Origin of the sequence: Streptomyces sp. NPDC051921 (assembly GCF_040680975.1) — a bacterium.
Taxonomy (GTDB): Bacteria; Actinomycetota; Actinomycetes; order Streptomycetales; family Streptomycetaceae; genus Streptomyces.
In genome coordinates, this window is sequence record NZ_JBFAXU010000032.1 from 1 (window position 1) to 55,901 (window position 55,901).

Here is a 55,901-nt window from a genome sequence, read left to right on the forward strand (position 1 = left end):
CCCGTCGAGCGCATGATGCGCGACGCCAAGATCACCCAGATCTACGAGGGCACCAACCAGGTCCAGCGCATCGTCATGGCCCGCAACCTCCCGTAATCGTCTGCCACTCGCGCCTCTTGGAAGGAGACAGGCCGTGACCCTGAAGATCGCTGTCTGTGTGAAGTACGTTCCCGACGCCACCGGCGACCGCGGATTCGCCGATGACCTGACCGTCGACCGCGACGACGTCGACGGGCTGCTCTCGGAGCTCGACGAGTACGCCGTCGAGCAGGCGCTGCGCATCTCCGAGGAGGCGGACGACGCCGAGGTCACCGTGATCACGGTGGGTCCGGACGACGCCAAGGACGCTCTGCGCAAGGCGCTGTCGATGGGCGCCGACAAGGCCGTGCACGTCAATGACGAGGACATCCACGGCACCGACGTCATGGGCACCTCGGCGATCCTCGCCAAGGCCCTGGAGAAGACCGGTTTCGACCTGGTCGTCTGCGGCATGGCCTCGACGGACGGCACCATGGGCGTGCTGCCGGCGCTGCTCGCCGAGCGTCTCGACCTGCCCCAGGTGACGCTGCTCTCCGAGGTGTCGGTCGAGGACGGCGTGGTCAAGGGCCGCCGCGACGGCGACGCCGCCAGCGAGCAGCTGGAGGCCCCGCTGCCGGCCGTCGTGTCGGTCACGGACCAGTCGGGCGAGGCCCGCTACCCCTCCTTCAAGGGGATCATGGCCGCCAAGAAGAAGCCGGTCGAGGAGCTGGACCTGGACGACCTCGGCATCGACGCCGACGAGGTCGGCCTCGGCGGCTCCTGGACCCTGGTCGAGTCGGCCACGGCGCGCCCGGCCCGTACGCAGGGCACGATCGTCACGGACGAGGGCGACGGCGGCAAGCAGCTGGCCGCGTTCCTGTCCGCCCAGAAGTTCATCTGACCCACCGTCACCATCCCTCAGGAGCAAGGAATCATGGCTGAGATCCTGGTTCTCGTGGACCACGCCGACGGTGCGGTCCGCAAGCCGGCCCTCGAACTGCTCACGCTGGCCCGCCGGATCGGCGAGCCGACGGCGGTCGTCCTCGGCGCCGGCGAGGCCGCGGCCTCGATCGCCGCGACGGCCGGCGAGTACGGCGCGGCGACCGTGTACGTCGCCGACGGCGCCGAGTTCGCCGAGCAGCTCGTCGTGCCCAAGGTCGACGCGCTCACCCAGATCGCCAAGGACAAGGGCGTCGCCGCCGTCCTGGTGACCTCCTCGGGCGAGGGCAAGGAGGTCGCGGCGCGCGTGGCGCTGCGCCTGGGCTCCGGTCTGATCACGGACGCGGTGGAACTGGAGGCCGGCGAGAACGGCCCGGTCGCCACCCAGTCGGTGTTCGCCGCCTCGTACCAGACGAAGTCGACCGTCTCGCACGGCGTGCCGGTCATCACCGTCAAGCCGAACTCGGCGGCCCCGGAGGCGGCTCCGGCCGCGGGCGCGGTCGAGAACGTCACCGTGGCCTTCACCGGCAACGCCGCCAAGGTCGTCTCGCGCACCCCGCGGGTCTCCACCGGCCGTCCGGAGCTGACCGAGTCGGCGATCGTGGTCTCGGGCGGCCGCGGTGTCGGCGCGGCCGAGGGCTTCGAGGTCGTCGAGAAGCTGGCCGACTCGCTCGGCGCGGCCGTCGGCGCCTCACGCGCCGCGGTGGACGCGGGCTGGTACCCGCACTCCAACCAGGTGGGCCAGACCGGCAAGCAGGTCTCGCCGCAGCTGTACATCGCGGCGGGCATCTCCGGCGCGATCCAGCACCGGGCGGGCATGCAGACCTCGAAGACGATCGTGGCGGTCAACAAGGACCCGGAGGCCCCGATCTTCGACCTGGTCGACTACGGCGTGGTCGGCGACCTCTTCGAGGTGCTGCCGCAGCTGACGGACGAGATCGGCACCCGCTGACCCTCACGCGAGAAAGGGCGGGTGGCACTCTGTGCCACCCGCCCTTTTCGTCGCCTCTGTCGTCGCCTCTGTCGTCGCCCCCGGGCACGCTCAGAACCAGCCGTCGAGCGCGACCTCCTCGCACAGCCGGACGACCGGCCTGCGGCCCGGCCCGGAACCGTCCTGGGCCAGCCGGACCCGGACCCCGGGGCGCACCGCGTGCGGCGGACCGTCGACCCGGCAGCGCACCACGAACCCCTCGGCCATGTGCACCGGCCAGAGGTCGGCCTGGGCCGCCGTGAAGGCCCGGCGTACGGATATCACGCCCTCGCCGGCGCTCAGTTCGGGGTTGAGGTCCGTCGACCCGCAGGTCGGGCAGAGCAGGCGCTGGAAGGTGGTGGTCTGGCACCAGCGGCAGCGCTGGAAGTAGAGCTCGGGCTCGGCGGCCGACTCGTCGGCCAGGACGGCGGTCCCGTTCCGCAGGCCCGTGGATCCGGTGTGGAACACGATGCTTCTCCTTGCACTCGGCGGCTCAACCGTGCATGGAGCAAACATATGGCACTCAGTGCCAGCAAAGAAAGACCTGAGTTCCCTCAATTGACGATACTGAGATCCCTCTGTGTCCCTGCAGGCACTCAGACGTCCCCGAGGCTCGCCTCCACCTCGCGCACCACGCGCCACATCGGGGTGGACCGCTTGGCGATGACCACGACCACGTCGTCGGTCTCCTGCTCCCCCGCCGAGCCGGCCGCGCCGCTCTCGGGGCTCCAGTTCTCCCGGACGAACTCCAGGGCCCGGTCGACCTCCGCCAGCGGGTCCCCCTCGCCGCCGGAGCGCAGCCAGTGGCGCAGGGCATGGTTGTGCGCGGCGACGACGGAGGCCGCGACGACGTTGGCCCGCAGGGTGCCGTCACGGCGGTCGGCGAACCGGGTGCGCAGATAGTCGCCGAGGGTCTTCTCGTACCGCCAGACGACGGAGAGCTCATAGGTCCGCAGGCCGGTGACCTCGCGCGTGAGGCGGTAACGCTGGACGGAGAAGGTGGGGTTCTCGGCGTACATCCGCATGACGAGCCGGGTGGCCTCGCAGACCCGGACCAGCGGGTCGTCGGTGTCCTGGCTCGCGGCGAGGAACTCGGTCATGTCGGCGAGGCTCTGCTCGTGGTCGGGGAAGACCACGTCCTCCTTGGACGGGAAGTACCGGAAGAAGGACCTCCGGCCGACCCCGGCCGTGCGGACGATGTCGTCGATCGTCGTCTGCTCGTAGCCGCGCTCCAGGAAGAGCTGGAAGGCCGCCGCGACGAGGGAGTCACGCATCGAGGGCTTGGCGGGGTGGCTGCTCATCCCCCGAACTTAGCACTCGGATCCCTCACGCGGCGGCACTTGGTGCCATGCCCGTGGTCAGCGGGCCGCCATGCGCAGGGCGCCGTCCATCCGGATGGTCTCACCGTTGAGGTAGTCGTGCTCGGCGATCATCGTGACGAGGCGGGCGTACTCCTCGGGGCGGGCGAGCCGCTGCGGGAAGGTGACGCTCGCGGCGAGCCCGGCCCGGATCTCGTCGCTGAAGCCGGCCATCATCGGGGTGTCGACGATGCCGGGCGCGACGGTGACGACCCGGATGCCGTACTGCGCGAGGTCACGGGCGGCGGTGACCGTCATCCCGGCGACGCCGGCCTTCGAGGCGGCGTACGCGATCTGGCCGACCTGCCCCTCGAAGGCGGCGATGGACGCGGTGTTGACGACGAGCCCGCGCTGGCCGTGGGCATCGGCCTCCTGCTTCGCGATGACCTCCGCGGCGAGCCGCATCACGTTGAAGGTGCCGACCAGGTTGACGTCCAGCACGGCGCGGAACAGGGCCAGGTCGTGCGGCCCCTTGCGGCCGAGCACGCGCGCGGAGGGCGCGATCCCGGCGCAGTTGACGGCGAGCCGCAGCTCGGCGCCGTCCTCCTCGATCCGCGCGAGCGCGGCCCCGACCTGCTCCTCGTCGGTGACGTCGGCGCCGATCAGGGTGACCCCGTCCGCGGGGGCCCCGGCCCCCGCGACGGCCTTGTCGAGGTCCAGACCGTAGACGGTCGCCCCCCTGGCGGCGAGCGCGGCGGCGGTGGCGGCGCCGAGCCCGGAGGCGGCACCGGTGACCAGCGCGGCGGAACCTGCGATGTCCATGAAACTCCTCGTACGAGATTTGTCTTCGACCGACTGTCTGCTGCCACCGGTCTACCGGTTGTCGAGCTCCCTGCTCATGAACAGGGCCGTCTCTCCTTCGCTCGCCGTGCCCCGGTAGAAGGTGGTGTCGAGCCCGCACAGCTCGAAGCCCATCCGCCGGTAGGCGCGGACGGCGGGCGCGTTCACGTTCGTCACCTCGAGCCAGGCGGTCCGCGCCCCGGCCCGGCGCCCGTGCGCGCAGGCCCGCTCCATGAGCTCGGCGCCGATGCCGCGGCCGCGGTGGGCGGGCGCCACGGCGATCCGGTGGACGACGAGGCGGCTGTGCCACTCCTCGACGCCGTACTCGACGAAGCCGCAGACCGCGTCCCCGGAGACGGCGACCTCGACGCGCGGCCGGCCGGAGCGCTCCCCGGCCCCGCCCGGGACGGCGTCCGCCCCGTCCGCCCCCTCCTCCCCGTCCTCGTCCTCCCCGTCCTCGTCCTCCCCGTCCTCGTCCTCCTCGTCCTCCGCGGGGAAGACCTTCAGGAGCGGCGGCTCGACGTCCCGCTCCCGCAGGGCGAATCCTCCGCCGTCCGCGACGACCTCGTAGATCCGGTCCGTCGTGAAGGAGTCGTCGATCGCCTCGACGCCCTCCCGGTCGGCGGGCGCCGCCGACCGGTAGACGATCGGCGGCGCGGAGGCCTCCCTGACGCCCTTGGCGCTACTTCCACTCATAGACCTTCGCTGTGGCCTTTCCGCTCGCTTCGACCTCGAACTCGAACACTCCGGCTATGGCGTTGAGCCGGCTGAACTCGGCGGCGGCGGTCTCGAAGAAGAGGCTGCCGCGCCAGTGCACCGAGCCGCCCTCGTCAAGGCTGCCGACGCCGGAACCGTGCCAGGTGATCGTGTCGCCGCCCTCGGTCATGATCACGCCCTGGCCCTCTCCGAAGAGGGTGCCGTCGGCACGCACCACCGATTCGTACGTGCCCATGTCCTTCACCCCGGTGCCCAGAAGGGTGCCGGTCGCCTGGAAGGACGCCTCCATGACGGGGTGGCCGCCGTCGGTGGACAGCACCCGGATTCCGGTGGTCTCGCCCCGTTCCTCGCCGATCAGGTCGCCGAGCATGATGGACTCCTCTCCCCACGTGACGGATCGGTCTCCCCTCTTCCGGAGTACGCCCGCAGGCAGGCCCGGGCAACCGGAGCCCGCTGACCTGCGATCGGACCCGAGCGAGCGCGTGAGCGGGGCGGGGCGGGGTCCGGTCACACACGCAAGATCACCTCACGAGTGGCGGTGGTACGCCTTGTTGGCGATGCGCCGGCCCCCGCCGACGCGGACCAGCAGGAAGACGTCGGTGAACGTGTCGGCGCCGGACCCGGCCGGCACGGACGATCACCCGGCCCGCCGGCCGGTCCGCGTCCCGCAACGGAGGGGCGCCAGGCCGACGTTCGACCGGGGACCCTCGCGCACGCGCGGGTGCCGCTACTTCGCCGTCGCCGTCAGCTGGCGGCTGATGACCAGGCGCTGGATCTGGTTGGTGCCCTCGAAGATCTGCATGATCTTGGCCTCGCGCATGTAACGCTCGACCGGGAACTCGCGGGTGTAGCCGTAGCCGCCGAGCACCTGCACGGCGTCCGTGGTGACCTTCATGGCGGTGTCGGTGGCGATGAGCTTGGCCGCGCTGGCCTGGCGGCTGAAGGGCCGGCCGAGGTCGCGGCGGCGGGCCGCGTCCAGGTAGGTGGCGCGCGCCGCGTCGACGGCGGCGGCCATGTCGGCGAGCAGGAAGCCGAGGCCCTGGTGGTCGATGATCTTCCGGCCGAAGGTGGTGCGCTCGTTGGCGTAGGCGACGGCGGCGCTCAGCGCGGCCTGGGCCAGGCCGGTCGCGCAGGCGGCGATGCCGAGGCGGCCGGAGTCGAGGGCACTGAAGGCGATCTGCAGGCCCTGGCCCTCGTCGCCGATGCGCCGGTCGGCCCCGATCAGGGCGCCGTCCCAGTGGGCGGAGGTGGTGGGGACGGCCTGGAGGCCCATCTTGCGCTCCGGCTTGCCGAAGCTCAGCCCCTCGGTGGCGCCCGGGGCGAGGAAGCAGGAGATGCCGTGGCTGCCGGGCGCGGTGCGGGCGAAGAGGGCGTAGAAGCCGGCCTTGCCGCCGTGGGTGATCCAGGCCTTGTTGCCGGTGACGCGGTAGGCGCCGTCGTCCGTGCGCTCGGCCTTGCAGGCCAGGGCGGCGGCGTCGGAGCCGGCCTGCGGCTCGGAGAGGCTGTAGCCGCCGATGAGCTTGCCCTCGAGCATCTCGGGCAGCCAGCGCTCCTTCTGCTCGGCGGTGCCGAAGGAATGGAGCGGGTGGCAGGCGAGGGTGTGGACGCTGGTGGCCACGGCGACGGCGGCCCAGCGGGCGGCGAGCTCTTCGAGGACCTGGAGGTACACCTCGTAGGGCTGGCCTCCGCCGCCGAACTCCTCGGGGTACGCGAGACCGAGCAGACCGGCCTTGCCGAGGGTCGCGAACAGGCCTTCCGGGTAGCTCTCGGCGGCCTCGTGCTCGTCGGCGCGGGGGGCGAGCTCCTTGTCGGCGATCTCCCGCGCGAGGGCGATGAGGTCCGCTGCCTCGGGGGTGGGAAGCAGGCGGTCGACATCCATGGCGACTCCATCACGACGCGTACGGTGCTGTGAAACGGTACTGCGAGGGGTACGGCAGTACCGGTTAGCGTAGCGCAGAAGGAGGTCCGCGTAACCCCCCGAACGGGTCGACCGGCATACTGTTCGGGTGATCGAGACCTCCGCCGTCGGCGCCCCCAAGCTCACCGGCCGGGGCGCCGCCCGGCGCTCCGAGCTCTTCGAGGACCTGGTGGCACTTCTGGTCGGCGAGGGCTTCGCCCGGCTGACCCTCGACGATCTCGCCGCCCGGCTGCACTGCTCCAAGCGGACCCTCTACGGCCTCGCGGGCAGCAAGGAGCAGCTGGTCCGGGCGGCCGTGGTGCACTTCTTCCGGCGTGCCACCGGCCGCGTCGAGGCGGTGCTCGCCGCGGCGACCGGCCCCGCCGAGCGCCTGGCCGCCTACCTGCGGGCCGTCTCCGCCGAACTCGCCCCGGTCTCCCCGCAGTTCTTCGACGACGTGGCGGCCTTCGAGCCGGCCGCCGAGGTCTACGAACGCAACACCCGGGCCGCCGCCGGGCGGGTGCAGCAGCTCATCGAGGAGGGCGTGACGGCAGGCGTCTTCCGCGAGGTCCACGTGACCTTCGCGGCGGACGTGATCGCCTCGGTCATGGTCCGCATCCAGCGGCGCCAGGTCGCCGCCGCGACCGGGCTGCCCGACGCGGCGGCGTACGAGCAGCTCTCGGAGCTGCTGCTGCACGGCCTCCGCAAGGGCTGAAGCGCTCCGGCGTCGGCTAGCCGGGCGCGGCGGAGAAGGCCCGCCGGTAGGAACGGGGCGGTACGCCGCGGCGCCGGACGAACTGCTCGCGCAGCACGGCCGCGCTCGCGTAGCCGACCCGGTGGGCGATCTCCTCGACCGGGAGGTCGCTGGTCTCCAGGAGTTCCTCGGCCCTGCTCAGGCGCAGCTCGCGCAGCCAGGCGTGCGGGGTCGTACCGGTCGCGGCGGTGAAGCGGCGGGCGAAGGTGCGCCGGCTCATCATGGCGCGGCGCGCGAGTTCCGCGACGGGCAACGGCTCGTGCAGGTGCGCGCGGGCCCAGCCGAGGACCTCGGCGAGCCGTTCGTCCTGGCCGTCGGCGGGGACGGGCGCGGCCAGGTACTGCGCCTGTCCCCCGTCGCGGTGGGCGGGCAGCACCATGTCCCGGGAGACGCCGTTGGCCCGCGCCGCGCCGTACTCGCGCCGCAGCAGGTGCAGGCACAGGTCGAAGCCGGCCGCGGCACCCGCGCCCGTGACGACGTCTCCCTCGTCGATGTAGAGGGCGTCGGCCTCCACGCTGACCGACGGGTGCCGCTCGGCGAGGAGTTCGGCGAACCGCCAGTGGGTGGTCGCCCGCCGGCCGTCGAGCAGCCCGGCGGCCGCGAGCGCGAAGGTGCCGACGCAGTGGGCCGCGAGCACCGCACCGCGCTCGTGCGCCGCCCGCAGCGCGTCGACCACGGCCGGGCCGGGCGGGGTCCGGAACCCCGCCCCGGGCAGGACCATGACCAGGTCGGCCTCCGCGAGCCGGTCGAGACCGTGCGTGAGGGACAGCGGCACCCCGCAGTCGGTGGGCACCGCGCCGGGCACCTCGGCGCACAGGGCGAAGTCGAAGCCGGGCAGCGCCGGCCCGTGGGGACCGAAGGCCTCGGCCACGACACCGACGGCGAGCATGCCGACGCCCGGTGGGGCGTACGCGGCGACGGTCCGGAAGGGCGGCACGGTCGCAGTGTTCCACACGATGGCACGAATCCTGCGATCGTCGGCACCAGTGCCACTCGTGAACGGCCTCTGCGGCCAGCAGGATTGAGGGCATGACAGACGCACCGCTCGGCCGCAGCGCCGTGTACAAGGTCCTGACCACCGGCTACGTGGGTTCGACCGGCCCCGGTGTGGCCGCCACCGTCTCCTACGTCTCCGACGCCGGACGGCACGTGATCTTCGACCCCGGCATGGTGGCGAGCCCCGACCACATCCTCGCCCCGCTCGCCGAGCAGGGCCTCGGCCCCGAGGACGTCACCGACGTGGTCCTCAGCCACCACCACCCGGACAACACCATGAACGTGGGCCTCTTCCCCACCGCCCGGGTGCACGACCACAAGGTGGAGTACCAGGGCGACCAGTGGCGGAACCGGGACGCCGAGGGCTACGAACTCACAGCGTCGCTGCGCCTGATCCGCACCCCGGGCCACAGCCCCGAGGACATCACGCTGCTCGCCGGCACGGACGAGGGCGTGGTGGCCTTCGCCGGTGACCTCTGGTGGCACGCCGAGGGCCCGGCGGACGACCCGGTCGCCCCGGACCGCGAGGCCCTGCGCGCCTCACGGCTGCGGGTGCTGGCCGCCGCGGACCTGATCGTGCCCGGCCACGGCGCCCCGTTCGAGGCCGGCGACGGCACCCCGCTCTAGGCGTGCCGGCCGGACGAGGGCGCTCGGCGTGTCCGTGGCGGCGCTGTGACCTCTTCCCCGGGGAGAGGCGAGCGCGGGCCGGTCAGGCCACGGAACCGAGTCGGCCGGCCGGTTCGACGGGGCCGTCGTGGTGGATCGGGGTGTGCGCGCCGGTCAGGGAGGCGCCGCTGCCGCCGCGGCGGTTGGCGACGATCTCCGCGCCGATGGACAGCGCGGTCTCCTCGGGCGTACGGCCGCCGAGGTCGAGGCCGATCGGGGAGCGCAGCCGCGCGAGTTCGAGTTCGCTCACGCCGGCCTCGCGCAGGCGCCTGTTGCGGTCCTCGTGGGTACGGCGGGAGCCCATCGCGCCGATGTAGGCGACGGGAAGCTTGAGGGCGGCCCGGAGCAGGGGGACGTCGAACTTGGCGTCGTGCGTGAGGACGCAGAGCACCGTCCGGTCGTCGACCTCCGTCGCCTCCAGGTAGCGGTCGGGCCATTCGACGACGATCTCGTCGGCGTCGGGGAAGCGGACCTTCGTGGCGAAGACCGGGCGGGCGTCGCACACCGTGACGCGGTAGCCGAGGAACTTGCCGACCCGGACCAGGGCGGAGGCGAAGTCGACGGCACCGAAGACGATCATGCGCGGGGCGGGGACGGAGGACTCCACGAGGAGGGTGAGCGGCTGTCCGCAGCGGCTGCCTTCCTCGCCTATCTCCACGGTGCCGGTACCGCCCGCGTCGAGCATGGCCCGCGCCTCGCCGGCGGCGGTGTGGTCGAGGTCGGGGTGGCCGCCGAGCCCGCCCTCGTACGAGCCGTCCGGGCGGACCAGGATCGACCGGCCCACGAGATCCTCGGGGCCGGCCGCGACACGGGCCAGGGCCACCGCCTCACCGGAGACGGCGGCGGCCAGGGCCGCGGGGTAGACCCCGCCGCGGACCGGAGTGACGAGGATGTCGATGACGCCCCCGCAGGTCAGGCCGACCGCGAAGGCGTCCTCGTCGCTGTAGCCGAAGCTCTCCAGGACGGTCCGGCCGTCCTCGAGAGCCTGTTGGCACAGCTCGTAGACGGCGCCCTCCACACAGCCTCCGGAGACCGAGCCGACCGCCGTGCCGTCGCTGTCGACGGCGAGCGCGGCGCCCGGTTGACGGGGTGCGCTGCCGCCGACGGCCACGACCGTGGCGACGGCGAACTCGCGTCCCTGCTCGACCCACCGGTGCAGCTCGTCGGCGATGTCCAGCATCTCGGTCTCCTCGGGAAGGGGTGCGGAGGACGACGTCACCCCGGGCTCACGCCCGTCAGCCGACGCCCACCCAGCTCTCGATGGGGTGGATCGCGAAGTAGACGATGAACACTCCGGTCAGCGCCCACATGAAGCCGCCGACCTCCCTCGCCTTGCCCTGCGCGCTCTTGATCACCACATAGGAGATCACACCCGCCGCGACACCGGTGGTGATGGTGTACGTGAAGGGCATCAGGACCACGGTCAGGAACACCGGGATCGCCACGGAGCGGTCGCTCCAGTCGACGTGCTTGGCGTTCTGCATCATCATCGAGCCGATGACGACCAGGGCCGCGGCGGCGACCTCCTGCGGCACGATCGCGGTGAGCGGCGTGAAGAAGAGGCACAGGGCGAAGAAGCCGCCGGTGACCACGGAGGCCAGACCCGTACGGGCGCCCTCGCCGACGCCGGTGGCGGACTCGACGAAGACCGTCTGACCGGAGGCACCGCCCGCGCCGCCGAGGATGCCGCCGGCACCGTCGATGAACAGGGCCTTGGACAGGCCCGGCATGCGGCCCTGCTCGTCCGCGAGCTTGGCCTCGGTGCCGACGCCCAGGATGGTCGCCATCGCGTCGAAGAAGCCGGCCAGCACCAGGGTGAAGACGATCATCGTGATCGTGATGTAGCCGACGTCGCCCCAGCCGCTGAAGGACACGTCTCCGATCAAGGAGAAGTCCGGTGCGGAGACCGCGCTGCCGTCCAGCTCCGGCGGGCCGGAGAACCAGGCCTTGGCCGGGATGTCCGCTACCGCGTTCAGGACGACCGCGACGAGGGTGCCGACGACGATGCCGATGAGGATGGCGCCGGGGACGTTGCGGGCCTGCAGGGCGAAGATCAGGAGAAGGGTGACCGCGAAGATCAGTACGGGCCAGCCTTCGAGCTCACCGGCCGGGCCGAGCGTGACGGGACCGCCGCCGGGTGCGGGGTTCTCGTGCACGAAGCCGGCCTTCACGAAGCCGATGATCGCGATGAAGAGACCGATGCCGATGGTGATCGCGTGCTTGAGCGCGAGGGGTATCGCGTTCATGATCATCTCACGCAGGCCGGTGACGACCAGGAGACAGATCACCGCACCGTACGCCACGGACATGCCCATCGCCTGCGGCCAGGTCATGACCGGGACGACCTGGGAGGCCATCACGCCGGAGACGCTGAGGCCGGCGGCGAGGGCCAGCGGGACCTTGCCCCAGAAGCCCATGAGGAGGGTCGTGGCGGCCGCGCAGAGCGCCGTGGCGGTGATCAGCGCGGGCTGGCTGAGGACATTGCCGTCGATGTCCTTGCCGGAGAGGATCAGGGGGTTGAGCAGGAGAATGTACGCCATCGCCATGAAGGTGGTGACGCCGCCGCGGATCTCCGTCGCGACGGTGGATCCTCTCTCCGAGATGTGAAAGTACCGGTCGAGCCAAGACCTACCGGCGGGATTGCGCGAGCCGTTGCCCGCGTCCTCCGCCGTGGTCTTGGGCTCTACTGACGACTGGGTCATGGGGCCTACTCCCAAGGTTCAAAGGGGCACCCGCATCAAGCTCTGGGGACTGCGGGATTTGGGATTTCCAGTTGGCTGCACGACCCGGGGGACGGCCCGAGACGAACGGGTGAATCGGTACTGCGGTACTGCGGTGGTGCTGTTTCCCCGTGACGGGGATCTCCGGACGGGCGGGCGGGGGGAAGTGTGACGTTCCTGGGAGGCACGCACCGTCCGGAGAGGTCCTACGAGGTGCCGGTCAGATGCTCGGGGCGGACCGGCGTCCTGCTGAGCTCCAGCCCCGTCGCGTCCCGGATCGCCGCGAGGACGGCCGGGGTGGACGACAGGGTCGGGGCCTCGCCGAGTCCCCGCAGGCCGTACGGCGCGTGGGGGTCGGCGAGTTCGAGCACGTCGACCGGGATGGTCGGCGTGTCGAGGATCGTGGGGATGAGGTAGTCCGTGAAGGAGGGGTTGCGCACCTTCGCGGTCCTCGGGTCGACGACGATCTCCTCCATGACCGCCACGCCCAGGCCCTGGGTGGTACCACCCTGGATCTGGCCGATGGCGGACAGCGGGTTGAGCGCCTTGCCGACGTCCTGGGCGCAGGCCAGCTCGACGACCTTGACCAGGCCGAGCCCGGTGTCCACCTCCACCACCGCGCGGTGCGCGGCGAAGGAGTACTGGACGTGGCCGAAGCCCTGTCCGGTGCGCTGGTCGAAGGCCTCGGTCGGCCGGTGCCGGAACTCCAGCTCCAGGTCGATCGCCTCGTCCTCCAGCACGTCCGCCAGCTCGGCGAGCACCTCGCCGCCGTCGGTGACGACCTTGCCGCCCTCCAGGAGCAGCTCCGCCGTCGCCCACGCCGGGTGGTACGAGCCGAACTTGCGCCGGCCGGTCTCCAGGGCCTTCGCGCGGACGGCCTCGCAGGTGTTCTTCACCGCGCCGCCGGTCATGTACGTCTGCCGGGAGGCGGACGTCGAACCGGCGGAGCCGACCTGGGTGTCGGCCGGGTGGATGGTCACCTGGGTGACGCCGAGCTCCGTGCGGGCGATCTGCGCGAGGACGGTGACGCCGCCCTGCCCGACCTCCGCCATCGCGGTGTGCACGACGGCCACCGGCTCGCCGCCGATGACCTCCAGGCGCACCCGGGCGGTGGAGTAGTCGTCGAAGCCCTCGGAGAAGCCGACGTTCTTGATGCCGACGGCGTAGCCGATGCCGCGGACGACGTCCTCACCGTGGGTCGTGTTGGACAGACCGCCGGGCAGCTGGCGCACGTCGGCGCCCTCGGTGGTCTCCCACTGGCGCTCGGGCGGCAGCGGGCGGGCCTTGACCCGGCGCAGCAGTTCGGCGACCGGGGCCGGGGAGTCGACCGGCTGGCCGGTCGGCATGAGCGTGCCCCGCTCCATCGCGTTCAGCCGGCGGAACTCCACCGGGTCCATGTCCAGCTCGGCCGCGAGCCTGTCCATCTGCGCCTCGTACGCGAAGCACGCCTGGACCGCGCCGAAGCCGCGCATCGCGCCGCAGGGCGGGTTGTTCGTGTAGAGCGCGAGGGCCTCGATGTCGACGTCGTCGACGGCGTACGGGCCGACGGAGAGCGAGGCGGCGTTGCCGACGACCGCCGGGGAGGCCGAGGCGTAGGCGCCGCCGTCCAGGACGATCCGGCACTTCATGTGCGTGAGCTTGCCGTCCTTGGTGGCGCCGTGCTCGTAGTGGAGCTTCGCCGGGTGGCGGTGCACGTGACCGAAGAAGGACTCGAAGCGGTTGTAGACCATCTTCACCGGCCGGCCCGTGCGCAGCGCGAGCAGGCAGGCGTGGATCTGCATCGAGATGTCCTCGCGTCCGCCGAAGGCACCGCCGACGCCGGCCAGCGTCATGCGGACCTTCTCCTCGGGCAGGCCGAGGACGGGGGCGATCTGGCGCAGGTCGGAGTGCAGCCACTGGGTGGCCACGTAGAGGTCGACACCGCCGTCCTCGGACGGCACGGCGAGGCCGGACTCGGGGCCGAGGAAGGCCTGGTCCTGCATGCCGAAGGTGTAGTCGCCCTCGACGATCACGTCAGCCCGCTCGCGGGCCGCCGCCACGTCGCCGCGGACGATCGGCTGGCGGTGCACGACGTTGGGGTGCGGGACGTGGGCGATGTGGGCGTCGTCGCGGTCCTCGTGGACGAGGACCGCGTCCGCAGCGGTGGCCGAGGCCTCGTCCGTGACGACCGGGAGCTCCCGGTAGTCGATCCTGATCCTGGCGGCGGCGCGGCGGGCGGTCTCCGGGTGGTCGGCGGCCACGAGGGCGACCGGCTCACCGTGGTGCCGCACCTTGCCGTGGGCGAGGACGGGGGTGTCCCGGATCTCCAGGCCGTAGTTCCGCACCCCGGTCGGCAGGTCGTCGTACGTGAGCACGGCGCGGACGCCGGGCATCGCGAGCGCCTCGGCGACGTCGACGGAGACGATCTCGGCGTGGGCGACGGTCGAGCGCAGGGTCTGGCCCCACAGCATGTCCTCGTGCCACATGTCCGAGGAGTAGGCGAACCCACCGGTGACCTTCAGCGTGCCGTCCGGTCGGAGGGTGGACTCGCCGATGCCGCCCCGGTGGTGCTTCTGGGTGACGTCGGTGGGCGTGCCCGCCGGTACGGGCCGCGTGTTCTGCGCCATCGTCAGACCGCCTCTCCCTGACGTTCCCGGCGAGCGGCCGCCAGGCGGACCGCGTCGAGGATCGTCTCGTAGCCGGTGCAGCGGCAGAGGTTGCCGGACAGCGCCTCGCGGATGTCCGCGTCCGTCGGGGACGGGTTGCGCTCCAGCATCTCGTCGGCCGCGACCAGCAGGCCGGGGGTGCAGAAGCCGCACTGCACGGCGCCGGCGTCGAGGAACGCCTGCTGGATCGGGGACAGCTCCACGCCCTCGCCGGTCCGGGAGTCCTGGCCGGGCCGGGCCTCCCACCGCTGGGCGGCGTCGAGCGAGGTGCCGCGGGCGGCGCCGGGGCGGGGCGCGCCCTCGTCGGAGCGGCGCTTCGCGTACTCCGCGAGACCCTCGACGGTGACGACCTCACGCCCCTCGGCCTGGCCGGCGGCCACGAGGCAGGCGCACACCGGCACCCCGTCGAGCCGGACGGTGCAGGAACCGCACTCGCCCTGCTCGCAGGCGTTCTTGGAGCCCGGCAGACCCAGGCGCTCGCGCAGCACGTAGAGAAGGGACTCGCCCTCCCAGACGTCGTCGGCTTCCTGCGGCCGCCCGTTGACGGTGACGTTCACGCGCATGGCTATGCAGCTCCTTCGAGCGTGCGGCCACGGCCGGCGCGGTACTGCTCCCAGGTCCAGCCGAGCGTGCGGCGGGCCATGACGCCGACGGCGTGCCGGCGGTAGCCGGCGGTGCCCCGAACGTCGTCGATCGGGTTGCAGGCGGCGGAGGCGAGCTCCGCGAACTGCCGGGCGATCGAGGGGGTGATGGTCCTGCCGTCGTCCCAGAACCCGCCCTCTTCGAGGGCCGCGTTCAGAAAGTCCTCGGCCGCGGTCGCCCGCACCGGGGTGGGGGCGGCGGAACCGATGCCGGTCCGCACGGTCCGGGTCTCCGGGTGGAGGGCCAGACCGAAGGCGCACACGGCGATGACCATGGCGTTCCGGGTGCCGACCTTGGAGAACTGCTGGGGGCCGTCCGCCTTCTTCACGTGGACGGTCTTGATGAGCTCGTCGGGCTCCAGCGCGTTGCGCTTCACGCCCGTGTAGAACGCGTCGATGGGGATGAACCGGGTGCCGCGCACCGACTCGACCTCGACCTCGGCACCCGCCGCGAGCAGCGCGGGGTGGGCGTCACCGGCAGGGGACGCGGTGCCCAGGTTGCCGCCGACGCCGCCGCGGTTGCGGATCTGCGGGGAGGCGACGGTGTGCGAGGCGAGCGCCAGACCGGGCAGCTCCTCGCGCAGGTTCTCCATGATCCGGGTGTACGGGACGGACGCGCCGAGCCGTACGGTCTCCTCGCCGACCTCGAATTCGTCGAGCAGCCCGATCCGGTTGAGGTCCAGCAGGTACTCGGGGCGACGGTGGTCGAAGTTGATCTCGACCATGACGTCGGTGCCCCCCGCGATCGGCACGGCCGTGGGGTGCTCGGCCTTGACGGCGAGCGCCTCCTCCCAGCTGGCGGGACGAAGGAAGTCCATGGTGGCTGGTTCCTTCCTGTGGTCGTGCGGGGAACGGGGGACGGGACGTCCACGGACGGGGGACGTCCGTGCGGGGCCCGGAGGGGAAACGGCCGGCGACTCCGACGATCTCTTCACGTGCCGTTTACGCGGTGTTGTGTGGCCTAGTACACAAGCCCCGCTCGCCCGTGTGCAGCCACCGAACACATGAAGGAGTTGGCTGACGACCACCACCGTCTTGTAGATTCGAACGAACGACGAAGAACAGCCACCTCACTGTTTCCCCTCGGAAACGCTGGCACCAGGCCACCGACGACAACGCGACACCCATCACCACGACGAGAAGGAACGGCGGCGACATCATGCGGCTGCGCGCACTGCTGGAGAACGACGCGCTGGGGCTGCGCCTGCTCGGCGGCGAGGACGAGCTGGACCGGACCGTGCGTGGCGTGATGACGACGGACCTCAAGGACCCCAGTCGCTACCTGTCCGGGGGCGAGCTGGTCCTCACCGGGCTCGCCTGGCTCCACGAGCCGGCCGACGCCGAACCCTTCGTGCGCATCCTGACGGGCGCCGGCGTCGCCGCGCTGGCCGTCGGCGAGGCGGAGCTGGGCGACATTCCCGGCGATCTCGTGGAGGCGTGTTCTCGCCACCGCCTGCCGCTGTTCGCGGTGAACGAGTCCGTTGCGTTCGCGACGATCACCGAGCACGTTGTTCGACAGGTCTCCGGCGAGCGGGCGGGCGACCTGGCGGCCGTGGTCGACCGGCACCGGCGCCTGATGACCTCCGGCCCGGCCGGCGGCGGCCCCGAGGTCGTCCTCGATCTGCTCGGCTCCGACCTGGACCTGCGGGCCTGGGTGCTCTCCCCCACCGGCCGCCAGATCGCGGGTGCCGGGGAGGCCCTCGACCCGTCCCTCGCCGCCACCCTCGCGGGCGAACACCTGGCCGCCACCCGCACCGGCCGGCGCGGCCCGCACCGGCTCAGCGCGAGCGGAAGCACCTACTCGCTCTTCCCGATCCGCAACACCGGCCGGGGCGCCACGCCCGCCTCCCGCGACGTCCGCGAGACCGTGCTCTCCGACTGGCTGCTCGCCGTGGAGGCCGACGCCGGCGACTGGCCGGCCGCCCGGCTGGACCTGCTGCAGGGCGTCACCCAGCTGATCGCCGTCGAACGGGACCGCCGGGACGCGGCCCGCACGGTACGGCGCCGACTGGCCCAGGAGGTCCTGGAGCTGGTCCAGACGGGCGCCGCGCCCGCCGAGATCGCCGCCCGGCTGCGCGTCGCGGCGCCGGTGCTGCTGCCCGGCCTGGGCACCGCCCCGCACTGGCAGGTCGTGGTCGCCCGCGTCGAGTGGGACCACGAGGCCGGCCAGAACCCGGTCGACAGCGGCCCCGTCGCCCAGGCCCTCCTGGAGGAGATCCTGGTCGACCCCGCGGCCTCCGGCGCCGAGTCCGCGGACCGGATCGCCGTCGCCCACAGCGGCGACGAGGCCATCGCGCTGGTGCCGCTGGCCGCCGCGCCGCTGCCGGACAGCGAGGACGAGCTGCCCCCCGTGGCGGTCGGCCTGCACGCCGACGCGCTGCTCGCCGCCGTGCGGGCCCCGCTGTCCGCCGGGCTCTCCGACGACGGCCGGCTCACCCTGGGCGTCAGCGCGGCCGTGCACTCCGCGGAGGGCCTGCGCGGGGCCCTGGAGGAGGCCCGGCACGCCCGCCGGGTCGCCGCCGCCCGGCCGGGCCGGGTCTGCGCCGCGGGTCACCACGAGCTGGCCTCGCACGTCCTGCTGCTGCCCTTCGTCCCCGACGACGTCCGCCGAGCCTTCACGGCCCGCCTCCTGGACCCGCTGCGCGACTACGACCGGCGGCACCGGGCGGAGCTCATCCCGACCCTGGAGGCGTTCCTCGACTGCGACGGCTCCTGGACCCGCTGCGCGACCCGGCTCCACCTGCACGTGAACACGCTGCGCTACCGGGTGGGCCGCATCGAGCAGCTCACGAGCCGGGACCTGTCCCGCCTGGAGGACAAGCTGGACTTCTTCCTGGCCCTGCGGATGAGCTGATCTCGCGGTTCATCTCTTCGGGTGATCACCGGAACTGACGGGGCGGCAGGCGACTGCCGCCCCGTTGCGGCGTGTGGCCCGTGTTTCGGGGGGCTCCCCTTGTGAATTCTTTCACCCGACCCCTTGGCCCCCGCCCCACCTCCGTGCTGAGATGCCGTCCTACTCACAGCTCGATGGCGCGCTCGGGGAGGGCAATGTGGCGTACGGCCGGGGAACCCCACTGGAGACCGCGGTCTGGAGACTTCGCTCCCGCGGCTGCTGGACGGACGCCGCCGAACTCCTCGCCCCACGATCGGCCGAACCGGCCGCGGCTCTGGAGCGGGCGGCCCTGCTCATCGAACGCTGCCTGTACACCGAGCAGGGCTGGGCCGAGGCGGAGGAGGCCCTGCGGGCGGCGGAGGCGGTGGCGAGGACCGACGAGGAGCGCGGGGCGGCGGCGTGCGAGCGCGGCTATCTGGCGTACGCGTCCACCCTGTTGGGCGTACGGGACCGGGCGGACGAGGCGCGGGCGGCGCTGGGCCGCGCGGCGGCGCTGATCGGACCGGAGACCCCGGGGCGGGCCGTCCTGGACTTCCGGCGCGGCCTGATCGCCCAGAACCTGGGCGACTCGCCCCAGGCGGCCCGCGCCGCCTACCGGCGGGCGCACGCGGCGGCCACCGCCCACGACGACGCGCTCCTGCTGTCGTTCACCTGGCGTCACCTGGCCGGACTCGCCCTGCGCGAGGGCGAGTTGGCCGAGGCCCGGCACGGCTTCGCCGAATCCCTGCGCATCCGGGAGGAGTTGGGCTACCTGGTGGGCACGGCACCGGCCCTGGCGTCCCTCGCCGAGGCGGAGACGGAGCCGGAGGCGGGTCGCCTCCGGGCCGAGGCGACCCGCCTCTTCCGCCTGCTGGGCGGCGTACCGACCTGGCTGGCGGGCCAGCTGACACCACGTCCGGCGATCTGACCGGACCGATCGGGCGGGGACGGGGGCCGGCGGGCGGCGGCCCGCCCCCGTCGTGGGCGATCGTCCCGCGGACAGCGGGGCGGGGGCTGCTCCCGGCCCCCGTCAGTCCGCTCGCCGTTCCAGGCGGAGCAGCGCGTCCTCCAGGCCGACCACCAGTGCGCCGTCGGCCGTGACCGTGACCGCCCTGACCGGCGGGCCGGGGCGGAAGACCGTGCGGTCGCCCTGTTCCACGTGGTGGAGTTCGACGGTGCCGTCGGCCCAGGCGACGCCGAGGACCGGGCCGTGCGGGGTCTCGGTGGCGGCCAGCGAGACGACCGGCGAGGCCCGCTCTGCCAGGGGTGCCGGGTCCGGGTCGCGGCCCGGCGTCCAGCGGCGGACCGCCCCGTCGGCGCCGCCGCTGCAGACGAAGGGGGTCGCCGACTCGACGGCCGCCACCGCCGTGACCCGCCCGCTGTGCAGCGCCGCCTGGTGCAGTCCGGTGAGTCCGAAGGCGTGCACGGAGCCGAGCCGGTCGCCCACCACCACGGAGCCCGCGATGGCCGCGAGGGCCGTGCCGGGGTGCCGGGTCAGGGTGGCCGAGACCGCCTCCGTGAGACGCCGCAGGTACGGCGGGCGTGGCTCCCGCCCCCGTACGGTGTGCAGCCTCCCGCGCTCGTCGAGGAGCAGTACGGTCCCGTCCGGGGCCGGCGCGAGCGCGGTCACCCGCCCGGTCACGGGGTGGTCGAGCCGGCCCAGCGGCCGCGCGTCGGTCGCCGCGAGGAGCCGTACGGTGCCGCCGAGGTCCGCGACGAGCAGCGTGCCGTCCTGCGCCGCGAGCGCGGCCACCGGTCCGGGCCACGGCGGGGCGACGTCGCCCACGACCCGGGTCCACCGCACCCGCCAGGCGGCTCGGCCGGACAGCTCTTCGAGTGCGGGCCGCAGCCGCGGATCGGCGCCGTCGCCGAGGAGGGCGAGCAGTCCCAGCGCCCGGTCCGCGGGGTTCCGGGCCGCGCACAGGGCCTGCCCGGCCCGCAGCCAGGCCGCGCTCAGGCCTCCGTGGTCGTCGCCCGCGTCCCGCAGGTAGCCGGTGGTGACGGCCACCGGGTCGGCGGCGCACACGGCGGCCGGGTCGGAGAGGTCCACGGGCACCCGCGCCGGCGGCTCGGGCTCCGCGGCGGACTCCTCGGCGTCCACCTCCGCGAAACGGCCTGCCGCGAGGAGCTCGTACTCCGGCGTTCCCGGCCGGGTCTCCACGACGAGGCGCACCCGCCCGAGCCGCGCCAGGTCCGCCAGCAGCGTGGCGACGGCCTCCGGCTCGGCGGCCGCGTGCAGCGCGGGGAGCAGCAGCACCGTACGGGCGGCGCGGCCGTTGTCGCTGGTGGCGAGGGCACGGACGAGGTCGGCGGGGGACGTGGCGACGACGCCGAGGTGGTCGGCGACGGCCCACGCCGTGCCGAGCGCGCTGCGGCCGGTCAGCGGGACGAGGGCGCGGGCGCTGCGGTGGCGGCCGGCGGCCCGGGGGCCGTGCGCGGCGAGCCAGTCGAGCAACCCCGGCGCTCCGGTGACGAGGCAGAGGCGGGGGGCCTCGGGGTCGGTGAGCCAGCCGAGCAGGGCCGAGGCCCCGGGGCGCTCCGCGCGGACGGACGGCATGGACACCTCTCGGTCGGCGCGGCAGGGACGAAGAGCGGGCTGACGCTGTCGACCTTAGTCGTCAGTCCTGCGCTCCGGTGAAGTGCTCCCGTACGAGTGACGAAACCACTGCGAGATCCTGGGCGACGAGCGCGTCGAGGAGGGCGGTGTGCTCGGCGGCGTCGGCGACGAGTTCGCCGTGCCGGGTGACCGGGGCGCTGACGAGGGGCCACTGGGATCGCCGGTGGAGGTCGTCGGCGACGACGAGGAGCTGTTCGTTGCCGGCGAGGGAGAGGACGGCCCGGTGGAAGGCGCGGTCGGCCTCGGCGTAGTGTGCGCGGTCGCCGCGCGCGGCGGCGGTGGCGGTGGCCTCGGCGAGCGGCCGGAGCTCGGCCCAGCGGGCGGCGGGGACCGTGCGGGCGAGCCGGAGCATCACGGGCACCTCGATGAGCGCGCGCACCTCGGCCAGCTCCGCCAGTTCGCGGGGAGTGCGCTCGGTGACGCGGAAGCCGCGGTTGGGCACGACCTCCACGGCGCCCTCGGTGGCCAGCTGCTGCATGGCCTCGCGGACGGGGGTGGCGGAGACGCCGAAGCGTTCGCCGAGGGCGGGGGCGGAGTAGACCTCGCCGGGGACCAGTTCACCGCCGACGAGTGCGGTGCGCAGGGCTTGGAGGATCTGCCCGCGTACGGAGTGCCGTCGTACGGTCCGGGGCGCGAGCCCGGGTACGGGATCCTCGCCGTGCACGTGCTCGCCGCGCACGCCCTGCTGCCCACGGGCCTGCTCGGGGACACGCGCGGTGCCGGGGTGGGCCCAGGGGTCCTCGCGGTGGGAGGCGCCGTGCCGGGACGCGGCACCGGGGTCCGTTCCGGCTCCGTACCGGGACGCGGCACCGGGGTCCGTTCCGTCGCCTTGCGCCGCCGCCGCGGACGGGCCTGTCGTCCGCCCGCGCGTGCTGCCCTGCTCCACCCGGGTCCTCCTGCGCCTTCGTGCCGGGCCCGGCTCGCGGCGCCGGGGTCCCCCGTGCACGATAGGCGGACGGCGCCGCAGTTCAAACACCGTACGCATCGGGTAAGGTAAGGCTAACCTGCTAACGATCGTGATTCGGTGGTTCCGTATGGCCCTGCCCGCCCTGCTGCCGTCTCCCCCCTCCCTGCCCACCTCGCCCGTCGCGGCCGCCTACGCCCGGCTCGCCGAGGTGTTCACCGGTCTGCACGTCGACGAGCACGGCCGGGACGCGCGGCTGCCGGACGGTGCGGGCTGGATCGGCACGGAGCTCATGGCGGCCGGCGGCGACGGCCTGGACGCCTTCCTCGCCTGGGACGAGGCGCAGGTGCGACGGGACTACGGGGCGACCGCCCGCCCCGACGTGGTGGCGAGCTTCGGACTGCACCGGTACGCCTGGCCCGTGTGCCTCCTGGTGACGCTGCCCTGGTTCCTGCACCGCCGGGTGCCGCGGCTGCCCGTCCGGAACGTGGCCTTCCACCGTCCGCTGGGCCGGCTCGCGGTCCGGGTGGAGGAGTTCGCCTGCCTGCCGGGCGACCCGGCCGCCGCCCTGCCGGGCGCGCGGGTGCTCGCGGACGAGGAGGCCCTGCGGGCGGAGGTGCGGGACGCCCTCGCGGAGCACTTCGAGGAACTGCTCGCCGGTTTCGGGCCCCGGATGCGGCGCGGCCGGCGGGCCCTGTGGGGCATGGTGACGGACGAGATCGTCGAGGGCCTCTGGTACGTCGCGGCGCTGCTCGGCGAGGAGGACCGGGCACTGGCCGAGCTCGAGCGCCTGATGCCGGGCACCACGAGGCCGTACGTGGGGACGGCAGGCTTCCGCGAGCTCGCGGGCTCGGCCGAGGCGTGCGGGGCTACGCGCTCCACCCGGGACCGGGCGACCTGCTGCCTCTTCTACACCCTGCGGCCCGAGGACACCTGCCTCACCTGTCCGCGGACTCCCGACGCGGAGCGGGTCAGCCGCCTCGCGGCGACCGCCTGACCGACTCCCGCCGTTACGCCACCCGTCAGAGTGACGTAAATCGAACACAACTCGCCGCCCCCGTGCGGGAGTTCGACCAGATCCCACCTATTCGCATGCCGTACGGCCCCGATGGCGTGCTCTTGCCCCGAAACCCCCTGCCCGCCCCGCCCGGTCCGCCAATATGGGCGGCCGTATCGCCCTACTGCGAGGCACTACTGCGAGGCAAGGGACACCGCAATGAGACTGACCGACATATCGCTGGACTGGCTGCTTCCGGGCGGCGTGATGGTGGCGGGCGTCCTGACGGCGGTGGCGGTGCTCGCGCGCGGGAAGCGCGCCGGTGACCAGGCCGCGGCCGAGGACTCCTGGGAGCGCAGCGAGGAGCGCCGCAGACGCAAGGAGGCCGTCTACGGCACCGCCTCCTACGTCCTGCTCTTCTGCTGCGCCGCGGTCGCGGCGGCGCTCTCCTTCCACGGGCTGGTCGGCTTCGGCCGGCAGAACCTCAACCTCACCGGAGGCTGGGAGTATCTGGTGCCCTTCGGCCTCGACGGGGCCGCCATGTTCTGTTCGGTGCTCGCCGTCCGCGAGGCCAGCCACGGCGACGCGGCCCTCGGCTCGCGCCTCCTCGTGTGGACGTTCGCGGGCGCGGCGGCCTGGTTCAACTGGGTGCACGCCCCGCGGGGCTTGGGCCACGCGGGCGCCCCGCAGTTCTTCGCGGGCATGTCCCTCTCGGCCGCGGTCCTCTTCGACCGGGCGCTGAAGCAGACCAGGCGGGCAGCGCTGCGCGAGCAGGGCCTGATCCCGAGGCCGCTGCCGCAGATCCGGATGGTCCGCTGGCTGCGGGCCCCCCGGGAGACCTTCGGCGCCTGGTCGCTGATGCTCCTGGAAGGCGTGCGGACCCTGGACGAGGCCGTGGACGAGGTGCGCGAGGACCGGCGGGAGAAGGAGCAGAACCGGATCCGCCGGCGGGAGCAGGCCAAGCTGGACCGGGCGCGCCTGAAGGCGCTCAACCGGCAGCACCGCGCCTTCGGGCGGGGCGGCCGGCAGGTGGAGGTGGCGGCGCTGGGCGCCGCGGGCGCGGGCTCCGCGACGGGGCCGGTGCAGGCCGCCGTCGCGGAGCCCGCCATAGCCGACCCCGGACAGCTGCCGCTTCGATCCCGGCCCTCCCTGCAAGCCGTGAGGGGAACTGACAGCCGCGAGTCCCGGACGGTGGACCTCACCGCCGAGGACGACACCCAGACGCTGCCCCGCCTGGACTCCCTGGAGCGCAAGCTCGCGGACCTGGAGCAGCAGTTCGGCTGAGCGGACCCCTGTCGTCCGGCGGGGCCGCCCGAGGAGATCCTCAGGCGGCCCCGCCGCTCAGTTCGAACCAGACCACCTTGCCCGCCGCATGGTTCTCGACCCCCCAGGAGTCGGCGAGGGCCTGCACCAGGACGAGACCTCGGCCGTGCGTACCGTCGTCGGCGGGCGGTACCCGTGGCCGGCTCAGTCCGGAGACAAAGTCCCGCACCTCTACCCGGAGTTGTTCGGGCGCGACGGTGGCGGTGACGACCGCCCCGTGGTCGGTGTGGACGAGCGCGTTGGTCACCAGCTCGCTGGTCAGCAGTTCCGCGACGTCGGTGGCGCCGGGCCCGCCCCATGTCCCCAGCATCGCGCGTAAGGCGTGTCGCACCTCCGGAACCGCGGTGAGATCCGCGCATCCCACCTTTCTGAGCAGTTGAGTCGGCTGTTTCGCCTCCCCGGCCATAACCCCCACCCCGTCGTCGGATCGAACAGGCTCACGGGGATGCATGCCCAGGCGCCGGGCCCGCATTCATCGGTGTGTACGGACCGTCAGGGCCGAGGCACGTTACGTACGTTCGACCGGGCCATCTGGAGCATCCGCCCCACTCCTCCGTCGAGCACGATCTTGCTGGCGGAAAGGGCGAACCCGGTGACCATCTCGGCGCTGATCTTCGGCGGGATCGACAGGGCGTTGGGGTCGGTGACGACGTCCACGAGCGCGGGCCCCTTGTGCTTGAAGGCGTCCTTCAACGCCCCCGCGAGCTGCTTGGGCTTCTCCACGCGGACTCCGTAGGCGCCGGCGGCGCGCGCGACGGCGGCGAAGTCGGGGTTCTTGTTCGTGGTTCCGTACGAGGGAAGTCCGGCCACCAGCATCTCCAACTCCACCATGCCGAGGGAGGAGTTGTTGAAGAGCACGACCTTCACCGGCAGGTCGTACTGGACGAGGGTGAGGAAGTCGCCCATCAGCATGGAGAATCCGCCGTCCCCGGACATCGACACGACCTGCCGGCCTCGGTCGACGAACTGCGCGCCGATGGCCTGCGGCAGCGCGTTGGCCATGGAGCCGTGACTGAAGGAGCCGATGATCCGGCGCCGCCCGTTGGGCGTCAGATAGCGGGCGGCCCACACATTGCACATACCGGTGTCCACGGTGAACACGGCGTCGTCGTCGGCGAGTTCGTCGAGCACGGCGGCCACGTACTCGGGATGGATCGGAACGTGCTTCTCGACCTTCCGGGTGTACGCCTTCACCACGTTCTCCAGGGCGTCGGCGTGCTTCTTCAGCATCTTGTCGAGAAAGCGCCGGTCGGTCTTGGCCCGTACGCGGGGAATGACGCAGCGCAGGGTCTCGCGGACGTCGCCCCAGACCGCGAGGTCGAGCTTGGAGCGCCGGCCGAGCCGCTCGGGCCGTACGTCGATCTGCACGATCTTCACGTCGTCCGGCAGGAAGGCGTTGTACGGGAAGTCGGTACCGAGCAGGATCAGCAGATCGCACTCGTGGGTGGCCTCGTAGGCGGCGCCGTAGCCGAGGAGTCCGCTCATGCCGACGTCGTAGGGGTTGTCGTACTGGATCCACTCCTTGCCGCGCAGCGCGTGCCCGACGGGCGACTTCACGCGTTCGGCGAACTGCATGACCTCGGGGTGCGCGCCGGCGGTGCCGCTGCCGCAGAACAACGTCACCCGTTCGGCCGAGTCGATCATCCGGACCAGCGCGTCGATCTCGGCGTCGCCGGGCCGGACGGTGGGTCGGGAGGTGACGAGCGCACTCTCGACCGGCTTGTCCGGGGCGGTCTGGGAGGCGATGTCACCGGGCAGGGAGACCACGCTGACGCCGCCCTGTCCCACCGCGTGCTGAATCGCGGTCTGGAGCAGCCGGGGCATCTGCCGGGGGTTGGAGATCAGCTCGCTGTAGTGGCTGCATTCGCGGAACAGCTGGTCCGGGTGGGTCTCCTGGAAGTATCCGAGTCCGATCTCGCCGGAGGGGATCTGGGAGGCGAGGGCCAGGACCGGGGCCATGGAGCGGTGGGCGTCGTACAGCCCGTTGATGAGGTGCAGATTGCCCGGGCCGCAGGAGCCCGCGCAGGCCGCGAGCCGGCCGGTGATCTGCGCCTCGGCGCCGGCGGCGAATGCGGCGGTCTCCTCGTGCCGCACCTGGATCCAGTCGATGGCGGAGTCGCGCCGGATCGCGTCGACGACGGGGTTCAGGCTGTCGCCGACCACTCCGTAGAGGCGTTGCACGCCCGCACGGACGAGGATGTCGACGAACTGTTCTGCGACATTCTGTTTGCCCATGGGTCCATCAACCCATGGGCGGGGAGGTTACGCCTCCCAGACGGCCACCCCCGTACGGTCGTCGGCGTAACCCGTGACGCGCAGTTGGGTGTCGGCGAGGAAGGCGGCGAGGCCCGGCGGTTCGGCCGCGCCGGCCCAGCGGGCGGCGAGCTCGCGGGCGAGGTCCGGCTCGCCGCGCAGGGGGGCGGCGAGGCCGGGCGAGGCGAGCAGCAGGGTGTCGCCGGGGCGGGCGACGGAGGCGCGGAAGCGGAAGGGTTCGGTCGGGGGCGGCAGCGGCTCCTCGACGAAGGGCCGGCCGGGGGCGTCGGCGACGCCGAGCCTCATGGTGAGCCGGTCGCCGTCCTCGGTGGCCTCCGGGGCCTCGGGGGCGCCGGGGTCTTCGGCCGCCGGTCCGGAGCCCGGGGGCGGGGGACTCGGGGGCGGCGGGGCGGGCGGCGGGGAGGCGGGCGGTGGGGATCCGAAGCCGACGACGGGCGCGCCGGCGGTCGCCGAGGGTTCCGGCAGGAGCGGCTCGATGTCCTGCCAGGAGCCGTCGCGGAGCCGGAACAGGCCGCCGCCACCGATGCCGAAGAAGACCCGGGTGCGGCACTCGGGGTCGGCGGAGAGCAGGAGGCAGCGCAGTCCGGCCGTGTACTCCTGGGGGTCGAGGCCGCGTTCGACGGCGCGGGCGCGGAGCTTGTTGTAGGTGCGGTCGGTGAGCCGGTGGAGGCCGGACTTGAGGTCGCCGCGGCGGCCGGAGCGGATGTCCTCGGAGAGCCGGGTGTGGCTGCGGCCGACGGCCTCGCCGATCCAGCGGCAGACGTCGGCGGCGGCGAGGTGGGTGTGCTCGGCGGCGCGGCGCCCGGCGGCGACGGCGACGAGCACGAGGGCGGCCTCGTCCTGGCCGAAGCGCGCGGTGAGCAGGGCGTCGCGGCGGGGTTCGCCGCGGAAGCGGGCGGAGTCGCCGCGGACGGAGGCGGCACGGAGCGTGTAGGCGCCGTACCGGGCGCCGTCGAGGACGGTGTCGGCGACGAGCGCGTCGAGCTCACCGGGGCGGGCGGCGGGCAGGGCGGTGGGCTCGGCGTCGTAGGTGGGCGGCCGGGTGCCGACGTGCCCGGTACGGGGGCGGGGCGCGGGGACCTGCACGGTGGGCGCCTCGGCCGGCCGGGCCTCGGGCCGGGTGGTCGGCACGGGCGGCTCGATCTCGACGGGCGGCGCGGGCCGGGCGGGCGCGCCCGCGTCGGGCGCGTCAGGTGTGCCGGGCGTGACCGGCGGTGCGGCCGTCGTGGTCCGGGTCGCGGAGTCGTAGCGCTCGTCGAGGCTGTCGGTGGTCGGGGCGGGCCCGGTGTCGGGCGCCGCCTCGTCGTAGAGCTCGTCCCACCAGTTGGTGTCCCCCTGCTGAGTCATGCCCTTATTGTCCACCGCACAGGCCGTCAGAAAACGGGACATCCGCAAATGTGTCGCGGTGGGTCGGCGGTGGAACGGGTGGTCCGCCGGACGACCCCACCCCCCACGGGAAGGACGTCCGGCGGACCGGCGTGATCAGCGCACGTCGTAGGCGCGGACCACGGTCTGGGTGACGGAGTTGCCGTGGGCGTCCGTCAGTTCGGCCTTCAGGGTGACCTGCTTGCCGGTGGCGCCCGCGTGGTTCACGGTCGCGGTCCAGGCGTCGCCCTGGTGGGTGACCTGCGCTTCGGTCCAGGTCGTACCGCCGTCGTAGGAGTACGAGAGCCTGGCCGAGGTGAGCGCCGCGGGGGTGTAGCCCGCGTGACCCGTCACGCCGAGGCCGATCTGCTGGCCGTCGGTCGCTGCGAGGGTCTTGAGTCCGTCCTCCGGAAGGTCGTACCGGGGGAAGAGAATGGGGATGCCCTGAGAATAGACGTTCTCGTCGAGCTCGGAGGTGAATTCCCATACCGAGTTGACGGAAGTCGAGCGGGCCCAGACCTTGCTCCCGATCTTCATGGTGTTCTGTTCGAGCGTGTACGTGCCGGGCTCGGCCGGCACCTCGAAGACCCCGAAGGGCCAGCCGGTGGCGCCGATCTCCTCGCCGTTCCTGCTCAGGTGCAGGTTGCCGATGTCGCCGAAGGAGCCGGGCTCGGCATGGTGCGTGGCGTCGCCCCACATGGCGTCGGCGAAGCCGATGAGGTTGCCCTGGCGTTCGGCGACGAGCACCGGCTCGCCGGCGGCGTCGCGCGGGGCGGTCGGGGCGATGACGCCGTCGTACCAGTTCTCGGTGCGGCGCTCGCCGGCGGCGTAGGCGTGCCGGCCGCCGACCATCAGTTCGCCGAACGGGAAGCTGCTGCCGACGAGCGACTGCCAGGCGGTGCCGCCGGCCGAGTAGTACGCGGTGCGGGTGCCGGGGGCCGGGACGGTCTCCAGGGAGCCGAAGGCGACGACGGTGCCGTCGGGCCGGTAGGCGGCGGGGAACTCGACGAAGTCCGTGCCGATGCCGGAGGAGCCGTAGCGGGAGTCCGTGCGGCCCAGCGTGCGGTCCTCGACCCGGTAGGTCCGGTCGTCGTGGATCGCGCGGGTCTCCGGGAACGCGAGGTTGTAGACGTACGGGCTCTTCGCGGTGGCCTTCCAGGCGAGCGTGACCTCTCCGGCGGCGAGCTTGCCGAGCAGCTGCGCGGCCTCGGCGGAGGGCACCGAGAGGGCCGGCAGGCCGATCCCGGTGAAGCCGCCGCTGGGGTACCACCGCCCTTCGGCCCGGTGGTACACGAGGACCGCGAGGGCGCCGGCCGCCTTGGCGTTGCGGGCGAGGGTGCCCGCGTTGGTGCTGTCGTCGGGCAGGCGGACCAGCGCGATCCGGCCGGCGACCTGGGCGGCGGTGAGCTCGGCCGGGGTGCCGGTGCCCGCGTCGACGAGCCGGGCGGAGCCGGTGCCGTCGAGGTTGTCGGAGGCGAGGGAGCCGGTCAGCGGGTGCAGGAGCAACCCGCCGGCGCCGTCGAGGGCCTTGAGCTCGCTGATCTGCGGGGCGGCGGCGCGCCAGTAGCTGCCGAACTCGAAGCTGCCGTCCTCGGCGCGGCCTTCGACGGAGGCGTAGTAGCCGCGGATGGTGCGCGGCCCGGCGGCGGTACCGGCGTGCAGCCAGGTGTCGTCCCAGGCGCGGCTGAACGCGAGGGTGGCGCCGCGGGGTTCGGAGGGCTGCTGGGTGCGGACCTGGAGGCGGTGGGCCCGGCGGGCGTCGAGGACGACCGTGGTGTCCTTCTTCAACTCCAGCTGCGGGCGGGCCAGGTAGCTGACCGAGTCGTTGAGCGTGGCGCCCTCGCCCGCGTCGGGGGTGGTGACGAAGGAGGAGAGGAAGTAGCTGCCGGCACGCAGCCGGTAGACCTGGTCGGCGGAACCCTCGTTGAAGCGGCGCTCGCCGCGGGCGTCGTCGGTGCCGATGACGTCGAGCGAGGACGCCCCGTCGGCGGGCCTTCCCTGACGGTCGATCAGCTTGACGCGCAGGGTGAGGGTTTCCGGCTCGACGTACAGCGCGAACGGGGTGGAGACGTGGACGCCGCGGCTTCCGGTGGCGTTGGCGACCACACGGCCGGTGACGTCGCCGTACTGGGCGCGCTCCAGGCGGGCGGTCGGGTCGACCCGCAGCGGGACCTCGACGGTGGCGCCGGCCGGGACGGTCACGGTGCGCTTGCCGAGGCGGGCGACCGGGGAGCGGACGGCGGAGCCGTCGTTGCCGGTGACCTTCTCGACGGCGAGGTCGAGGGTCACGGGCGTGTCGCCGGTGTTGGTGTAGGGGACGGCGACGGTGGTGCGGTCGCTGTCGTCCTGCGGCCAGCTGAAGGTGCCGCCCTGGACGGCGGGGGCGCCGAGGACCCGCTGGTCGATCGCGGCCTTCACGTCGAGTCGCCCGCCGCCGACCTCGCGGGCGTCGCCCGGGACGCCGCTGTCGGCGGAGGAGACGAGCGCGGCCTTGATCTGCTGGGCGGTCCAGTCGGGGTGCCGCTGCTTGACGACGGCGGCGGCGCCCGCGACGTGCGGGGCGGCCATCGAGGTGCCGGACATCGACTGGTAGGCGTAGACGCCGCGGCCGCCGGCCGCGGCGGCGGAGATGCCGACGCCGGGGGCGGCGATCTCCGGCTTGAGGGTGTGGGCGGCGTCGGCCGCGGGCCCGCGGCTGGAGAAGTACGCGGTGGAGTCGTCGCGGTCGGTGGCGCCGACGGTGAGGACGCTCGGCGCGCAGCCGGGCGAGGAGACCGTGTTGCCGGCGGGGCCCGAGTTTCCGGCGGCTATGACGAACAACGTGCCCTTGTTCTGCGCCAGTTGCTCGGCAGCGATGCTCATCGGGTCGGTGCAGTCCGTCTCGGAGGGGTTGCCGAGGCTCATGGAGACGACGTCGGCGCCCTGGGCGACGGCCCATTCCATGCCGGCGATGATCCATGAAGTGGCCCCGGATCCGGAGTCGTTGAGGACCTTGCCGTTGAGGAGGGCCGCGCCGGGGGCGACTCCCTTCTTCTTGCCTCCGCTCGCGGCGCCGCTGCCGCCGACGGTGGAGATGGTGTGGGTCCCGTGGCCCTGGCGGTCGTCGGCGCTGTCGGAGTCGGTGAAGTTCCGCGCGGCGACGATCCGGCCCTTGAGGTCCGGGTGCTCGGCGTCGGCGCCGGTGTCGAGGACGGCGACCTTGGTGCCGGTGCCGTCGAAACCGGCGGCCCAGGCCTCGGGGGCGTGGACCTGAGCGGTCGAGCGCTCCAGGGTGGCCTGCACCTTGCGGTCGAGCCACAGCTTCTTCAGTCCGCCGGCGGTGGAACGGGCGGCGGGGCCGGTGACGTCGGCCCAGAAGGCGGCGGCCTGCTTCTTGTCGGCCTTGAGGGCGACCGCGTCGACGGTCTTCAGGACCGGGCCGCGGGTGGCGCCGCGCGGGGTGGCCGGCACGGCGCGGGCGGTGGCCAGGTCCGTGCCGTAGACGGCGATGAGCGGCAGGGCGGCCGTGCCGGCGTCGTCGTAGCCCTGGCGGATCAGCCCGGTGACGTTGAAGAGCTCCTCGTCGACCCGGCCGGCGGCCAGCGCGGCGGTGGCGCCCTCGGGGTAGACGTAGAGGTCCTGGCCGGACCGGCGGGTCTGCACGAACGGAACGGTGCCGTCCTCGCGGGGCAGCGCGGCGGCCGCCGCCTCGCCCGAGGCGTCGCGGGTCACCACGACCCGGTCGCCGGTCACGAGGGTGACCGTGGCGGTCCGCTGTCCGGCGCGGGCGGCTGCCTCGCTGCCCACCAGCGGTCGCTCGGCGGTCGCCGGGGCGTCCTGCGGCGCTGCTGCCGCGGACGCCGCGACCGCGGTGACGGCCAGCACGGCGGCGGTCGCCGCCCCCAAGGCCGTACGCGAAATCGGGCGCATCGCTCTCCCCATCTGATTCCGGGCATGACGGCACAAGGTGCCTATGTCCGGAGGCTGTTGGTGCTGCGGTGGCGCCACATTGGCAGAGGTGAGGGTGGTGCAGGCAGGATGGGCGAGGCGGGAATGCGCCGTGGCCGATTCCCGCCAACGCACCAACGGAACGAACGCGTCCGGTGGCCGCCCGGGAATTGTCCCGGGTCGCCCAAGGACGTCCGCGCGAGGGGTGGGATCCATGATGCTGGGAGCGATAGGTCTCGACGAGCGGCAGGAGTCCGCCTACCGCGCGCTGGTCGCGCTGGGCGCGGCCGAGGTCTCCGACCTGGCCCATCGGCTCGCCCTGCCCCAGGGCGACACCGAGCGGGCGCTGCGCCGCCTGGAGTCGCAGGGCCTGGCCGCCCAGTCCTCGGCCCGCACCGGGCGCTGGGTCGCGGCCCCGCCCGGGGTGGCGCTCGGCGCCCTGCTGACCCAGCAGCGGCACGAGCTGGAGCAGGCGGAGCTGGCGGCGGCCCTGCTCGCGCAGGAGTACCGCGCGGAGGCCACCGAACCGGTCGTGCACGATCTCGTCGAGGTGGTGACCGGCGCGAGCGCCGTCACCCACCGCTTCCTGCAGCTGCAGCTCGGCGCCGCCGAAGAGGTCTGCGCGCTGGTGACGGGCAAGCCGATCGCCGTGTCCGGCCTGGAGAACACGGCGGAGGCGCAGGCCGTGGAGCGGGGCGTCCACTACCGCGTCGTGATCGAGCGCGAGGTGCTCGGCCTGCCCTCGGGCCTGACCGAGCTGTCGGCGGCGCTCGGCCGGCACGAACAGATCCGGGTGGTGGACCGGGTGCCCACCAAGCTGGTCGTCGCCGACCGCTCCCTGGCGATGGTCCCGCTCACGGGCCGCGGGGCCGAGCCGGCCGCACTCGTGGTGCACGCGAGCGGTCTGCTCGAATCGCTCATGGGCCTCTTCGAGTCGGTCTGGCGCGAGGCCCTGCCCCTGCGGCTCGGCGCGAACGCGCAGGTGGCGGAGGAGGAGACCGCGGGCCCGGATCCGACGGACCTGGAGATCCTCAGCCTGCTGCTCGCCGGCATGACGGACGCGAGCGTGGCCAAGCAGCTGGACCTGGGACTGCGGACGGTGCAGCGGCGCGTGAAGGGTCTGATGGAGCTGACCGGAGTGACGACCCGGCTGCAGCTGGGCTGGCACGCGTACGAGAAGGGGTGGGTGGCCCGTCGGTGACACAGGGCCGTATGGCAAGGTGAGCGCCCGGTTTCCGTCCGGATCCCCCGACGCCCCTCAGGAGCACCACCCATGAACGGAAGGCGCCGCCGCGCCCTGCTGGCCACCGTCACCCCGATGCTGGAGCCCGGGGAGCGCGTGGAGGTCACCTCGCTCGTCAATCTGAGCTCGGTGTCGGTGCGCCGCACCGCCGCGTTCGGCATCGCGTCGGCGATCGCGAGCGGCGGGTCGCTGGCGGTGGTCCCGGTGCCGACGCCGATGTACCTGGCGATGACGGACCGCCGGATCCTCATCTTCCGGGCGGACCCGGTGTTCGCGAAGCCGGTCGAGCACACGATGACCATCCAGCGGGAGGGCCTGTTCCGCTCGGAGGTCAAGGAACGGATCCTGAACTCGTCGTTCGTGCTCTGCTCGCCGTACAGCGAGACCTCACTGAAGATCATCTTCCCGCTGATCGACCGCAAGGCGCGCGATCTGGTGGCCGCTGCCCTGCCTGTCGCGAGCTGACTCCCCCTCCCCGCCTCCCTCCTCCCCCTCCCCTCCCCGCCTCCCTCTCCCCCGTCCGTCGGCATTGACCTGCGGGAACACCGCCGATCCTGCACCCTTGGCAGATGGGTGTGTGGCAGCTCCTGCTGATCGCGATGGTGATGCTGCTCGGCCTGTTCGGGGTGCTGACGCCCGGCGTGCCGGGGACGTGGCTGGTGTGGGCGGCGATGCTCTGGTGGGCGCTGCACGAGCAGACCGGCCTCGCCTGGATCCTCCTCGTCTCCTCCACCGGACTGCTGCTGCTCACCCAGGTGGTCGTATGGCAGCTGCCGCCCCGCCGGTTCCGGGGCGTCGGCATCACCCGGCGGATGGTGGCGTACGCGGGGGTCGGCGCGTTCCTCGGTTTCCTCCTGATCCCCGTGCTCGGCGCGATCCCCGGTTTCATCGGTGGGATCTACCTCTCCGAACGCCTGCGCCTGGGCGGCCACGGCCAGGCGGGGGCGGCCACCCGCACGGTGATGCGGGCGGCGGGGACGAGTGTCCTGGTGGAGCTGTTCGCGTGCCTGCTGATCGTGGGGGCGTGGGCGGGGGCGGTGATCTGGGGCTGAGGGCACGGGGACCGAGGTCTCAGGTCCTCCGATCCGGATCCTCAGATCCGGGTCCTCAGGTCCGGGTCCTCAGATCCGGATCCTCAGATCCAAGTCCCAGGCGCAGGTCCCAGGTGCAGGTCCCAGGTGCAGGGCCCAGGTGCAGGGCCCAGGTCCGTGCCGCCGGGATCCCGGACCTCGCGCCGATCCCCCGGCGCTCGCCCGGCGCGATGCTGGGGACATGAGGGATTTCGACGGTTTCAGCGAGGCCGAGCGCGCGTACCTGCGGACGCAGCGGCTCGGCCGGATGGCCACGGTCGACCCGGCCGGCCAGCCGCAGGCCAATCCGGTGGGCTTCTTCCCGCAGGAGGACGGCACGGTGCTGGTCGGCGGCGGGGCGATGGGCCGGACGAAGAAGTGGCGCAACCTGCACGCCAACCCGAAGGTGGCCCTGGTCGTCGACGACCTGGCGAGCGTCCGCCCCTGGCGGGTGCGCGGCGTGGAGATCCGCGGCGAGGCCGAGCTCCTCGTGGGCCCGCACCGCCTGGGCCCGTACTTCAGCGAGGAGGTGATCCGGATCCACCCCCGCCGGATCCACAGCTGGGGCCTCGAAGGCGCGCCTTAGCCCATGTCGTCGGACTCCCGGCACCGCCCGGAAGGCGGCCGTGCGGCGTCAGGTGCGTGCTCTCGGCGTGCCGGGCGCACGTCGTCGTACGTGGCTCACCCGGCCTTGCGCGCGGTGCGGCGGGCGTGCGTGCCCGGCGTCGCGGGAGCAGGGCAGCGGCGGGGGTCCGGCGGCGGTGCCTGGGAGACGCGCAGGTAGCGGGCCGCGTACGAGCGCCAGGGGCGCCATTCCGGACGGTCCGGGAGGCCTTCGGGGGCGACGTCCGGGTCGCCGAGGGCGCGGGCGCGGATGACGGCGGCGGCCTGCGGGGACACCCCGGGGACGGCGGCGAGGGCCGCCGCGGAGGCGTCGCGGTCGGCTCCCGGGTCGAGCCGGACGGTCCCGTCCGCGAGCGCCGCGGCCAACGGGCCGGCGACCGGGTGGCCGGTGAGCGTGCCGGGCTCGGGGAAGACGCGGTTCAGCGTGCCGCAGGGCGTCTCCAGGGGCGTGCCGTACCGCTCGACGAGCCGGGCGGCCTCCTCCGGTCCGACGACGGCCCGTACCGCGAACTCCTCCGGCTCCGCCGCGCCCGGTGACCGTACGCCGGGCCGCTCTGCGACCTCCGCGGCCAGGACCGGGTCGGCGCCGAGGCGTTCGGCGACGGCGTACGGGTCGGCGTCCAGGTCGAGCAGCCGCCGCAGCCGCTGGACGGCGGTGCTGAGGTCGCGCAGGTCGGTGAGGTGGATCCGCGCCTCCAGCCAGCGGCCCCGGGAACGCTCGTCGACGGAGACGATCCCGATGCCGTACGGCAGCCGGAGCGTGCGCCGGTAGGTGCGCGCTCCGGGAACACCGACGACCTCCTCGATCCCCGGCACCGCCTCGGCGGCCAGCAGGTCGAAGACCTCACCGGCCGCGTACGGCCCCCGGTGCGCCAGCCGCAGCGGGATCCCGGCGGCGAGCGCCGTCCGCGGGCCCGTGCCCGTGCCGGACTCGGTGCGCAGCTCGGTGGGGGTGCGGGCGTAGACGGCGCGCATGGTGTCGTTGAACTGCCGGACGCTGGCGAACCCGGCCGCGAAGGCGATCTCGGTGACGGGCAGCCCGGTGGTCTGCAGCAGCAGCCGCGCGGTGTGCGCCCGCTGGGCGCGGGCCAGCGCGACGGGTCCGGCGCCGAGCTCGGCGGTCAGCTGCCGCTGCACCTGCCGGGCGCTGTAGCCGAGCCGTACGGCGAGCCCGGGCACGCCCTCGCGGTCCACGACCCCGTCGCCGATCATCCGCATGGCCCGGGCGACGACGTCCGCCCGCACGTTCCACTCCGCCGAGCCGGGCACGGCGTCGGGCCGGCACCGCCGGCAGGCCCGGAAGCCGTGGCCCTGAGCGGCCGCGGCGGTCGGGAAGAACCTGACGTTGCGCCGCTTGGGGGTGACGGCCGGGCAGCTGGGCCGGCAGTAGATGCCGGTGGTGGCCACCGCGAAGAAGAACACCCCGTCGAACCGCGCGTCCCTGCTGCTGACCGCCTCGTAACGGGTGTCCTCGTCCGAGGGGACGCTCGTCACCGTGTCCGCCGCCATATCCGTCATGCCCTCCAGTGTGCGGGAGCGGACGGGGCCCGACTGGCGGATTTCGGACACGGAGCCCGGACGGCCGGCCCGGGCGGACGCGAGACGCTGACGAGCGGGCCAGCAGGCCGTGCCGGCGTCCCCGGGCTGCGGTGGCGGGCCTCGCCGGGTGCTCCCGGCGTGGGCGTGGGCGCGCCCGGATACTCCCGGCCCGGCGTGGCGGGGCCACGCCGGGCGTTCGGGGCTCGGGGGGCCGGGGCCGCGCCTGACGCTCCCGGCGCGGGGCGCGGGGCGCGGGGTCGTGCCGGACGTTCGGGGCTCGGGGGCCGGGGCCGCGCCTGACGCTCCCGGCGCGGGGCGCGGGGTCGTGCCGGACGTTCGGGGCTCGGGGGAGCCGGGGCGCGCCAGGTGCTCCCGGCTCGGGGATGGCGGGCCACGCCAGACGTGCCGAGCCCGGCGGGCCGGGGCCGCGCCTGACGCTCCCGGCACGGGGCGGCGGGGCCACGCCGGACACCGGGCTCGGGCACGCCTGAGTCCGGTCTCCGACGGCGGCCCGGCGGCGGAATGTCGCCGCCGCCGGGGCCTGCCCTCGCCTGTCGTCGCGGCCCGTCGTGGCCCGCCGTGGCCCGTCGCGGCCCGTCGCGGCCCGTCGCGGTCCTACCGGAAGCGGCCGCGCTTGATCTGCATCGCCGCGCGGCCCTCCGCGCCCTTGCGCTTCCAGTCCTTGAGGATCTCGGCGCGGACGCGGGCGTCGGTCTTGGCGACCAGGCGCTGGTTCTCGCGGAGGAGCTTGTGGTAGCTCTCCAGGCGCCGCTCGGGGAGGGACCCGTCGGCGATGGCCGCGGTGACGGCACAGCCCGGCTCCGACGCGTGGCCGCAGTCCTGGAAGCGGCACCGCGCCGCCAGGTCCTCGATCTCGGCGAAGACCTGACCGACCCCGGCCTCGGCGTCCCACAGGCCGACGCCGCGCAGGCCGGGCGTGTCGATGAGCACGCCGCCGCCCGGGAGGACGAGGAGGTTGCGGGTGGTCGTGGTGTGTCGGCCCTTGCCGTCGACGTCACGCGCCGCCCGGACGTCCATGACGTCGTCGCCGAGCAGGGTGTTGGCGAGGGTCGACTTGCCGGCGCCGGAGACGCCGAGCAGCACGCTCGTCCCGCTCGCCGCGACCGCGCGGAGCACGTCGAGCCCCTCGCCGGTGTGGGAGCTGACGGGCAGGACCTGGACGCCGGGGGCCACCGTCTCGACGTCCTCGACCAGGTACGACAGACCGACGGGGTCGGGAACCAGGTCGGCCTTGCTGAGGACGACGAGCGGCTCCGCGCCGGACTCCCAGGCGAGCGCGAGGAAGCGCTCGATCCGGCCGAGGTCGAGTTCGACGGCCAGCGAGACCGTGATGACGGCGTGGTCGACGTTGGCGGCGAGGATCTGACCCTCGGACCGCTTGGACGACGTGGAACGGGCGAAGGCGGTACGGCGCGGCAGGCACGCCCGTACGTAGCGGGGGTCGCCGACGCCGTCGGGGTCGACGGCGGCCCAGTCGCCGGTGCAGATCACCCGCAGCGGGTCGTGCGGGGTGACGAACGCCGTGTCGGCCCTTACGAGACCCTCGGGGGTCACGAGGTCGCACTGCCCCCGGTCGACCCGGACGACACGGCCGGGCAGCAGACCCTGAGCGGCGTACGGAGCGAACTCCGCCTCCCAGGCCTCGTCCCAGCCGTAGGCGTGCAGGGAGGACGAGAAGGAGGAGGAAGCCGAAGAAGGAGAAGAAGAAGAGGAAAGCGAGGAAGACAAGGGGAGCCCTTCACAGGGTGGCCCCGGCGCTGCGCGCGGGCAGCTGGAGAAGGGTCAGCCGGAGGCCACGGAGGTGGAGTGGACGGTCATCTGGTTGCGGGCACGGCCCTTCGTGACGACAGCCATCGGTCACACCTCCTGGTCTCGAACGGTCTTCCGGACCACGGTCCCCCGGACCGCGATCTTCGTGATGTCTCCACCGTAGCGGGGCCCGGTCCGGGGCACCACGCATTTATCTCCGGGTGCTCACCTCGCGACCAGGCGGTGCGTCAGTTCCATCAGCCGGGCGCGGGCGTCGGTGTCGTAGGCCTGCTCGTGGGCCCGGCTGTCCGTGAAGCGGTCGAAGTAGCGGCCTGTGGTGTCGGCGAGTTCGGGGTCGTGGAGCAGTCGCGCCGTCGGCCGGACGCCTTCCTCGGTGCCGACCACGGGGGTGAGCCCGTACGCCCGCACGGCGGGCGTGTCCATCAGGTGGGCCGGGTGGAGGGTGTTGACCGTCACTCCGCTGCCGCGGAGTTCCTCGGCGAGCTCGAAGGTCGCGATGATCAGGGCGAGTTTGCTGCGGCAGTAGGCGCGCAGGCCCTCGTAGTCCCGTTCCAGCATGACGTCGTCGAAGTCGATGGTCTCCTGGCCGATCGAGGCCACGTTGACCACGCGGGCCGGAGCCGAGGCGGTGAGCAGCGGCAGCAGGCCGCGGGTGAGCGCGTACGGCGCCAAGTGGTTGACCGCGAAGCGGAGTTCATGTCCCTGGGCACTGAGCTCGCGGACCAGCGGGCGGGCGCCGCCGCCCGCGACCGCGTTGTTGACGAGGCCGTCGAGGCGCGGTTCGGCGGCGCGGATCCGGTCCGCGAGCGCGTGCACCTGGTCGAGGTCGGAGAGGTCGGCGCGGTAGGTGCGGACGGTCGTGCCGGGGTGGGCGGCCCGGACCTCGGCGGCGACGGCGGCCAGTCGCTCGGAGTCGCGGCCGTGCAGCAGGACGGTGCCGCCGCGCGCGGCCAGGTCGAGGGCCAGGTCGTGGCCCATGCCGGAGGTGGCGCCGGTGATCAGGGTGGTGTGCTGTGCCATGCCCGCCACCCTGACAGCGCCGGCCCGGCCGAGGCAGGGCGTGCCACACCTGGTGTTCCCACCACCAGGCTCGGCGATCCACCAGGCTCGGCGGTCCACCCGTGCCGGCGTTCGCGTAGCGGTGCTTCGCGCCTCCGAGACACACCAGCAGCGCTTGTCCGGTCCTCGCGCCCCGGGCTTCGCACGGGCCGTCTCCGCGTGTCCGATCCGTACAAGACCGGGGCGCCCGGCGCCTCCTAGCCTGCGGGCATGGACACGAACCGCCCCACGACGCAGCACCCCACGAACCGCCCCGCGCCCGCACCCGCGCCCACTCCCCCTCCGGTGCCCGTGCTCGACGTCATCGGCCTGGTCACCGCCGACATGGCCGCTTCCCTGGCCTTCTACCGGCTGCTCGGCCTCGACGTCCCGGCCGGTGCCGAGGACGCCCCGCACGTGGAGGTCACGCTGCCCGGCGGTCTGCGCGTGCTGTGGGACACCGAGGACGTGGTCCGCTCCTTCGACCCGGACCGGGTCCGCCCGGCCGCCGGCGGCGACCGTGTCGCGCTCGCCTTCCGCTGCGCGGACCCGGGCCGGGTCGACGCGGTCTACGAGACCCTGACGGCCGCCGGGCACCGCGGCCACCTCAAGCCCTGGGACGCGGTGTGGGGCCAGCGGTACGCGGTGGTGCTCGACCCGGACGGGACGGGCGTCTCGCTCTACGCCGACGCGGCCGGGCCCGCCGGCACCGCGCCCGCCACGTAACGCGTCAGCGTCAGGCCCGTCAGGGCCCGCATCTCGCGGGCGAGATGGGCCTGGTCGACGAAGCCCGCGCGGTAGGCGGCCTCCGCGTACGGCACTCCGCCCGTCACCAGCGCGAGGGCCCGCTGCAGCCGCAGGATCCGGGCCAGTGTCTTCGGCCCGTAGCCGAAGGCCGTCAGCGCCCGCCGGTGCAGTTGCCTGACCCCGAGCCCCAGCTCGTCCGCCGCTGTCCCCACGGGTACCCCGGCCCGCAGCCGGGCGACGACGGCCCGCAGCAGCGGATCGGGCGGGGGCGCGTCGGCGGCCCTGCGCAGCACCAGCGCCTCCAGGGCCGCCGCCCGGTCGACCGCACCCGAGACCTCGTCGGCGAGGCGGCGGGCGGTGCGGGCGCCCCACAGTTCGGCGAGGTCGACCCGCTCGTCGCGCAGGACGCTCGCGTCGGCGGCGAGCACGGCGGGTGCCTGGCCGGGCGCGAAGCGCACGCCCGCGTAGTGGGTGGCGGGGCTGCCGGGGACGTACGCCCTGGTGTCGGGACCCGCGACGAGCAGTCGGCCGTCCGCCCAGATCAGGTCCATGCAGCCGTCCGGCAGGACGGGGCGGGTGCCCGGATCGGCCGGGTCGGCGGGGCCGGTGGCCCGGGTCCACACGACCGCTCCGGTCAGCCGGGCGGGGCGTTCCTCGTACACCCCACCAGGGTAGGCCGATCCGCTGACACCGGCCCGGTGGGCGGAGCAGAATGGTGCCCCGACCAACTGTCAGGACCGCGGGGGGCGTTGTGAACACACTCATGGAGTTCGGCACCGGGGACGGCGCCGTCCTGGTGGAGGCGGACGGCCCGCTGCCGGGCGCCCGGCCGGTCTCGCGGGGCGGGAACTCCCTGGTACGGGCGGGGCAGACGCTGGACGAGGCGCTATCGGGGATTCGCACGGCGGCCGAATCGGCGCTCGCGGTGTTCCGCGACGGCGCGCTGCGCCCGGACGGGGTGGAGCTGGAGTTCGGGGTGAAGCTCTCGGCCGAGGCGGGTGCGGTGATCGCCAAGACGGCGGTCGAAGGTCATCTGGTGGTGCGGCTCTCCTGGTCCCCGGACGGCGGGGGCACGCGGGCCGCGGTCTCGGCACCGGAGCGGGCCGCGGAGCCCGCGCGGGGCGTTCCCGCGGTCACACCCGACGGCACGCCCGAGGCGGGTGACGGCTCGCCGGCGGGCGCGCGATGACGCCCTCGCCCGCCTGGCACGTGCGGGTCGATCACGCGGGCGAGGTCCTGGGCTCCGGCTTCCTCATCACTCGCGACACGGTCCTGACCTGCGCGCACGTGGTCCAGGGCGTCGAGCGTGTCGCGCTCCGCTTCCCCGGCGCGCAGGGCCTCGGTGAGCTCTCGGCCCGGGTCGCGGCGCGCGGCCCGTGGGGCGGGCTGCCCACCGACCCGGGCGACGTCGCGGTGCTGGCGCTCGACCGGCCGGTGCCCGTGGCACCGGTCGTGTTCGCCGAGCCCGAGGGCGCCTGGGAGGTGCGGGAGCCGCCCCGGCTCGTGGCGTACGGCTTCCCCGAGGGGTACGAGCGGGAGGGCGCCCAGACCGAGCTGCGGGTCACGGCGGCCGGCCAGCTGATCCACGACGAGTGGAACCAGGCCGAGTACTGGTCGGGTCACGGCCAGGAGCCCTCGTACGGCTTCAGTGGCTCCGCCGCGATGCGGGCGGGCGACGCGACGGTCGTCGGCATGGTCGCCTCGTACGACCCGACGGCCCGCAACGCCCGGATCATCCCGGCCCGGGTGCTCGCCCGGCACGTCCCGGCCCTCGCCGACCTGGTGCCGACGCCGGGCTGCTCGCCCGGCGAGAAGCGTCGGCTGCGGGAGCTGGTGGACCTGGCCGAGCGGTCCGGGCCGCTGCCGGTGCCGGTCGAGCGGCTGCTGCTCGCGGCGGCCGGCCCGCTGGGCCTCGTCCCCCCGGCGGCGGCGCCGGCGAACCTCTGGCAGGGCGTGTGGCACGTCCTCACCGAGAGCCGACCGACGCACGGCCACGTCCCGTTGGCCGAACTCGTCCTGCGGATCGCGGACCAGGTCGCCGACGAGGCGGTCCGGCACGCCCTGCGCGCCTGGGCGCGCGAGCACCGCGCCCGGCACACGGAGCCGTACCCGCCGGACCGGCCGCCGGCGGTGTGCGCGCCCGTGACACCGTCCTGGTGCGACGACGAGCCCCGGCACGGGGCGGTGCCCGACACCGTGCGGCCCCGGCACGCCGCACCGGGGGCGGGTGCCCGGGGGGTTCCCGGCGGTCCGGTGCCGTGGACGCCGATCCTGGTCGAGGTGCGGCGCAGCGGCGCCCACGGCAGCGCCGTGAACGCCGAGGTGTCCGTCTTCCGGCAGGGCCACCGCATCATGCTGAGCGAACGGACCCTGACCACCGCCCAGTTACGCGGCTGGGTGGTCGACCGCATCGAGGAGGCCTACGCCGACATCGTGGACGGCCGTCCGCTGGTGGCCTTCGCCCTGCCGCGGGGCTGGCTCAACAAGGACGTCGACCAGTGGACGCGCAAGCGCGGCAAGGAGCCGCCGCTCGGCTGCCGTGCGCCGGTCGTGGTGCTCGACCACGACCGGCGCACGAAGGGCCGGCACCAGTTCGAGCTGCGGCGGATGTGGAAGGAGCTCGACCGGCAGACCGGTTCGCCGCTGCACCGGGTGGCGTGCGCGACCCCGTACCAGGCGGCCCGGTTGTCCGTGCTCCTCCAGGACGTGCGCGGCGTGGTCGGCTTCACCGGGCCGCCGACGGGCGCCCGGCAGCGCGAGCTGCACGAGGCGGCGCTCGATGCGCCCGCGCCGATCGTGCTGTGGCCGCGCACCGGCTGCCCGCCGGGCGGGCCCTGCACGGGGGCCTGCGCGGGCATCACCTTCCTCGACCGGATCGCCGAGCACATCTCCCTGCTCCCACCCGCCGAACTCCCCCATGTGATCTATGAGTTGCGCAGGCAGGCCTTCCTGCACGAGGGTCCGGACCCGCACTGGGCGGCGGAGGTCTCGCTGGTCTGGGAGGATCCGCGCCACTTCCCCGACGCCCGGCCCCTGCGTCACTCGCCCCTCAGCTGAACTCCCCCGCCCGTCCGCCCGTGGAACACACCTGGAGCAGCGATCATGTCCCTCTGGCCCGTCTACACCGGATCGAGCGAGCCGCACGACGGCATCGACGCGCTGCCCTCGCCGCCGCCGTGGCGGGCCTTCGACGGCGGCCCGCCGCTGCCGCCGGCCGGGGACACGGACGACGAGGCCGGCGTCCCGGGCCGGGCGCATCGGGCGCGCACCTACCAACCGACCCCGGAGACCGTGCAGTTGGTCAACGCCGCCCTGTACCTGCGCCGCCCGCTGCTGGTGACGGGCCCGCCCGGCAGCGGCAAGTCCAGCCTGCCGTACGCGGTGGCGCGGGAGCTGCGACTCGGCCGGGTGCTGCGCTGGAACGTGACCAGCCGGACCGCGCTCACCGACGGCCTCTACCGCTACGACCCGCTGTCCCGGCTGTACGCGGCGGGGCGCACCGGCGAGGAGGGGCCGGGCGCCCGGGAGCGTTCGGGGGACACGGCCGTGGAGGACCACCTGCGGCTCGGCCCGCTCGGCACCGCGCTGCTGCCGTACGACCGGCCGCGCGTGCTGCTCATCGACGAGATCGACAAGTCCGACCTGGATCTGCCCAACGACCTGCTGCACATCCTGGAGGAGGGCCAGTACGAGATCCCGGAGCTGGTGCGGGCCGCGCGCTCGCACCCGCTGGCCGAGGTGATGGTCGCGGACTCGGAGGACCGGGTCCCGGTCCGGCACGGCGAAGTACGCTGCCGCGCCTTCCCGTTCGTGGTGCTCACCAGCAACGGGGAGCGCGAGTTCCCACCGGCCTTCCTGCGCCGCTGCGTCCGGCTGGAGCTGCGCCGCCCGCTGCGCGAGCAGCTGGAGGACATCGTGCGGGCCCACCTCGGCGAGCTCGACGAGCGGGACCACGCGCTCGTGGACACCTTCCTGCGCCGGGGCAGCGCGGGCGAGCTGGCGACCGACCAGCTGCTCAACGCGATCTATCTGACCAGGACTTCGGGACTGGAGACGGCCTCCCGCGAGGAGCTGGCGAAGGCGCTCATGCCGTATCTGGGGCGGGCGCCGGAAACGTGGGAAACCGATGGCGTCTGACGGCGCGGCGGCCCGCTTCCCCGCGCTGGGCGCCCTGGCCGAGCTGCTCGGCGAGGCCGGCGGCGATCCGCCGACCGGCCGGGAGCTGGCCGAACTCCTGTGGCTGGCACGGCAGATGGGCGACTCCGGGCGGCCCGCTGCCGGGCGCGGGCCGCGGATTCCGTTCGTGCCGTCGGCGACCACCGTCGGCGCGGAGAAGCCGCACAAGCCGGGACCGTCGCGGGGCGACCGGCCGGACGAGCGGACGGCCCCCGACGACCCCGTGCCGCCGGCCGCGGACCGGGTCCCGCTGCACACCCCGGCCGGCCCCGCGCTCGGCCCCCTGTGCGAGCCGGGCCCGGGGCACGTCTCGCTGCTGGCACCGGCGCCGCCGATGCTCGCCGGGCCGCTCGCCCTGCAGCGGTCGCTGCGTCCGCTGCGCCGCACGGTGCCGGGCACCGGCGGCTGGGAGCTGGACGAGGCGGCGACCGCGGACCGGATCGCCGCGCTCGGCATCGCTCCGCAGGCCCGACCCGCACCGGGGCGGTGGTGGCTGCCCGTGCTCAGGCCCCGCCACGAGCGCTGGCTGCACCTGCGGATCGTGTACGACACCGGGCCGACGATGCCCATGTGGCGGCCGCTGGTGCGCGAGCTGCACACCACGTTCGCGCAGACCGGGGCGTTCCGCACCCTCGACGTCGTGCCGCTCGGGCCGGACGGCCTGCTCCCGGCGCGGCCCGTGGAGCGGGGCCGCACCGCCGTCCTCGTGGTCAGCGACGCCATGGGCCCGCAGTGGCGCGCGGGCCCGGCCGGGCTGCGCTGGCGGGACACGCTCGCGGGGCTCGGCGCCGAGTTGCCGGTGGCGCTGCTCCAGCCGCTGCCCGAGCGCCTGTGGCGGCACAGCGCGGCGCCGCCCGCCCCGGGCCGGTTGGCCTCCCCGGCACCGGGGGTGCCCAACACGGTCCTGGAGTTCTCCCCGTACGACGGCGGTCGTGCCCCGGCCGGGGTGCCCGTCCCCGTCCTGGAGCCCTCCGAGGTCTGGCTCGGCAACTGGGCCGCCCTGGTCGCCTCACCGGCCGGCGCGGAGGTGCCCGGCGCGGCGGCGTTCGTGACCCCGGGTGCGGCCCCCGACCCCCCGGACGACGCCCTCGTCCCGGCCGAGGCCGACCCGGAGGAGCTGGTGCTGCGCTTCCGCTCCGTCGCCTCGCCGCAGGCCTTCCGGCTGGCCGCGCACCTCGCCGTCGGCTCGGCACATCTGCCCGTGCTGCGGCTCGTCCAGGCGGCGGTCGAACGACGCCCCGAGCCGCGGCACCTCGCCGAGGTCGTCCTCAGCGGGATGCTGCACGCCGATCCGGGCGCGGCCCCCGGTGCGTACGAGTTCCGCCCCGGCGTCCGCGAGGTGCTGCTCGGCGCCCTCCCGCACACCTCCCTGGTCCGTACGGCGAGCCTGCTGGCCCGGGTCAGCGCGGAGATCGAGTCCCGCGCGGGCGCGCTGCCGGGCGAGTTCCGGGCGCTGGTGGCGGACCTGGAGGCGCGGCGCGGCGAGCGGGCGTCGGGACAGCCGTTCGCGCTGGTGAGCGAGGAGAGCCTGCGGCTGCTGCGGGGGCCGGAGCGGCCGGTGCCGGCGGGCGCCCCGCCGGACGGGCCGGCGGAGGGGACGGAACCGGGAGGGAGGACGGACCCGGCGGAGGGGACGGACCCGGCGGAGGACGGCCCGCCTCCCTCGCTCGGTGACCGGTACGCGATCGGCGAACGGCTCGGGGACGGCGACAGCAGGGTGTGGCGCGGCCACGACCGTCAGCTGGACCGGCCGGTCGCCCTGACGTACCACCGCTTCCCGTCGCCCGCCGAGCCACCGAAGGGCCTCGAGGACGGGGGCGTGGTGGCCCGGTTCCTCGCACGCGCTCAGGAGGCCGTCGGGCTGCAGACGGGTCCCCACGTCGTCGCGGTGGTCGACGTCGTCGACCTTCCCACGGGCTGCTGCGTGGTGACCGAGCTGGTCGAGGGGCGCTCGCTGCGCGCGTACCTCGACGCCTCGGGTCCCCTGCCGGTGGAGGAAGCCGTCCGGATCGCCCAGGCCGTGCTCGACGGCCTGCGGACGCTCCATGCGGCGATGGGGCCGCACGGCGACCTCACGCCCGCGCAGGTCCTCGGCGCCGACACCGACCTGCCCCGGCTGCGGGACCTGGGGCTGCGCCGGCCGGACGACCGGCGCACGCCCGACCCGGACTCCAGCGGCCTCTTCCCCCTGGAGCCGGGCCCCGGAGTCCAGCGGCAGCGGGGCACCGCGCGCTATCTCGCCCCGGAACGGCAGCGGACGGAGCCCGGTCCCGCCGGGGACCTCTACTCCCTCGGCTGCGTCCTGTTCGAGATGCTGACCGGCACCCCGCCCTTCCCCGACGCGGACCTCGCCACGGTGCTCCGGCACCACGCCGCGACCGATCCCTCGGACGCGCGCACCCTGCGGCCGGAGGTCCCGCACGCCCTTCAGTCGATCGTGCACGACCTGCTCTCGAAGAATCCGGCCGTGCGCGAGTACGGGGCCACCACGCTGGCCGGCCTCAACGGATCGCCGGGGGGTGTCGAGCCCGTCCGCGTCACCTACCGGCTGCTCGGGCCGCCACAGGCCTCGATCAGGGGCGAGGAGGCCACGGAGGCCTCCGTCCGGAGCGCCGTCCTGTGCCGACTGCTCGCCGCGCGTGGACTCGCGGTGCAGGAGGAGGAGCTCCGTGCGGCCGTCGCCGGCACGGCCGAGGCGGACCCGGCGGAGTCCGCCCGGCGGCTGCGGGAGCTCGGCCATCCGATCGAGGTGCGCCAGGGTTCCTTCCGGATGCCGGTGATGCCGGGCATGCTGGACCTGCTGCGCGCCGAGGCGTTCGCCGAGCAGGCGGACGGAGCGCTCCGGCTGGGCGACCGGGCGACCGCACGGAGCTCGCTCCGCTCGGCCCTCTCGCTCTGGTACGGGGAGCCGCTCGGGGGCGTCGCGGGGAACTGGGCGACGCAGGAGCGCGAGCGGTTGCGGGCCTGGCGCGAGGAGCTGGCCGGGAGGCTCGCGGAGCTCGACGGGGAGTCGCCCGGTGACCCGGGGGTGCTGCTCGTCCGCAGGCGCCGCGGGACCGCGAGCGCCCGGACCACCTCGCTGATCAACACCCTGGACTCGTTGGTCCGCGACCGGCTGGGCGCGCGGTCGTTCGGCCGGGTCCAGCCGCGTTCGGACGGCTCGATCCGGGCGTCGCTGGCCCCGGATCTCGACGCGGTGCGACTGGTGGAGTGGGCGGTGAAGGGCTTCCCCGATGCCCTGGCGGGTCAGCTGGAGGACGACATGGACAGCCCCGTGCGCGTGGACCTCGTCGTGCACGCGGGGGCCGAGGCGGCCGGGGTCTCGCTCTCCGGTACCGGCCGGGAGCCCACGGCGGCCGAGTACGAGGGGGCACGGCTGATCGTGACGGTCCTCGTCTCGCACGGGGTGCGCGCGCAGCTGCCCTGGGACCTGCGCCGGAGGTTCGACACGGTCTCCGAGGGAGCGCGGGGCTGGCAGCACGTGGTGGTCGTGAAGCGGCCGGGCGATCCCGAGCCGGGCGGCGCTCCCCAGCCGGGCCGTCCCTGGCCGAGTGGCTGGGGCGAGCAGGGCGGTCCCCAGCCGGACGCACCCTAGCCAGGCGGTCCCTGGCCGGGCGGCGGTCCCTGGCCGGGCGGTCCCCAGCCGGACGGCGGTCCCGAGCCGGGTGGCCAGATGGCCGCCGGCCGGACGACGGTCCCGAGCCGGGTGGCCAGATGGTCGCCGGCCGGACGACGGTCCCGAACCGAGCGGCCCCGAACCGGGCGGCCCCCAACCGGGTGCCTACGGTCGGACGGCCCGTGAGGGGGACGGCCTGCAGCTTGCCGGTCCCCCGCGGCCCGGTCCCCCGCCGCCCGCTTCCCCGCGGGCCGGTCCCCGGGGCCGACCCGGTCCCCGCGGCCCGGTCCCGGAAGCGGAGGGTCGGACACCCCCCCACGGGCTGTCCGCCCCCGGTCCGCCGGACGGGTTCTACTCCTGCTTCTCCCACCCCGCGTGCAGCCGCGACTTCACGTCGTCCGGCGGCAGGAACCGCGACCAGCGTTCCGGGAACTCCGACGGCATGTCCGGGTCGTCCTCGTCCACGTCGTCCGCCTCCGCGCGCAGCCGGGCGACCAGGTCGGCGGCCTGGGCGGCGCGGGCGCGTTCGGTGGCCTCGCGGGCGGCGGCGGTGGCGACGGAGGGCCAGACCCGGTCGATGGCCGCGTTCACCGCGGCGCCGACGAGGACGGCGAAGGCGGAGATGCCGATCCAGAGGAGGACGGCGATGGGTGCGGCGAGGGAGCCGTAGATCGTGGGGCCCTCGACCTGGCTGGTCAGGTAGATGCGGAGCAGGAAGCTGCCGAGGACCCACATCGCGAGGGCGACGAGGGCGCCGGGGATGTCCTCGATCCACGGCGAGCGGACGGGGACGGACACGTGGTACAGGGTCGTCAGGAAGGCGATGGACAGCAGGATGACCGTCGGCCAGTACAGGACCGAGACGACTTCCGTGCCCCAGGGGACGAGCTCGACGATCCGGTCGGGGCCGACGACCGCGAGCGGCAGGACGACGGCGCCGATGAGCAGGGCGACGATGTAGAGCAGGAAGGCGAGGAGCCGGGTCTTGACGATGCCGCGGTGGCCGTCGAGGCCGTACATGACGGTGATCGTGTCGATGAAGACGTTCACCGCGCGGGAGCCGGACCACAGGGCGATGGCGAAGCCGAGGGAGATGAGTTCGGGGCGTTTGCCCTGGGTGACGTCCTCCAGGAGGGGGCGGGCGATCTCTCGGACGCCCCGGTCGGAGAGGACGGTCCCGGCGGCGTGGAGGATGTTCTCCTCGATGCTCGCCACGGTGTCGGTGTTGGTCCATTCGTCGGCGTAGCCGAGGAGGGCGATCAGGCCGAGCAGCAGCGGGGGCAGCGACAGCAGGGTGAAGAACGCGGCCTCGGCGGCGAGGCCGAGGATGCGGTACTCGATGCACGAGTTGACCGTGTCCTTGAGCAGCAGCCAGACCATCTTCCGCTTGGAGACGTTGCGGTAGAGGACGCGCGCGCGGTGGAGCCGGCTCCAGGGCCGCCGCTCGGGCCGTTCGGGTGTTTCGTTTGCTGCCTGCACCTCCTTACCGTATCGGCATGGCACCCGGCACCCACACCGTGACCAATCAGGCTCCACCCCTGGTGGGGTACGACATGTTCGCGTCCGACGCGGCCCTCACGGAGGCCGTGGCGCGGCATCTGCCGCCGGACGTGTACGACGAGGCGCGCGAGGAGCTGACGACCCTGGGGGTCTCGGCGGGCTCGGCGCAGGCGCAGGAGTGGGGGCGGCTCGCGAACGCGTACCCACCGCAACTGCGGACGCACGACCGGTACGGGCACCGGATCGACGAGGTGGAGTTCCATCCGGCCTGGCACCGGCTGCTCGGCCGCGGGGTGGGCGCCGGTCTCGCGGGTGCGGCGTGGGGCCGTCCGGGTGGTCATGTGCGGCGGGCGGCGGCGTTCCTGCTCGCGTCGCAGGTGGAGGCGGGGCACGGCTGTCCGCTGTCGATGACGCACGCGGCGGTGCCGGCGCTGCGGGCGGAGCCGGAGCTGGCGGCGGCGTGGGAGCCGCTGCTCGCCTCGCGGGTGTACGAGCAGGGGCTGCGGCCGCCGCTGGAGAAGGCCGGCGTGCTGCTCGGGATGGGCATGACGGAGAAGCAGGGCGGCAGCGACGTGCGGGCGAACACGACGCGGGCGGAGCCGCTGGCGGCCGACGGGGAGTACGTCCTGACGGGGCACAAGTGGTTCTGCTCGGCGCCGATGTCGGACGGCTTCCTGGTGCTCGCGCAGGCGGCCCCCTCCGGCGGAGAGGGTGGTCCGACCTGCTTCCTCGTACCGCGGGTGCTGCCGGACGGATCGCGCAACGCCTTCGCGGTCCAGCGGCTCAAGGACAAGCTGGGCAACCGCTCGAACGCGTCCGCCGAGGTGGAGTTCGACGGGTCGACGTGGGCGCGCCGGGTGGGCGCGGAGGGGCGCGGGGTCCGCACGATCATCGGGATGGTGGCGGCGACCCGGCTGGACTGCGTGCTGGGCTCGGCCGCCCTGATGCGGCAGGCGGTGGCGCAGGCCGTGCACCACGCCTCGTACCGCAGCGCGTTCGGCGGTCTGCTCGTCGACAAGCCGCTGATGCGCAATGTGCTGGCCGATCTGGCCGTGGAGTCGGAGGCGGCGACGGTGCTCGGGCTGCGGCTGGCGGCGGCGTACGACGCAGGCACGGACGAGGAGCGGGCGCTGCTGCGGCTCGCGGTGCCGGTGGCGAAGTACTGGGTGACGAAGCGCTGCACGCCGGTGGTGGCGGAGGCCCTGGAGTGCCTGGGCGGGAACGGGTACGTGGAGGAGTCGGGGCTGCCGCGGCTGCTGCGCGAGTCGCCGCTGAACTCGATCTGGGAGGGCGCGGGGAACGTGCAGGCGCTCGATGTGCTGCGGGCGCTGCGGCAGGGGCCGGAGGCGTTGAACGCCTTCCTGACGGAGGTGGGGCGGGCGCGCGGCGCGGACCACCGCCTGGACCGGGCGATCCGCGACATGCTGACGGAGCTGGCCGACCTGGAGGGCATCGAGGCGCGGGCGCGCCGGATGGTGGAGCGGATGGCGCGGGTGCTGCAGGGCGCGCTGCTGGTGCGGTGGGCACCGCCGGAGGTGGCGGACGCGTTCTGCGCGTCGCGGCTGGGCGGGGACTGGGGCGCGTCGTTCGGCACGTTGCCGCACACGCTGGACCTGGCGGCGGTGGTGGAGCGGGCGCGGCCCGCCTCGTAGGGGACGCCTCCTGGGCGCGGGGCACCCGCACGTCGATTCGACGGGCCCGTCGTGCGGGTGAGGCCGCGGTCGGGCGAGGAGGGTGGCCGCGCGTACCAGGGGTGGACCTGAGGGGGTCGGCACGCGCGGAAAAGCCGAGGGTGGTGCTGCGCCGACACGGCACCACCCTCCGCTTCGGTCACACCCTCGTGTATGGGGGCGGAGGTTGCCAGAGTTGCAAAGGGTTGCAGGATTACCCGAAGCGCCCCGCGCGTGACGCTGCGGAGCGGCACCATGGGCGCCGGGACTCGCACAGTGCAGAACCGATACAGCGCCGATACAGCACCGCGGGGGCTGGGAGGGACCGATGAACAACACTCAGCTCGACCTGAACCGACTGGCCGCCATGGACTCCGTCAAGGCCAGCCGCCTGCTGCACAAGGTCCGCGAGGAGACGCTGGCCGGCCGGACGCCGCCGGTGGCGCCCCGGGCGGTGATCGACGCGTCCTGGCAGCGGATGGCCCGGATCGGACTCGACCCGGACCAGGGCACCAGCAGCGTGCTGCTGCGCCGGGACGAGCTGGAGGAGCGGCGCCGTTCGACCGTGCTCGGCGAGGTCATGCGGACGCTCAGCGCCGGGCTGGCCGGGATCGCCGACGCCTCGCTGCAGATGATGGTCGTCACCGACGAACAGGGCCGGGTGCTGTGGCGCCAGGGCAATCTGGCGGTGATGCGCCAGGCCCACGGGATCTGCCTGGAGGAGGGCGCGGCCTGGAGCGAGAGCGACACCGGTACGAACGCGGTGGGCACGGCGCTCGCCATGGGCAAGGCCGTGCAGGTCCACTCGGCCGAGCACTACGTCCACACGCTGCACAACTGGACCTGTGCCGCGGCTCCCGTCCACGACCCCCGCGACCAGCGCCTGTTGGGCATCGTGGACGTGAGCGGACCGGCCTCCAGCTTCCATCCCGCGACGCTGGCGCTCGTGGCGTCGGTGGCACAGCTGGCGGAGGCGGAGATGCGCCAGCGGCACCTGCGGTCGATCGAGCGGCTGCGGTCGGTGGCCGCGCCGATCCTGTGCCGGGTGGGCGGGCGCGCCGTGGCCGTGGACACGCACGGCTGGACGGCGGCGGTGACCGGCCTCGCGCCGGTGGACCGGCTGGCCCTGCCCAAGTCCTTCCGGGCGGGCCGGGTCTGGCTGCCGTCGCTCGGCATGTGCGCGGTCGAACCGCTCCCGGGCGGCTGGCTGCTCCGTATCGAGGAGGAGGCCCGCCCGGCCGACACCGCGGCGGGCGCGGCGAGCCATGTGGTGCTCGACCTGAGCCGCCCGCGCCGCTGGACGGTCGCGGTCTCGGGCGCGGCCGGCAGCTGGACGCAGGAACTGAGCCCGCGTCACGCCGAACTGCTCTACCTCCTCGCCCTCCACCCGGAGGGCCGTACGGCGGCCGATCTGGCCGAGGACGTCTTCGGCGACCGCACCCGTACGGTCACGGTCCGCGCGGAGATGTCCCGCGTCCGCCGCAACCTGGCGGGCGTCCTGGCCCACCGCCCGTACCGCTTCAGCGAGGAGGTGGCCGTGGAACTCCGCCGCCCCGCGCACCCGTCGGACCTCCTCCCCCAGTCGACGGCCCCGGCGATCCGGGCCGCCCGCACGGGGACGACGGCGTAGCCGCCGATCCGCACGGGGGACGACGGGGTGGTCGCGCTCCGGGCGCCCGACCACGGGGTGGCCGCACCGGCCGCCGACCCGCTCGGCACCCGGTGCCCGCGTCGTACCGGAAACGCCGGGGGCGCGGCGGAGCCGTACGGCCCCGTCGCCCGGGCGGGCGGGCGTCGGGGATCACGCTCGCGCCTCAGGAGGCGGCTCGACCATCGCCCGCACCGCCGGGCACTCCCCCGCGCCGCCGCGACGGCCCCACCGGGCCGCGCCTCCGCCGTGGCCCCGGTGACCGCGGCCCCCGCCACGACCGCCGCCGCCACCACGATCCCGACCGCCGCACGCCGACCCGTACCCATGCCGTACCCCTCACTCCTGGCGATGTCTCCCCTGCCGGGTCCCTTGCCGTCCCGGCGTGATCACCTTGCCGGTGGGGGGTGGTGGGGGTCGATTACCGCCGAGGTGATGGGGGGCCTTCGAGGGACTCGGCGCCTTCGCCCCGCAGCGCAGGCAGCTGGGCAGGCAGCCGGGCAGGTCGCGGCTGTTGCGGCACGCCTTCCCACATCAGCATTCGAACAGGAGTACTATTCCGGTTGTGGCAGAGACCTTCCCCTTCCCTGACGACCTGCTCCAGGTCCAGCAGCGCCTCCACGAGGCCCACGCCGCGTACGCCGCGCTGTGCCGCGCGCTGCCCTGGTCGGTCGAGCCGCTGCCCGGCTGGCCCGGCGCGAAGCACCCGCACACCGGCGAGGTCATCGGCGGGCGGGAGCCGTCCCCCGGCTACACCTCCGAGCAGGCGGCCGAGGAGGCCCGCCTGTGGGCCCTCATCCGTGAGCTGTCCGTCCAGGTCTGCACGCACCCGTACTGGGACAGCCTCGACAAGGGCCCCGCGCTGGTGGACGCCCGGACCCGGCTCAAGCACCACCCGAAGGCCCGGCCGGACGCGGCGGGGCCCGCCGAGGTGGCGTGATCGCGGTCCGGGCGAACGCGGCGCGCCGGTCCTGCTCGGCGCCGTCCCCTCTTACGCGACCTCGGCGTCTCTTACACGACCTCGGCGTCCGGCCCTGACAGCCGAGGCGAGCCGAGCGTCCAGGCCTGTCCGCATGCCGGACAGCTTGTCCGCCAGGACCGAACACGGTAGGAATCCAGCGCTCCGCATGATGCGATAAGCCCATGAGCATCACTCTCACCACCTGGTCCCTCGAACAGACCTCGCCCGCCGATCTGCGCCCCGTCCCCGCCCCCGAGGGCCGTGACGTCAAGATCGTGCGGGCCGAGGTGCCCTCGGCGGAGTTCAGCCGCTTCCTCTATACGGCGGTCGGCGGCGACATCCGCTGGACCGACCGCCTGTCGCTGACCTACGCGCAGTGGCAGGCCATCGTGGAGAAGCCGGGCGCCGAGATCTGGGTGGCGTACGAGAAGGGGACGCCGGCCGGATACGTGGAGCTGGACCCGCAGGACGACGGCGTGGTCGAGATCGTCTACTTCGGCCTCATCCCCGGCTTCCGGGGGAACAGGATCGGCGGGCACCTCCTCTCGTACGGGGTGGAGCGCGCCTGGGACCTCGCGGAGCGCTGGCCGGACCGGGCGCCGACCAAGCGCGTATGGCTGCACACCTGCTCCCTCGACGGGGAGCACGCGATGGCCAACTACGAGCGGCGCGGCTTCCGCCTGTTCGACACGAAGGTCGAGCAGGTGGAGGAGGCCGAGACGCCGGGACCCTGGCCGGGCGCCCACGCCTGAGGCCGACGCGCACGCCCCGCGCCCACGCGCCACACCGGGGCGCCAGGACACCGGGACGCCGGACAGCACCGGTCGGGGGCGCGGCCACACTGCGAGGCACCGCACCACCGCCACCCGCAGCGCCATGCCGCCACACCGCCACAAGCGCCTGCACCAGCACCACCGCCACACCTCAGCACCGCCGCCGTTCCGGCGCACTGACGAACCACCACGGCACCGCCGCATCGGTGGCCGTCCGCACCACCGCGCACACTACGCCGTCGCGCCCCCCGCCGAAGGGGCCCTGAGCTGGGCCCCTTTCGCGTGACCCACGCCACATCGTCTCGTGGAGCGAGACGACGATGTCCATATCCTGGACGAAGCTGGACTGGGTCCAAAGTCCCGTGACACGCTTCCGTCATGTCTGGAACTGGAATTGCCTTGGTGAGTCGGCGGCACGTCGACCTCGGCCGCATGTCCAGCGCCATCTGTTCGGCGCGCTGAGCACCTCAGCACCGCCGCACATTCTCCTGACGTCCCGTTCGCTGCGCACTGCCGCGCCACCCTCTCACCCGAGCGCGAGTGTGCAGGTCAGAGCCGCCCTCTCGCAGTCCCGAAGGACACATCGCCATGGCCGCCACCCCGGAAAACCCCACTCCCGCCGCCGCCCGCCGCAAGGCCGGGCGCCACCGTGGCGAGGGTCAGTGGGCCGTGGGGCACTTCACCCCGCTGAACGGCAATGAGCAGTTCAAGAAGGATGACGACGGTCTCAATGTGCGGACACGTATTGAGACGATCTACTCCAAGCGCGGATTCGACTCCATCGACCCCAACGACCTGCGCGGACGCATGCGCTGGTGGGGTCTCTACACCCAGCGCCGCGAGGGTCTGGACGGCACCAAGACCGGTGTCCTGGAGCCGGAGGAGCTGGACGCGGAGTACTTCATGCTCCGGGTCCGCATCGACGGCGGCCGGCTGACCACCGAACAGCTGCGAGTCATCGGCGAGATCTCCCAGGAGTTCGCGCGCGGCACGGCCGACATCACCGACCGGCAGAACGTGCAGTACCACTGGATCCGCATCGAGGACGTCCCGGAGATCTGGAACCGGCTGGAGGCCGTCGGCCTGTCGACGACCGAGGCCTGCGGCGACACCCCGCGTGTCATCCTCGGCTCGCCCGTCGCCGGGATCGCCGAGGACGAGATCATCGACGGCACCCCCGCCATCGAGGAGATCTACCGGCGGATCGTCGGCAACAAGGACTTCTCCAACCTGCCCCGCAAGTTCAAGTCGGCGGTCTCCGGCTCGCCGCTGCTCGACGTGGCGCACGAGATCAACGACATCGCCTTCGTCGGCGTGGAGCACCCGGAGCACGGTCCCGGCTTCGACGTCTGGGTCGGCGGCGGGCTGTCCACCAACCCCAAGCTCGGCGTCCGGCTGGGCACCTGGGTCTCCCTCGACGAGGTGCCGGACGTCTACGAGGGCGTCATCTCGATCTTCCGCGACTACGGCTACCGCCGGCTGCGCAACCGCGCACGCCTGAAGTTCCTGGTCGCCGACTGGGGTCCGGAGAAGTTCCGCCAGGTCCTGGAGGACGAGTACCTGAAGCGCAAGCTGACGGACGGGCCCGCCCCCGCGCAGCCCGCCGGCCAGTGGCGTGACCACGTGGGCGTCCACCGGCAGAAGGACGGGCGCTTCTACGTGGGCTTCGCCCCGCGCGTCGGCCGGGTCGACGGCGCCACGCTGACGAAGATCGCCGAGATCGCCGAGGAGCACGGCTCGGGCCGGGTGCGCACCACCGCCGAGCAGAAGATGATCGTCCTCGACATCGAGGAGTCGAAGGTCGAGTCGATCGTCTCCGCCCTGGAGTCGCTCGACCTGCGGGTCACCCCCTCGCCGTTCCGGCGCGGCACGATGGCCTGCACCGGCATCGAGTTCTGCAAGCTGGCGATCGTCGAGACCAAGGGACGCGGCTCCTCGCTCATCGACGAACTGGAGCGCCGCATCCCGGACTTCGACGAGCCGCTCACCATCAACATCAACGGCTGCCCGAACGCCTGCGCCCGGATCCAGGTCGCCGACATCGGCCTCAAGGGCCAGCTGGTGCTGGACGAGGACGGCAACCGGGTCGAGGGCTACCAGGTGCACCTGGGCGGCGCGCTCGGCC

The 55,901-nt window shown here is 73.9% G+C and carries 47 protein-coding genes and 1 pseudogene (1 of these 48 running past the window's edge); 24 read left to right on the forward strand and 24 right to left on the reverse strand.

What is annotated here, in order from left to right; translation table 11 throughout:
- From AB0M16_RS32340 to AB0M16_RS32350, 3 genes are all read left to right on the forward strand, one after another.
- On the forward strand, positions 1 to 96 hold a 96-nt coding region (locus AB0M16_RS32340), incomplete at its 5' end, for an acyl-CoA dehydrogenase family protein (protein ID WP_157849844.1).
- A gap of 37 nt (positions 97 to 133) precedes the next feature.
- The gene (locus tag AB0M16_RS32345; RefSeq protein ID WP_365349337.1) at positions 134 to 919 is read left to right on the forward strand and encodes an electron transfer flavoprotein subunit beta/FixA family protein; all 786 of its coding nucleotides are present in this window, start codon (positions 134 to 136) and stop codon (positions 917 to 919) included.
- 33 nt (positions 920 to 952) lie between these two features.
- Positions 953 to 1,909 carry an electron transfer flavoprotein subunit alpha/FixB family protein gene (locus tag AB0M16_RS32350; RefSeq protein ID WP_365349339.1) on the forward strand — a complete coding sequence of 319 codons (957 nt, stop codon included), beginning with the start codon at positions 953 to 955 and terminating at the stop codon, positions 1,907 to 1,909.
- Positions 1,910 to 1,999: 90 nt separating this feature from the next.
- Here the strand turns inward: AB0M16_RS32350 and AB0M16_RS32355 are convergent, their stop codons facing one another.
- From AB0M16_RS32355 to AB0M16_RS32385, 7 genes and pseudogenes are all read right to left on the reverse strand, one after another.
- On the reverse strand, positions 2,000 to 2,395 hold the full coding sequence (locus AB0M16_RS32355; protein WP_365349341.1) for a zinc ribbon domain-containing protein: 396 nt from the start codon (positions 2,393 to 2,395) through the stop codon (positions 2,000 to 2,002).
- 128 nt (positions 2,396 to 2,523) lie between these two features.
- The gene (locus tag AB0M16_RS32360) at positions 2,524 to 3,228 is read right to left on the reverse strand and encodes a TetR family transcriptional regulator (RefSeq protein ID WP_365349343.1); all 705 of its coding nucleotides are present in this window, start codon (positions 3,226 to 3,228) and stop codon (positions 2,524 to 2,526) included.
- Between the two features lie 57 nt (positions 3,229 to 3,285).
- Complete coding sequence (locus AB0M16_RS32365; RefSeq protein WP_365349345.1) at positions 3,286 to 4,047, reverse strand: SDR family NAD(P)-dependent oxidoreductase; 762 nt, start codon at positions 4,045 to 4,047, stop codon at positions 3,286 to 3,288.
- 51 nt (positions 4,048 to 4,098) lie between these two features.
- Entirely contained in the window at positions 4,099 to 4,761 is a 663-nt protein-coding gene (locus tag AB0M16_RS32370) for a GNAT family N-acetyltransferase (RefSeq protein WP_365349347.1), read from the reverse strand.
- Positions 4,748 to 5,152: a hypothetical protein gene (locus AB0M16_RS32375; protein ID WP_365349349.1), complete on the reverse strand. Its 405-nt coding sequence runs from the start codon at positions 5,150 to 5,152 to the stop codon at positions 4,748 to 4,750. The genes AB0M16_RS32370 and AB0M16_RS32375 overlap by 14 nt, the downstream gene beginning before the upstream one ends.
- 156 nt (positions 5,153 to 5,308) lie before the next feature.
- Positions 5,309 to 5,398: pseudogene (locus tag AB0M16_RS32380) on the reverse strand (nuclear transport factor 2 family protein); the annotation flags it as partial.
- 111 nt (positions 5,399 to 5,509) lie between these two features.
- Positions 5,510 to 6,661 (reverse strand): acyl-CoA dehydrogenase family protein, encoded by a 1,152-nt coding sequence (locus tag AB0M16_RS32385; protein WP_365349351.1) that lies wholly within the window; start codon positions 6,659 to 6,661, stop codon positions 5,510 to 5,512.
- A 127-nt stretch (positions 6,662 to 6,788) separates the two neighbouring features.
- On the opposite strand from AB0M16_RS32385, the gene AB0M16_RS32390 reads away from it, so the two are divergent.
- The gene (locus AB0M16_RS32390) at positions 6,789 to 7,394 is read left to right on the forward strand and encodes a TetR/AcrR family transcriptional regulator (protein WP_365349353.1); all 606 of its coding nucleotides are present in this window, start codon (positions 6,789 to 6,791) and stop codon (positions 7,392 to 7,394) included.
- A 16-nt stretch (positions 7,395 to 7,410) separates the two neighbouring features.
- Here AB0M16_RS32390 and AB0M16_RS32395 read toward each other — a convergent pair whose 3' ends face one another.
- Complete coding sequence (locus tag AB0M16_RS32395) at positions 7,411 to 8,322, reverse strand: helix-turn-helix domain-containing protein (protein WP_365349460.1); 912 nt, start codon at positions 8,320 to 8,322, stop codon at positions 7,411 to 7,413.
- Between the two features lie 140 nt (positions 8,323 to 8,462).
- Between AB0M16_RS32395 and AB0M16_RS32400 the strand changes: the two genes are divergently transcribed.
- Entirely contained in the window at positions 8,463 to 9,056 is a 594-nt protein-coding gene (locus AB0M16_RS32400) for an MBL fold metallo-hydrolase (RefSeq protein WP_365349355.1), read from the forward strand.
- A gap of 82 nt (positions 9,057 to 9,138) precedes the next feature.
- Here AB0M16_RS32400 and AB0M16_RS32405 read toward each other — a convergent pair whose 3' ends face one another.
- The 5 genes from AB0M16_RS32405 to AB0M16_RS32425 form a co-directional block, all read right to left on the reverse strand.
- Positions 9,139 to 10,275 (reverse strand): XdhC/CoxI family protein, encoded by a 1,137-nt coding sequence (locus tag AB0M16_RS32405; protein ID WP_365349357.1) that lies wholly within the window; start codon positions 10,273 to 10,275, stop codon positions 9,139 to 9,141.
- Positions 10,276 to 10,330: 55 nt separating this feature from the next.
- The gene (locus AB0M16_RS32410) at positions 10,331 to 11,797 is read right to left on the reverse strand and encodes an NCS2 family permease (RefSeq protein WP_365349359.1); all 1,467 of its coding nucleotides are present in this window, start codon (positions 11,795 to 11,797) and stop codon (positions 10,331 to 10,333) included.
- Between the two features lie 224 nt (positions 11,798 to 12,021).
- Entirely contained in the window at positions 12,022 to 14,421 is a 2,400-nt protein-coding gene (gene pucD, locus AB0M16_RS32415) for a xanthine dehydrogenase subunit D (protein WP_365349361.1), read from the reverse strand.
- Positions 14,422 to 14,423: 2 nt separating this feature from the next.
- Positions 14,424 to 15,023 (reverse strand): (2Fe-2S)-binding protein, encoded by a 600-nt coding sequence (locus AB0M16_RS32420; protein WP_365349363.1) that lies wholly within the window; start codon positions 15,021 to 15,023, stop codon positions 14,424 to 14,426.
- 2 nt (positions 15,024 to 15,025) lie between these two features.
- Positions 15,026 to 15,919, reverse strand: a complete 894-nt coding sequence (locus AB0M16_RS32425) for a xanthine dehydrogenase family protein subunit M (protein ID WP_365349365.1) — start codon at positions 15,917 to 15,919, stop codon at positions 15,026 to 15,028.
- A gap of 341 nt (positions 15,920 to 16,260) precedes the next feature.
- Here AB0M16_RS32425 and AB0M16_RS32430 point away from each other — a divergent pair, with 341 nt between their 5' ends.
- Together AB0M16_RS32430 and AB0M16_RS32435 are read left to right on the forward strand one after the other, a co-directional pair.
- Positions 16,261 to 17,955, forward strand: a complete 1,695-nt coding sequence (locus AB0M16_RS32430; protein ID WP_365349367.1) for a PucR family transcriptional regulator ligand-binding domain-containing protein — start codon at positions 16,261 to 16,263, stop codon at positions 17,953 to 17,955.
- A gap of 151 nt (positions 17,956 to 18,106) precedes the next feature.
- Entirely contained in the window at positions 18,107 to 18,901 is a 795-nt protein-coding gene (locus AB0M16_RS32435) for a hypothetical protein (protein WP_365349369.1), read from the forward strand.
- Positions 18,902 to 19,003: 102 nt separating this feature from the next.
- Here AB0M16_RS32435 and AB0M16_RS32440 read toward each other — a convergent pair whose 3' ends face one another.
- Entirely contained in the window at positions 19,004 to 20,530 is a 1,527-nt protein-coding gene (locus AB0M16_RS32440; RefSeq protein ID WP_365349371.1) for a hypothetical protein, read from the reverse strand.
- 61 nt (positions 20,531 to 20,591) lie between these two features.
- Entirely contained in the window at positions 20,592 to 21,476 is an 885-nt protein-coding gene (locus AB0M16_RS32445) for a GntR family transcriptional regulator (RefSeq protein WP_365349373.1), read from the reverse strand.
- 148 nt (positions 21,477 to 21,624) lie between these two features.
- Between AB0M16_RS32445 and AB0M16_RS32450 the strand changes: the two genes are divergently transcribed.
- Together AB0M16_RS32450 and AB0M16_RS32455 are read left to right on the forward strand one after the other, a co-directional pair.
- Positions 21,625 to 22,491, forward strand: coding sequence for a (2Fe-2S)-binding protein (locus AB0M16_RS32450; protein WP_365349375.1), 867 nt, complete (start codon positions 21,625 to 21,627; stop codon positions 22,489 to 22,491).
- A 219-nt stretch (positions 22,492 to 22,710) separates the two neighbouring features.
- On the forward strand, positions 22,711 to 23,775 hold the full coding sequence (locus AB0M16_RS32455; RefSeq protein WP_365349377.1) for a DUF2637 domain-containing protein: 1,065 nt from the start codon (positions 22,711 to 22,713) through the stop codon (positions 23,773 to 23,775).
- Positions 23,776 to 23,815: 40 nt separating this feature from the next.
- Here the strand turns inward: AB0M16_RS32455 and AB0M16_RS32460 are convergent, their stop codons facing one another.
- The 4 genes from AB0M16_RS32460 to AB0M16_RS32475 all read right to left on the reverse strand — a co-directional run bounded on the left by AB0M16_RS32460 (position 23,816) and on the right by AB0M16_RS32475 (position 31,362).
- A complete protein-coding gene (locus tag AB0M16_RS32460; protein WP_365349379.1) occupies positions 23,816 to 24,220 on the reverse strand; it encodes an ATP-binding protein in 405 nt (134 codons plus the stop codon).
- Positions 24,221 to 24,306: 86 nt separating this feature from the next.
- Positions 24,307 to 26,049, reverse strand: coding sequence for a pyruvate dehydrogenase (locus AB0M16_RS32465; protein WP_365349381.1), 1,743 nt, complete (start codon positions 26,047 to 26,049; stop codon positions 24,307 to 24,309).
- A gap of 27 nt (positions 26,050 to 26,076) precedes the next feature.
- Positions 26,077 to 27,435 (reverse strand): protein phosphatase 2C domain-containing protein, encoded by a 1,359-nt coding sequence (locus tag AB0M16_RS32470; RefSeq protein WP_365349383.1) that lies wholly within the window; start codon positions 27,433 to 27,435, stop codon positions 26,077 to 26,079.
- A 135-nt stretch (positions 27,436 to 27,570) separates the two neighbouring features.
- Positions 27,571 to 31,362, reverse strand: a complete 3,792-nt coding sequence (locus AB0M16_RS32475; RefSeq protein WP_365349386.1) for a S8 family serine peptidase — start codon at positions 31,360 to 31,362, stop codon at positions 27,571 to 27,573.
- 235 nt (positions 31,363 to 31,597) lie between these two features.
- On the opposite strand from AB0M16_RS32475, the gene AB0M16_RS32480 reads away from it, so the two are divergent.
- From AB0M16_RS32480 to AB0M16_RS32495, 4 genes are all read left to right on the forward strand, one after another.
- Positions 31,598 to 32,581, forward strand: a complete 984-nt coding sequence (locus AB0M16_RS32480; RefSeq protein WP_365349462.1) for a helix-turn-helix domain-containing protein — start codon at positions 31,598 to 31,600, stop codon at positions 32,579 to 32,581.
- Between the two features lie 72 nt (positions 32,582 to 32,653).
- Positions 32,654 to 33,088: a hypothetical protein gene (locus tag AB0M16_RS32485; protein ID WP_365349388.1), complete on the forward strand. Its 435-nt coding sequence runs from the start codon at positions 32,654 to 32,656 to the stop codon at positions 33,086 to 33,088.
- A 104-nt stretch (positions 33,089 to 33,192) separates the two neighbouring features.
- A complete protein-coding gene (locus AB0M16_RS32490) occupies positions 33,193 to 33,675 on the forward strand; it encodes a DUF456 domain-containing protein (RefSeq protein WP_365349390.1) in 483 nt (160 codons plus the stop codon).
- Between the two features lie 220 nt (positions 33,676 to 33,895).
- Positions 33,896 to 34,279 carry a PPOX class F420-dependent oxidoreductase gene (locus AB0M16_RS32495; protein ID WP_365349392.1) on the forward strand — a complete coding sequence of 128 codons (384 nt, stop codon included), beginning with the start codon at positions 33,896 to 33,898 and terminating at the stop codon, positions 34,277 to 34,279.
- A 95-nt stretch (positions 34,280 to 34,374) separates the two neighbouring features.
- Here AB0M16_RS32495 and AB0M16_RS32500 read toward each other — a convergent pair whose 3' ends face one another.
- The 3 genes from AB0M16_RS32500 to AB0M16_RS32510 form a co-directional block, all read right to left on the reverse strand.
- Entirely contained in the window at positions 34,375 to 35,835 is a 1,461-nt protein-coding gene (locus tag AB0M16_RS32500) for an AlkA N-terminal domain-containing protein (RefSeq protein WP_365349394.1), read from the reverse strand.
- 636 nt (positions 35,836 to 36,471) lie between these two features.
- Positions 36,472 to 37,605 carry a ribosome small subunit-dependent GTPase A gene (gene rsgA, locus AB0M16_RS32505; RefSeq protein ID WP_365349396.1) on the reverse strand — a complete coding sequence of 378 codons (1,134 nt, stop codon included), beginning with the start codon at positions 37,603 to 37,605 and terminating at the stop codon, positions 36,472 to 36,474.
- 246 nt (positions 37,606 to 37,851) lie between these two features.
- Positions 37,852 to 38,667, reverse strand: coding sequence for an SDR family NAD(P)-dependent oxidoreductase (locus AB0M16_RS32510; RefSeq protein WP_365349398.1), 816 nt, complete (start codon positions 38,665 to 38,667; stop codon positions 37,852 to 37,854).
- Positions 38,668 to 38,916: 249 nt separating this feature from the next.
- Here AB0M16_RS32510 and AB0M16_RS32515 point away from each other — a divergent pair, with 249 nt between their 5' ends.
- A complete protein-coding gene (locus AB0M16_RS32515) occupies positions 38,917 to 39,411 on the forward strand; it encodes a VOC family protein (protein WP_365349400.1) in 495 nt (164 codons plus the stop codon).
- On the opposite strand, the gene AB0M16_RS32520 is transcribed toward AB0M16_RS32515, so the two are convergent.
- On the reverse strand, positions 39,366 to 40,094 hold the full coding sequence (locus tag AB0M16_RS32520; protein WP_365349402.1) for a helix-turn-helix domain-containing protein: 729 nt from the start codon (positions 40,092 to 40,094) through the stop codon (positions 39,366 to 39,368). The two genes, AB0M16_RS32515 and AB0M16_RS32520, sit on opposite strands and share 46 nt — an antisense overlap.
- Positions 40,095 to 40,183: 89 nt before the next feature.
- On the opposite strand from AB0M16_RS32520, the gene AB0M16_RS32525 reads away from it, so the two are divergent.
- Genes AB0M16_RS32525 through AB0M16_RS32540 form a run of 4 tightly spaced genes read left to right on the forward strand, consistent with a single transcriptional unit; the run spans position 40,184 to position 47,203 of the window.
- Positions 40,184 to 40,621, forward strand: coding sequence for a CU044_2847 family protein (locus AB0M16_RS32525; protein WP_365349404.1), 438 nt, complete (start codon positions 40,184 to 40,186; stop codon positions 40,619 to 40,621).
- Positions 40,618 to 42,489 (forward strand): trypsin-like peptidase domain-containing protein, encoded by a 1,872-nt coding sequence (locus AB0M16_RS32530; protein ID WP_365349406.1) that lies wholly within the window; start codon positions 40,618 to 40,620, stop codon positions 42,487 to 42,489. Before AB0M16_RS32525 ends, AB0M16_RS32530 begins: the two co-directional genes overlap by 4 nt.
- 45 nt (positions 42,490 to 42,534) lie before the next feature.
- Positions 42,535 to 43,569 (forward strand): MoxR family ATPase, encoded by a 1,035-nt coding sequence (locus AB0M16_RS32535; RefSeq protein ID WP_365349408.1) that lies wholly within the window; start codon positions 42,535 to 42,537, stop codon positions 43,567 to 43,569.
- Positions 43,559 to 47,203, forward strand: coding sequence for an SAV_2336 N-terminal domain-related protein (locus AB0M16_RS32540; protein ID WP_365349410.1), 3,645 nt, complete (start codon positions 43,559 to 43,561; stop codon positions 47,201 to 47,203). The genes AB0M16_RS32535 and AB0M16_RS32540 overlap by 11 nt, the downstream gene beginning before the upstream one ends.
- Before the next feature lie 372 nt (positions 47,204 to 47,575).
- Here AB0M16_RS32540 and AB0M16_RS32545 read toward each other — a convergent pair whose 3' ends face one another.
- Positions 47,576 to 48,703 carry a YihY/virulence factor BrkB family protein gene (locus AB0M16_RS32545; RefSeq protein WP_365349412.1) on the reverse strand — a complete coding sequence of 376 codons (1,128 nt, stop codon included), beginning with the start codon at positions 48,701 to 48,703 and terminating at the stop codon, positions 47,576 to 47,578.
- 17 nt (positions 48,704 to 48,720) lie between these two features.
- Between AB0M16_RS32545 and AB0M16_RS32550 the strand changes: the two genes are divergently transcribed.
- The 6 genes from AB0M16_RS32550 to AB0M16_RS32575 all read left to right on the forward strand — a co-directional run.
- Positions 48,721 to 50,376, forward strand: coding sequence for an acyl-CoA dehydrogenase family protein (locus AB0M16_RS32550; RefSeq protein WP_365349414.1), 1,656 nt, complete (start codon positions 48,721 to 48,723; stop codon positions 50,374 to 50,376).
- Positions 50,377 to 50,722: 346 nt separating this feature from the next.
- The gene (locus tag AB0M16_RS32555) at positions 50,723 to 52,024 is read left to right on the forward strand and encodes a GAF domain-containing protein (RefSeq protein WP_365349416.1); all 1,302 of its coding nucleotides are present in this window, start codon (positions 50,723 to 50,725) and stop codon (positions 52,022 to 52,024) included.
- Between the two features lie 583 nt (positions 52,025 to 52,607).
- The gene (locus tag AB0M16_RS32560) at positions 52,608 to 52,982 is read left to right on the forward strand and encodes a hypothetical protein (RefSeq protein ID WP_365349418.1); all 375 of its coding nucleotides are present in this window, start codon (positions 52,608 to 52,610) and stop codon (positions 52,980 to 52,982) included.
- A gap of 203 nt (positions 52,983 to 53,185) precedes the next feature.
- Positions 53,186 to 53,755: a GNAT family N-acetyltransferase gene (locus tag AB0M16_RS32565; RefSeq protein ID WP_365349420.1), complete on the forward strand. Its 570-nt coding sequence runs from the start codon at positions 53,186 to 53,188 to the stop codon at positions 53,753 to 53,755.
- A gap of 399 nt (positions 53,756 to 54,154) precedes the next feature.
- Positions 54,155 to 54,238, forward strand: a complete 84-nt coding sequence (locus tag AB0M16_RS32570; RefSeq protein ID WP_351188065.1) for a putative leader peptide — start codon at positions 54,155 to 54,157, stop codon at positions 54,236 to 54,238.
- A 126-nt stretch (positions 54,239 to 54,364) separates the two neighbouring features.
- A protein-coding gene (locus AB0M16_RS32575; protein WP_365349422.1) for a nitrite/sulfite reductase crosses the window boundary here: on the forward strand, positions 54,365 to 55,901 show its 5' portion. The gene runs 161 nt beyond the window's last position; the window shows 1,537 of its 1,698 coding nt (coding positions 1-1,537); it begins with the start codon at positions 54,365 to 54,367; its stop codon lies beyond the right edge, outside the window.

Bases quoted from the DNA above. Each gene is read 5' to 3' on its own strand.
- AB0M16_RS32350 (WP_365349339.1), top strand. From the start codon at position 953: ATGGCTGAGATCCTGGTTCTCGTGGACCACGCCGACGGTGCGGTCCGC.
- AB0M16_RS32360 (WP_365349343.1), bottom strand. From the start codon at position 3,228: ATGAGCAGCCACCCCGCCAAGCCCTCGATGCGTGACTCCCTCGTCGCG.
- AB0M16_RS32365 (WP_365349345.1), bottom strand. From the start codon at position 4,047: ATGGACATCGCAGGTTCCGCCGCGCTGGTCACCGGTGCCGCCTCCGGG.
- AB0M16_RS32370 (WP_365349347.1), bottom strand. From the start codon at position 4,761: ATGAGTGGAAGTAGCGCCAAGGGCGTCAGGGAGGCCTCCGCGCCGCCG.
- AB0M16_RS32375 (WP_365349349.1), bottom strand. From the start codon at position 5,152: ATGCTCGGCGACCTGATCGGCGAGGAACGGGGCGAGACCACCGGAATC.
- AB0M16_RS32385 (WP_365349351.1), bottom strand. From the start codon at position 6,661: ATGGATGTCGACCGCCTGCTTCCCACCCCCGAGGCAGCGGACCTCATC.
- AB0M16_RS32395 (WP_365349460.1), bottom strand. From the start codon at position 8,322: ATGCTCGCCGTCGGTGTCGTGGCCGAGGCCTTCGGTCCCCACGGGCCG.
- AB0M16_RS32400 (WP_365349355.1), top strand. From the start codon at position 8,463: ATGACAGACGCACCGCTCGGCCGCAGCGCCGTGTACAAGGTCCTGACC.
- AB0M16_RS32405 (WP_365349357.1), bottom strand. From the start codon at position 10,275: ATGCTGGACATCGCCGACGAGCTGCACCGGTGGGTCGAGCAGGGACGC.
- AB0M16_RS32410 (WP_365349359.1), bottom strand. From the start codon at position 11,797: ATGACCCAGTCGTCAGTAGAGCCCAAGACCACGGCGGAGGACGCGGGC.
- pucD (WP_365349361.1), bottom strand. From the start codon at position 14,421: ATGGCGCAGAACACGCGGCCCGTACCGGCGGGCACGCCCACCGACGTC.
- AB0M16_RS32420 (WP_365349363.1), bottom strand. From the start codon at position 15,023: ATGCGCGTGAACGTCACCGTCAACGGGCGGCCGCAGGAAGCCGACGAC.
- AB0M16_RS32425 (WP_365349365.1), bottom strand. From the start codon at position 15,919: ATGGACTTCCTTCGTCCCGCCAGCTGGGAGGAGGCGCTCGCCGTCAAG.
- AB0M16_RS32430 (WP_365349367.1), top strand. From the start codon at position 16,261: ATGCGGCTGCGCGCACTGCTGGAGAACGACGCGCTGGGGCTGCGCCTG.
- AB0M16_RS32435 (WP_365349369.1), top strand. From the start codon at position 18,107: ATGCCGTCCTACTCACAGCTCGATGGCGCGCTCGGGGAGGGCAATGTG.
- AB0M16_RS32440 (WP_365349371.1), bottom strand. From the start codon at position 20,530: ATGCCGTCCGTCCGCGCGGAGCGCCCCGGGGCCTCGGCCCTGCTCGGC.
- AB0M16_RS32450 (WP_365349375.1), top strand. From the start codon at position 21,625: ATGGCCCTGCCCGCCCTGCTGCCGTCTCCCCCCTCCCTGCCCACCTCG.
- AB0M16_RS32455 (WP_365349377.1), top strand. From the start codon at position 22,711: ATGAGACTGACCGACATATCGCTGGACTGGCTGCTTCCGGGCGGCGTG.
- AB0M16_RS32460 (WP_365349379.1), bottom strand. From the start codon at position 24,220: ATGGCCGGGGAGGCGAAACAGCCGACTCAACTGCTCAGAAAGGTGGGA.
- AB0M16_RS32465 (WP_365349381.1), bottom strand. From the start codon at position 26,049: ATGGGCAAACAGAATGTCGCAGAACAGTTCGTCGACATCCTCGTCCGT.
- AB0M16_RS32470 (WP_365349383.1), bottom strand. From the start codon at position 27,435: ATGACTCAGCAGGGGGACACCAACTGGTGGGACGAGCTCTACGACGAG.
- AB0M16_RS32475 (WP_365349386.1), bottom strand. From the start codon at position 31,362: ATGCGCCCGATTTCGCGTACGGCCTTGGGGGCGGCGACCGCCGCCGTG.
- AB0M16_RS32480 (WP_365349462.1), top strand. From the start codon at position 31,598: ATGCTGGGAGCGATAGGTCTCGACGAGCGGCAGGAGTCCGCCTACCGC.
- AB0M16_RS32485 (WP_365349388.1), top strand. From the start codon at position 32,654: ATGAACGGAAGGCGCCGCCGCGCCCTGCTGGCCACCGTCACCCCGATG.
- AB0M16_RS32490 (WP_365349390.1), top strand. From the start codon at position 33,193: ATGGGTGTGTGGCAGCTCCTGCTGATCGCGATGGTGATGCTGCTCGGC.
- AB0M16_RS32495 (WP_365349392.1), top strand. From the start codon at position 33,896: ATGAGGGATTTCGACGGTTTCAGCGAGGCCGAGCGCGCGTACCTGCGG.
- AB0M16_RS32500 (WP_365349394.1), bottom strand. From the start codon at position 35,835: ATGACGGATATGGCGGCGGACACGGTGACGAGCGTCCCCTCGGACGAG.
- AB0M16_RS32510 (WP_365349398.1), bottom strand. From the start codon at position 38,667: ATGGCACAGCACACCACCCTGATCACCGGCGCCACCTCCGGCATGGGC.
- AB0M16_RS32515 (WP_365349400.1), top strand. From the start codon at position 38,917: ATGGACACGAACCGCCCCACGACGCAGCACCCCACGAACCGCCCCGCG.
- AB0M16_RS32530 (WP_365349406.1), top strand. From the start codon at position 40,618: ATGACGCCCTCGCCCGCCTGGCACGTGCGGGTCGATCACGCGGGCGAG.
- AB0M16_RS32535 (WP_365349408.1), top strand. From the start codon at position 42,535: ATGTCCCTCTGGCCCGTCTACACCGGATCGAGCGAGCCGCACGACGGC.
- AB0M16_RS32540 (WP_365349410.1), top strand. From the start codon at position 43,559: ATGGCGTCTGACGGCGCGGCGGCCCGCTTCCCCGCGCTGGGCGCCCTG.
- AB0M16_RS32550 (WP_365349414.1), top strand. From the start codon at position 48,721: ATGGCACCCGGCACCCACACCGTGACCAATCAGGCTCCACCCCTGGTG.
- AB0M16_RS32555 (WP_365349416.1), top strand. From the start codon at position 50,723: ATGAACAACACTCAGCTCGACCTGAACCGACTGGCCGCCATGGACTCC.
- AB0M16_RS32565 (WP_365349420.1), top strand. From the start codon at position 53,186: ATGAGCATCACTCTCACCACCTGGTCCCTCGAACAGACCTCGCCCGCC.
- AB0M16_RS32570 (WP_351188065.1), top strand. From the start codon at position 54,155: ATGTCTGGAACTGGAATTGCCTTGGTGAGTCGGCGGCACGTCGACCTC.